This window comes from Staphylococcus sp. HMSC034G07, from assembly GCF_001835975.1.
Classification (GTDB): domain Bacteria; phylum Bacillota; class Bacilli; order Staphylococcales; family Staphylococcaceae; genus Staphylococcus; species Staphylococcus ureilyticus.
The window spans coordinates 1-57493 of record NZ_KV826593.1; the positions used below are offsets into that span (position 1 = coordinate 1).

The 57493-nt window shown below is 33.2% G+C and carries 69 protein-coding genes and 1 pseudogene (1 of these 70 cut by a window edge); 10 read left to right on the forward strand and 60 right to left on the reverse strand.

The features are described from left to right. Positions 1 to 400: 400 nt before the first annotated feature. The 7 genes and pseudogenes from HMPREF2586_RS01225 to HMPREF2586_RS01255 all read right to left on the reverse strand — a co-directional run bounded on the left by HMPREF2586_RS01225 (position 401) and on the right by HMPREF2586_RS01255 (position 6813). Complete coding sequence (locus HMPREF2586_RS01225) at positions 401 to 1465, reverse strand: Mrp/NBP35 family ATP-binding protein (RefSeq protein ID WP_046208387.1); 1065 nt, start codon at positions 1463 to 1465, stop codon at positions 401 to 403. 472 nt (positions 1466 to 1937) lie between these two features. Beyond that, positions 1938 to 2006 (reverse strand): annotated as a pseudogene (locus tag HMPREF2586_RS13020) (hypothetical protein); the annotation flags it as partial. Between the two features lie 66 nt (positions 2007 to 2072). After that, positions 2073 to 2528 (reverse strand): SepA family multidrug efflux transporter, encoded by a 456-nt coding sequence (locus HMPREF2586_RS01235; protein ID WP_046208389.1) that lies wholly within the window; start codon positions 2526 to 2528, stop codon positions 2073 to 2075. Between the two features lie 187 nt (positions 2529 to 2715). Then, positions 2716 to 4059: a multidrug efflux MFS transporter SdrM gene (gene sdrM / locus HMPREF2586_RS01240; protein WP_046208390.1), complete on the reverse strand. Its 1344-nt coding sequence runs from the start codon at positions 4057 to 4059 to the stop codon at positions 2716 to 2718. A 248-nt stretch (positions 4060 to 4307) separates the two neighbouring features. Beyond that, on the reverse strand, positions 4308 to 4991 hold the full coding sequence (locus tag HMPREF2586_RS01245) for a PAQR family membrane homeostasis protein TrhA (protein ID WP_046208391.1): 684 nt from the start codon (positions 4989 to 4991) through the stop codon (positions 4308 to 4310). A gap of 18 nt (positions 4992 to 5009) precedes the next feature. After that, positions 5010 to 6197, reverse strand: coding sequence for a UTP--glucose-1-phosphate uridylyltransferase (locus HMPREF2586_RS01250; RefSeq protein ID WP_046208392.1), 1188 nt, complete (start codon positions 6195 to 6197; stop codon positions 5010 to 5012). Positions 6198 to 6312: 115 nt separating this feature from the next. Continuing rightward, positions 6313 to 6813 (reverse strand): metal-dependent hydrolase, encoded by a 501-nt coding sequence (locus HMPREF2586_RS01255; RefSeq protein ID WP_046208393.1) that lies wholly within the window; start codon positions 6811 to 6813, stop codon positions 6313 to 6315. A gap of 177 nt (positions 6814 to 6990) precedes the next feature. Between HMPREF2586_RS01255 and HMPREF2586_RS01260 the strand changes: the two genes are divergently transcribed. After that, positions 6991 to 7251, forward strand: a complete 261-nt coding sequence (locus tag HMPREF2586_RS01260) for a SunI/YnzG family protein (RefSeq protein WP_046208394.1) — start codon at positions 6991 to 6993, stop codon at positions 7249 to 7251. A gap of 182 nt (positions 7252 to 7433) precedes the next feature. Continuing rightward, positions 7434 to 7751, forward strand: coding sequence for a heme oxygenase (locus tag HMPREF2586_RS01265; RefSeq protein WP_046208395.1), 318 nt, complete (start codon positions 7434 to 7436; stop codon positions 7749 to 7751). Positions 7752 to 7855: 104 nt separating this feature from the next. Here HMPREF2586_RS01265 and HMPREF2586_RS01270 read toward each other — a convergent pair whose 3' ends face one another. The 7 genes from HMPREF2586_RS01270 to HMPREF2586_RS01300 all read right to left on the reverse strand — a co-directional run bounded on the left by HMPREF2586_RS01270 (position 7856) and on the right by HMPREF2586_RS01300 (position 16738). After that, positions 7856 to 9229: a YjiH family protein gene (locus HMPREF2586_RS01270; protein ID WP_070657844.1), complete on the reverse strand. Its 1374-nt coding sequence runs from the start codon at positions 9227 to 9229 to the stop codon at positions 7856 to 7858. 404 nt (positions 9230 to 9633) lie between these two features. Further along, positions 9634 to 10596, reverse strand: coding sequence for a FecCD family ABC transporter permease (locus HMPREF2586_RS01275; RefSeq protein WP_046208397.1), 963 nt, complete (start codon positions 10594 to 10596; stop codon positions 9634 to 9636). Next, positions 10593 to 11627, reverse strand: a complete 1035-nt coding sequence (locus tag HMPREF2586_RS01280; protein ID WP_070812600.1) for a FecCD family ABC transporter permease — start codon at positions 11625 to 11627, stop codon at positions 10593 to 10595. Before HMPREF2586_RS01280 ends, HMPREF2586_RS01275 begins: the two co-directional genes overlap by 4 nt. A gap of 12 nt (positions 11628 to 11639) precedes the next feature. Beyond that, the gene (locus HMPREF2586_RS01285) at positions 11640 to 12650 is read right to left on the reverse strand and encodes an ABC transporter substrate-binding protein (protein WP_046208399.1); all 1011 of its coding nucleotides are present in this window, start codon (positions 12648 to 12650) and stop codon (positions 11640 to 11642) included. A 94-nt stretch (positions 12651 to 12744) separates the two neighbouring features. After that, positions 12745 to 13806 carry an alanine racemase gene (locus tag HMPREF2586_RS01290; protein ID WP_046208400.1) on the reverse strand — a complete coding sequence of 354 codons (1062 nt, stop codon included), beginning with the start codon at positions 13804 to 13806 and terminating at the stop codon, positions 12745 to 12747. A gap of 2 nt (positions 13807 to 13808) precedes the next feature. Further along, a complete protein-coding gene (locus tag HMPREF2586_RS01295) occupies positions 13809 to 15566 on the reverse strand; it encodes an IucA/IucC family protein (RefSeq protein WP_070812601.1) in 1758 nt (585 codons plus the stop codon). After that, entirely contained in the window at positions 15563 to 16738 is a 1176-nt protein-coding gene (locus HMPREF2586_RS01300) for an MFS transporter (protein ID WP_064209393.1), read from the reverse strand. The genes HMPREF2586_RS01295 and HMPREF2586_RS01300 overlap by 4 nt, the downstream gene beginning before the upstream one ends. Positions 16739 to 16838: 100 nt before the next feature. Between HMPREF2586_RS01300 and HMPREF2586_RS01305 the strand changes: the two genes are divergently transcribed. Beyond that, the gene (locus HMPREF2586_RS01305; RefSeq protein WP_070657847.1) at positions 16839 to 18788 is read left to right on the forward strand and encodes an IucA/IucC family protein; all 1950 of its coding nucleotides are present in this window, start codon (positions 16839 to 16841) and stop codon (positions 18786 to 18788) included. A 69-nt stretch (positions 18789 to 18857) separates the two neighbouring features. Here the strand turns inward: HMPREF2586_RS01305 and HMPREF2586_RS01310 are convergent, their stop codons facing one another. The 6 genes from HMPREF2586_RS01310 to HMPREF2586_RS01335 all read right to left on the reverse strand — a co-directional run bounded on the left by HMPREF2586_RS01310 (position 18858) and on the right by HMPREF2586_RS01335 (position 24296). Then, on the reverse strand, positions 18858 to 19364 hold the full coding sequence (locus tag HMPREF2586_RS01310; RefSeq protein WP_046208404.1) for an Asp23/Gls24 family envelope stress response protein: 507 nt from the start codon (positions 19362 to 19364) through the stop codon (positions 18858 to 18860). Positions 19365 to 19422: 58 nt separating this feature from the next. After that, positions 19423 to 19662 carry a DUF2273 domain-containing protein gene (locus HMPREF2586_RS01315; protein ID WP_019468675.1) on the reverse strand — a complete coding sequence of 80 codons (240 nt, stop codon included), beginning with the start codon at positions 19660 to 19662 and terminating at the stop codon, positions 19423 to 19425. Between the two features lie 12 nt (positions 19663 to 19674). After that, a complete protein-coding gene (gene amaP, locus HMPREF2586_RS01320; protein ID WP_019468674.1) occupies positions 19675 to 20211 on the reverse strand; it encodes an alkaline shock response membrane anchor protein AmaP in 537 nt (178 codons plus the stop codon). 91 nt (positions 20212 to 20302) lie between these two features. Further along, positions 20303 to 21919, reverse strand: coding sequence for a BCCT family transporter (locus tag HMPREF2586_RS01325; RefSeq protein ID WP_070812602.1), 1617 nt, complete (start codon positions 21917 to 21919; stop codon positions 20303 to 20305). Between the two features lie 344 nt (positions 21920 to 22263). Continuing rightward, positions 22264 to 23271 (reverse strand): zinc-binding alcohol dehydrogenase family protein, encoded by a 1008-nt coding sequence (locus HMPREF2586_RS01330; protein WP_064209391.1) that lies wholly within the window; start codon positions 23269 to 23271, stop codon positions 22264 to 22266. Between the two features lie 17 nt (positions 23272 to 23288). Then, on the reverse strand, positions 23289 to 24296 hold the full coding sequence (locus tag HMPREF2586_RS01335) for an NADP-dependent oxidoreductase (protein ID WP_070812603.1): 1008 nt from the start codon (positions 24294 to 24296) through the stop codon (positions 23289 to 23291). A 144-nt stretch (positions 24297 to 24440) separates the two neighbouring features. Here HMPREF2586_RS01335 and HMPREF2586_RS01340 point away from each other — a divergent pair, with 144 nt between their 5' ends. Continuing rightward, positions 24441 to 25436, forward strand: a complete 996-nt coding sequence (locus HMPREF2586_RS01340) for an LLM class flavin-dependent oxidoreductase (protein WP_070657849.1) — start codon at positions 24441 to 24443, stop codon at positions 25434 to 25436. A gap of 79 nt (positions 25437 to 25515) precedes the next feature. On the opposite strand, the gene HMPREF2586_RS01345 is transcribed toward HMPREF2586_RS01340, so the two are convergent. From HMPREF2586_RS01345 to rpsJ, 36 genes are all read right to left on the reverse strand, one after another. Beyond that, positions 25516 to 26388, reverse strand: coding sequence for an alpha/beta hydrolase (locus HMPREF2586_RS01345; RefSeq protein WP_064209388.1), 873 nt, complete (start codon positions 26386 to 26388; stop codon positions 25516 to 25518). 245 nt (positions 26389 to 26633) lie between these two features. Continuing rightward, positions 26634 to 27026, reverse strand: coding sequence for a 30S ribosomal protein S9 (gene rpsI / locus HMPREF2586_RS01350; RefSeq protein ID WP_019468668.1), 393 nt, complete (start codon positions 27024 to 27026; stop codon positions 26634 to 26636). Positions 27027 to 27045: 19 nt separating this feature from the next. Further along, the gene (gene rplM, locus HMPREF2586_RS01355) at positions 27046 to 27483 is read right to left on the reverse strand and encodes a 50S ribosomal protein L13 (protein WP_046208411.1); all 438 of its coding nucleotides are present in this window, start codon (positions 27481 to 27483) and stop codon (positions 27046 to 27048) included. 202 nt (positions 27484 to 27685) lie between these two features. Further along, a complete protein-coding gene (gene truA / locus HMPREF2586_RS01360; protein WP_070657850.1) occupies positions 27686 to 28492 on the reverse strand; it encodes a tRNA pseudouridine(38-40) synthase TruA in 807 nt (268 codons plus the stop codon). Positions 28493 to 28495: 3 nt separating this feature from the next. Beyond that, complete coding sequence (locus tag HMPREF2586_RS01365; protein WP_046208413.1) at positions 28496 to 29302, reverse strand: energy-coupling factor transporter transmembrane component T family protein; 807 nt, start codon at positions 29300 to 29302, stop codon at positions 28496 to 28498. Next, on the reverse strand, positions 29292 to 30155 hold the full coding sequence (locus tag HMPREF2586_RS01370; protein ID WP_070657852.1) for an energy-coupling factor transporter ATPase: 864 nt from the start codon (positions 30153 to 30155) through the stop codon (positions 29292 to 29294). The genes HMPREF2586_RS01365 and HMPREF2586_RS01370 overlap by 11 nt, the downstream gene beginning before the upstream one ends. Then, complete coding sequence (locus HMPREF2586_RS01375) at positions 30152 to 30964, reverse strand: energy-coupling factor transporter ATPase (protein WP_070657854.1); 813 nt, start codon at positions 30962 to 30964, stop codon at positions 30152 to 30154. The genes HMPREF2586_RS01370 and HMPREF2586_RS01375 overlap by 4 nt, the downstream gene beginning before the upstream one ends. 555 nt (positions 30965 to 31519) lie before the next feature. Next, positions 31520 to 31888: a 50S ribosomal protein L17 gene (gene rplQ, locus HMPREF2586_RS01380; protein ID WP_046208416.1), complete on the reverse strand. Its 369-nt coding sequence runs from the start codon at positions 31886 to 31888 to the stop codon at positions 31520 to 31522. 18 nt (positions 31889 to 31906) lie between these two features. Next, positions 31907 to 32851: a DNA-directed RNA polymerase subunit alpha gene (locus tag HMPREF2586_RS01385; RefSeq protein ID WP_019468661.1), complete on the reverse strand. Its 945-nt coding sequence runs from the start codon at positions 32849 to 32851 to the stop codon at positions 31907 to 31909. A gap of 76 nt (positions 32852 to 32927) precedes the next feature. Next, on the reverse strand, positions 32928 to 33317 hold the full coding sequence (gene rpsK, locus HMPREF2586_RS01390; RefSeq protein ID WP_019468660.1) for a 30S ribosomal protein S11: 390 nt from the start codon (positions 33315 to 33317) through the stop codon (positions 32928 to 32930). Between the two features lie 23 nt (positions 33318 to 33340). Further along, complete coding sequence (rpsM, locus tag HMPREF2586_RS01395) at positions 33341 to 33706, reverse strand: 30S ribosomal protein S13 (RefSeq protein ID WP_046208417.1); 366 nt, start codon at positions 33704 to 33706, stop codon at positions 33341 to 33343. Between the two features lie 21 nt (positions 33707 to 33727). Further along, complete coding sequence (gene rpmJ / locus HMPREF2586_RS01400) at positions 33728 to 33841, reverse strand: 50S ribosomal protein L36 (protein ID WP_002482634.1); 114 nt, start codon at positions 33839 to 33841, stop codon at positions 33728 to 33730. 31 nt (positions 33842 to 33872) lie between these two features. After that, positions 33873 to 34091: a translation initiation factor IF-1 gene (gene infA / locus HMPREF2586_RS01405; protein ID WP_001118443.1), complete on the reverse strand. Its 219-nt coding sequence runs from the start codon at positions 34089 to 34091 to the stop codon at positions 33873 to 33875. Between the two features lie 173 nt (positions 34092 to 34264). Continuing rightward, positions 34265 to 34915 (reverse strand): adenylate kinase, encoded by a 651-nt coding sequence (locus HMPREF2586_RS01410; RefSeq protein WP_019468658.1) that lies wholly within the window; start codon positions 34913 to 34915, stop codon positions 34265 to 34267. Between the two features lie 17 nt (positions 34916 to 34932). Continuing rightward, entirely contained in the window at positions 34933 to 36225 is a 1293-nt protein-coding gene (gene secY / locus HMPREF2586_RS01415; RefSeq protein ID WP_046208418.1) for a preprotein translocase subunit SecY, read from the reverse strand. Continuing rightward, positions 36225 to 36665 (reverse strand): 50S ribosomal protein L15, encoded by a 441-nt coding sequence (rplO, locus tag HMPREF2586_RS01420; protein ID WP_046208824.1) that lies wholly within the window; start codon positions 36663 to 36665, stop codon positions 36225 to 36227. The genes secY and rplO overlap by 1 nt, the downstream gene beginning before the upstream one ends. Before the next feature lie 16 nt (positions 36666 to 36681). Beyond that, on the reverse strand, positions 36682 to 36861 hold the full coding sequence (rpmD, locus tag HMPREF2586_RS01425) for a 50S ribosomal protein L30 (protein WP_002482630.1): 180 nt from the start codon (positions 36859 to 36861) through the stop codon (positions 36682 to 36684). A 16-nt stretch (positions 36862 to 36877) separates the two neighbouring features. Further along, entirely contained in the window at positions 36878 to 37375 is a 498-nt protein-coding gene (rpsE, locus tag HMPREF2586_RS01430; protein ID WP_019468655.1) for a 30S ribosomal protein S5, read from the reverse strand. A 20-nt stretch (positions 37376 to 37395) separates the two neighbouring features. Next, positions 37396 to 37758, reverse strand: coding sequence for a 50S ribosomal protein L18 (rplR, locus tag HMPREF2586_RS01435; protein ID WP_046208420.1), 363 nt, complete (start codon positions 37756 to 37758; stop codon positions 37396 to 37398). Positions 37759 to 37789: 31 nt separating this feature from the next. Beyond that, positions 37790 to 38326 carry a 50S ribosomal protein L6 gene (rplF, locus tag HMPREF2586_RS01440; protein WP_019468653.1) on the reverse strand — a complete coding sequence of 179 codons (537 nt, stop codon included), beginning with the start codon at positions 38324 to 38326 and terminating at the stop codon, positions 37790 to 37792. Between the two features lie 27 nt (positions 38327 to 38353). Next, on the reverse strand, positions 38354 to 38752 hold the full coding sequence (gene rpsH / locus HMPREF2586_RS01445) for a 30S ribosomal protein S8 (protein WP_019468652.1): 399 nt from the start codon (positions 38750 to 38752) through the stop codon (positions 38354 to 38356). Positions 38753 to 38783: 31 nt separating this feature from the next. Next, entirely contained in the window at positions 38784 to 38969 is a 186-nt protein-coding gene (locus HMPREF2586_RS01450; protein ID WP_046208421.1) for a type Z 30S ribosomal protein S14, read from the reverse strand. Positions 38970 to 38990: 21 nt separating this feature from the next. Beyond that, positions 38991 to 39530 (reverse strand): 50S ribosomal protein L5, encoded by a 540-nt coding sequence (rplE, locus tag HMPREF2586_RS01455; RefSeq protein WP_046208422.1) that lies wholly within the window; start codon positions 39528 to 39530, stop codon positions 38991 to 38993. A 22-nt stretch (positions 39531 to 39552) separates the two neighbouring features. Further along, positions 39553 to 39873, reverse strand: coding sequence for a 50S ribosomal protein L24 (gene rplX / locus HMPREF2586_RS01460; RefSeq protein ID WP_070812604.1), 321 nt, complete (start codon positions 39871 to 39873; stop codon positions 39553 to 39555). 41 nt (positions 39874 to 39914) lie between these two features. Next, positions 39915 to 40283: a 50S ribosomal protein L14 gene (rplN, locus tag HMPREF2586_RS01465; protein WP_019468649.1), complete on the reverse strand. Its 369-nt coding sequence runs from the start codon at positions 40281 to 40283 to the stop codon at positions 39915 to 39917. 30 nt (positions 40284 to 40313) lie between these two features. Beyond that, positions 40314 to 40577, reverse strand: coding sequence for a 30S ribosomal protein S17 (rpsQ, locus tag HMPREF2586_RS01470; protein ID WP_019468648.1), 264 nt, complete (start codon positions 40575 to 40577; stop codon positions 40314 to 40316). A gap of 26 nt (positions 40578 to 40603) precedes the next feature. Beyond that, positions 40604 to 40813, reverse strand: a complete 210-nt coding sequence (gene rpmC / locus HMPREF2586_RS01475; protein WP_002482620.1) for a 50S ribosomal protein L29 — start codon at positions 40811 to 40813, stop codon at positions 40604 to 40606. Next, positions 40803 to 41237, reverse strand: a complete 435-nt coding sequence (gene rplP, locus HMPREF2586_RS01480) for a 50S ribosomal protein L16 (RefSeq protein ID WP_019468647.1) — start codon at positions 41235 to 41237, stop codon at positions 40803 to 40805. Before rplP ends, rpmC begins: the two co-directional genes overlap by 11 nt. A 2-nt stretch (positions 41238 to 41239) precedes the next feature. Further along, the gene (gene rpsC, locus HMPREF2586_RS01485) at positions 41240 to 41893 is read right to left on the reverse strand and encodes a 30S ribosomal protein S3 (RefSeq protein WP_019468646.1); all 654 of its coding nucleotides are present in this window, start codon (positions 41891 to 41893) and stop codon (positions 41240 to 41242) included. 23 nt (positions 41894 to 41916) lie between these two features. Next, the gene (gene rplV / locus HMPREF2586_RS01490) at positions 41917 to 42270 is read right to left on the reverse strand and encodes a 50S ribosomal protein L22 (protein ID WP_019468645.1); all 354 of its coding nucleotides are present in this window, start codon (positions 42268 to 42270) and stop codon (positions 41917 to 41919) included. A 28-nt stretch (positions 42271 to 42298) separates the two neighbouring features. Next, positions 42299 to 42577, reverse strand: a complete 279-nt coding sequence (rpsS, locus tag HMPREF2586_RS01495) for a 30S ribosomal protein S19 (protein ID WP_019468644.1) — start codon at positions 42575 to 42577, stop codon at positions 42299 to 42301. A 64-nt stretch (positions 42578 to 42641) separates the two neighbouring features. Then, on the reverse strand, positions 42642 to 43475 hold the full coding sequence (gene rplB / locus HMPREF2586_RS01500) for a 50S ribosomal protein L2 (protein WP_046208423.1): 834 nt from the start codon (positions 43473 to 43475) through the stop codon (positions 42642 to 42644). A 27-nt stretch (positions 43476 to 43502) separates the two neighbouring features. Then, positions 43503 to 43778, reverse strand: a complete 276-nt coding sequence (rplW, locus tag HMPREF2586_RS01505) for a 50S ribosomal protein L23 (protein WP_046208424.1) — start codon at positions 43776 to 43778, stop codon at positions 43503 to 43505. Continuing rightward, entirely contained in the window at positions 43778 to 44401 is a 624-nt protein-coding gene (gene rplD / locus HMPREF2586_RS01510; RefSeq protein ID WP_046208425.1) for a 50S ribosomal protein L4, read from the reverse strand. Before rplD ends, rplW begins: the two co-directional genes overlap by 1 nt. Positions 44402 to 44428: 27 nt before the next feature. After that, a complete protein-coding gene (gene rplC, locus HMPREF2586_RS01515; protein WP_046208426.1) occupies positions 44429 to 45088 on the reverse strand; it encodes a 50S ribosomal protein L3 in 660 nt (219 codons plus the stop codon). 27 nt (positions 45089 to 45115) lie between these two features. Further along, complete coding sequence (rpsJ, locus tag HMPREF2586_RS01520) at positions 45116 to 45424, reverse strand: 30S ribosomal protein S10 (RefSeq protein ID WP_002482611.1); 309 nt, start codon at positions 45422 to 45424, stop codon at positions 45116 to 45118. A 352-nt stretch (positions 45425 to 45776) separates the two neighbouring features. Between rpsJ and HMPREF2586_RS01525 the strand changes: the two genes are divergently transcribed. Then, positions 45777 to 46169: a hypothetical protein gene (locus HMPREF2586_RS01525; protein WP_070657860.1), complete on the forward strand. Its 393-nt coding sequence runs from the start codon at positions 45777 to 45779 to the stop codon at positions 46167 to 46169. A 130-nt stretch (positions 46170 to 46299) separates the two neighbouring features. Here the strand turns inward: HMPREF2586_RS01525 and HMPREF2586_RS01530 are convergent, their stop codons facing one another. Then, positions 46300 to 47634 (reverse strand): NCS2 family permease, encoded by a 1335-nt coding sequence (locus HMPREF2586_RS01530; RefSeq protein WP_046208428.1) that lies wholly within the window; start codon positions 47632 to 47634, stop codon positions 46300 to 46302. A 111-nt stretch (positions 47635 to 47745) separates the two neighbouring features. Beyond that, the gene (locus HMPREF2586_RS01535) at positions 47746 to 49884 is read right to left on the reverse strand and encodes a DNA topoisomerase III (protein WP_070812605.1); all 2139 of its coding nucleotides are present in this window, start codon (positions 49882 to 49884) and stop codon (positions 47746 to 47748) included. Positions 49885 to 50005: 121 nt separating this feature from the next. Here HMPREF2586_RS01535 and HMPREF2586_RS01540 point away from each other — a divergent pair, with 121 nt between their 5' ends. The 3 genes from HMPREF2586_RS01540 to HMPREF2586_RS01550 all read left to right on the forward strand — a co-directional run bounded on the left by HMPREF2586_RS01540 (position 50006) and on the right by HMPREF2586_RS01550 (position 52793). Next, positions 50006 to 50875, forward strand: a complete 870-nt coding sequence (locus HMPREF2586_RS01540) for a GNAT family N-acetyltransferase (RefSeq protein WP_070657864.1) — start codon at positions 50006 to 50008, stop codon at positions 50873 to 50875. A 190-nt stretch (positions 50876 to 51065) separates the two neighbouring features. Further along, positions 51066 to 51923 carry a RhaT/GlcU family sugar-proton symporter gene (locus tag HMPREF2586_RS01545; RefSeq protein ID WP_046208430.1) on the forward strand — a complete coding sequence of 286 codons (858 nt, stop codon included), beginning with the start codon at positions 51066 to 51068 and terminating at the stop codon, positions 51921 to 51923. Positions 51924 to 52001: 78 nt separating this feature from the next. Next, positions 52002 to 52793, forward strand: a complete 792-nt coding sequence (locus HMPREF2586_RS01550) for a glucose 1-dehydrogenase (protein WP_070657865.1) — start codon at positions 52002 to 52004, stop codon at positions 52791 to 52793. A gap of 137 nt (positions 52794 to 52930) precedes the next feature. Here HMPREF2586_RS01550 and HMPREF2586_RS01555 read toward each other — a convergent pair whose 3' ends face one another. Further along, positions 52931 to 53839 carry an AEC family transporter gene (locus tag HMPREF2586_RS01555; RefSeq protein ID WP_046208432.1) on the reverse strand — a complete coding sequence of 303 codons (909 nt, stop codon included), beginning with the start codon at positions 53837 to 53839 and terminating at the stop codon, positions 52931 to 52933. 147 nt (positions 53840 to 53986) lie between these two features. Between HMPREF2586_RS01555 and HMPREF2586_RS12790 the strand changes: the two genes are divergently transcribed. Together HMPREF2586_RS12790 and mspA are read left to right on the forward strand one after the other, a co-directional pair. Further along, the gene (locus HMPREF2586_RS12790; protein ID WP_164987263.1) at positions 53987 to 54163 is read left to right on the forward strand and encodes an SE1832 family protein; all 177 of its coding nucleotides are present in this window, start codon (positions 53987 to 53989) and stop codon (positions 54161 to 54163) included. A gap of 63 nt (positions 54164 to 54226) precedes the next feature. Continuing rightward, a complete protein-coding gene (gene mspA / locus HMPREF2586_RS01560; RefSeq protein ID WP_046208433.1) occupies positions 54227 to 54544 on the forward strand; it encodes a membrane stabilizing protein MspA in 318 nt (105 codons plus the stop codon). 176 nt (positions 54545 to 54720) lie between these two features. On the opposite strand, the gene HMPREF2586_RS01565 is transcribed toward mspA, so the two are convergent. Further along, positions 54721 to 57493, reverse strand: partial view of an efflux RND transporter permease subunit gene (locus tag HMPREF2586_RS01565; RefSeq protein WP_070657867.1) — the 3' portion only. Its footprint extends 398 nt past the window's final position; only the last 2773 of its 3171 coding nucleotides appear in the window; the start codon falls outside the window, past its right edge; its stop codon occupies positions 54721 to 54723.

Consider the following 57493-nt stretch of genomic DNA (forward strand, 5'->3'; position numbering starts at 1 on the left):
GACATATTGCAATTCAGTTTTCAATGTTCATTTTCGATAAATAATTGCTTTCCTATCTTATCATCTTCGTTAACGTTTCGTCAACAAAAAATCAATTTATTTAACAATCACTTAACATCACTTTAATAATATTAAAATATTATTTCCTTTTTTTCAAGTATATTTTTTACACTTTTAAAAATTTATTTAAATAATGTTTTGCCGTTTTTGACGACTTTTATATATTATCAATTTGACTATAAAAAGTCAATGGTTTATATAAATTTTTGTAGCAAACTTTTACAACTATATAACAACACATTTGTTGGTCACAAGAAATCATTTTAACACCAATTCAAAAAATTGCAAGAGAAAAAAATGAGTAGAAAACTTTAATTTTCTACTCACGCTTCTAAAAACCTTATTTTTTTGTTTTGTCGATGATTTGTTTTGCCATTGATTGATATATTTTACCTAGTCGATCTTCTGCTTGGTAAATGGATGGTGCGAAATCTTTTGGATTCCATGATGGTTGCTCTAAAGGTAATTGACCTAAAAGCTCAGTTTGCAACTCATCTGCTAATTTTTCTCCGCCACCTTTACCAAATACATACTCTTTATTTCCGGTTTCTTTACTTTCGAAATATGACATGTTTTCTATGACACCTAATATAGAATGTTCTGTATGTTTAGCCATAGCTCCCGCTCTTGCTGCAACAAAAGCTGCAGTTGGATGAGGTGTAGAAACAATGATTTCTTTACTGGATGGTAACATCGTATGTACATCTAAAGCAACATCACCAGTACCTGGTGGTAAATCTAAAAGCAGGTAATCTAAATCTCCCCATCGTACTTCAACAAAAAAGTTAGTTAACATTTTACCTAACATAGGTCCTCTCCATATAACTGGTGCGTTTTCTTCAACAAAAAATGCCATTGAGATTACTTTAACACCATGTCTTTCAACCGGTATAATTTCTTTGCCGTCTACTTCCGGTTTTTTATCTATTCCCATCATATCTGGAACACTAAATCCATATATGTCAGCATCTACGAGTCCAACTTTTTTGCCTTCTCTTGCTAGTGAAACAGCTAAGTTTACAGCAACAGTGGATTTACCAACGCCCCCTTTTCCAGAAGCAATCGCTATAAATTCAACAGGATTATCTTTTGATAATAGCCCTTCTATTGTTTGTGGTTGGTCATCACTGTTACCTCTATATTGTTCAACAACATCAGACGGCAGCTCCTCAAACCTTATCCCAACAGTATTCGCACCATTTTCTTTTAGCACTTCCACAATAGCCATTTGTAAATCTAACTGAGGCTGTCCTCCTAACTGAGCCATTGCCACTTTCACACTTACATGTTCTATCTCATCTTTTGTTGTTACCTCTATGATCCCATCTGTTTCCTTTAAAGGAACATTAATAATTGGATCTTTAAGTTCTCCAACAAGTTCTTTAACTTGCTCTATCGTTAACACAAAGCGTCCCCCTCTATTTTATAAATATATCCATTAATATTCTAACAAACATCACTTAATTTTGCTTTAAGTAGTTTACATTTAGTATAAATATAATCTTAGTAATACAAAAGAAGTTAGCTCAGTTTGTTTTAATTCTTAACAACTGGAGCTAACCTCTATACTTTCTTTATACCTTTCGCATGTTAAATTCGTTGACATCCCTGTTTTCCTTAATAAACAAAGCTATGATAAACCCAATAACAACGAATACACTAATAACTATAAATGAGAACTCCACACCATTAGCAATCGCTTGTCGTTGTAATAGTTCTTTATTTTCTATACCTCTAGCATTCTGAGTATATATCTTTGTTCCTATTGTCATAACTGTAACCATCAAGGCAGTGCCTATGGAGCCCGCAGTAACACGGCCAAAATTACTTATTGCAGCTCCATGAGAAATCTCTCTTTTATGAAGTGCATTAATGCCAGCTGTATTTAAAAGTGTCTGATTTAATATAGCAATAAAAGCACAGATAATCATAACCGCAACAATCATGTTTCTATTTGTTTTAGACAAATATTCTACGGACACTTAATCACCTCTCACCACTTATATCATCGACTATTTATTCTGATTAAGATTTTCGCTATCAGGATAAAAGACTTCTTTACACACAAATAACATACCCATAATTACAACAATTACCCAAAAATCAATATCTATATATGCATAATGAATGTGAACTATAAAATAGAATAGTAATGTGGTAACAGTAAATGTTATTAAATGATACGTTATCCCTTGAAAATAAGGGTTATCTGGTAGTTTTTTCCTAAAATAATCCATCAAATTTTCAATGATAAACAATGTAAAATAACCCAATACGATATAACTACCATAATAAATCAAGTTATCATAAAAGCTTTTATTATAACCAAAGTATGCTAGATGAAAAAATATAAGGATACGACTTAATCCATATAAACCAAATCCTAAGAATGCAAGAAATATAGCACCTGAAATGATAAATACCGAAAGTACAATAAGCGTCGTAAATAAATACTTTATATATTTCATTGCTTACTGTCCTCCCCTTCATCTAATTTATTTTCTGTTTATTTTACATTAATTCTTAATTAAAAAACTGTTTCTTATTTTACCATTATAACAACATACACCAAAATACAAATAAGCAAGTATTAAAATTCACTAAACTTCAATACTTGCTTAATAATTAAAATACATATGACTTTTCATTTTTATTCTAAGAATTGCATTTGTGATTATCTTGTTTATATTGTGTCTGCCAAAGTACAAACAATATGATTAAGATGATAAGACTAAGTATAATCACATTGTGTATCGGTAAATGGATAAATGAAACCGTTAAACCATAAACTGTCCCCATAATTGTAGAGCCGATAGAATTACCTAGACTTTTCGTTAATGTATATAGTGACATCATGCGTTTCATATTCTGAGGTGACGTTTCTTCTTGAGTTATTACACTGTCTTTCGTATATACTGTTCCAAAACTAACACCAGCCAGCAATAAACTAAACGCTATAAATATCGGTGTTTTTGTACCTGCGAATATAAAAATGCCACATATTGTTAAAAGAGTAAAAGCAAATATATACAAACCTTTTCTAGACATTTTTGCTTCTAACCTATTTAAATTAAAATTCAACACTAACCAAGCAAAGGAAATTGGAAAAATAACAAATCCACTCTGCAAGGGAGATAGACCCAGTTCTTCTTGTAGATATATTGGCATATATAAATTATATCCCATCAGTATCATTGCATATAAAAAATCTGTAGTAAAAACGAGTATGATAGTTTTATTAAATTCTTTAACAGGGAAGAAAGGAGCTGCTACACCCTTTTCATTTTTAATTAATATCATACCCATAATAATTGCTATAATAAATGAAAGACAATTTAAATACCACAGATTGTTATTCATTACTGTAAACATTAAAAAGAAAACAAACAGATAAAATAACATAAGTCCTTTCATATCTAATTTATGTGAAGTTGTCGTCTGTTCATGTTTAAAATGAAACGTAAATATGACCAATAACATGGCGATGATAGCGATAGGTATATTAACGAAAAATAACCAATGCCAAGTAGCTAATTCTAAAATTCCGCCACCTAAGACCGGACCTATAATACTGGATATCCCCCACACACTACCTACAATTCCCATAATTTTATATCTTAAAGGAATTGCAAAAGCAAGCTTTGGTACAATTTGGCTCAAAGCCATCATTATTCCTGCACCCAATCCCTGAATAAAACGCGAGATAATTAAAATACCAAATGTACTACTTATACCTGAAAAAAAGCTTCCAATTGTAAAAAATACTAATCCCAAAAGTGTTATGTATATAATTTTAGTGCGATCCAATAATTCACCTACAATTGGATTAGCAATCACAATTGCTATAAAGTAAACTGAAAATATCAGTGATATTGAACCAGTCACATTTAAATCTTCTTTTATAGTTGGCAATGCTAATGAAACGATTGAAGTTTCAATTGCAGACATAAACATAATTAGTATTAATGCAACAACAACACCAAATGTTTTTATATTCATATTTAATCTCCTAACACGAAACATTCATTATCAATCATTACTAAATCACTATTTGTGCCTAAGTTCAATAGGTTTCCAGTAAATTACTTCTTTTGCCCTATAAAAATGACTAAAAAGAAAGCGAGAATTAAAATCAAATGAACCATTTTGATTTATCTCCCGCTTCCCTGATTAGCTGTATTTCTTTAATCTCATTAATCTTATAAATTAATAATGTTTTACATTAAAACGTTCCATCTATTCGATCATTACATAAAATATAAAATAGCTATAAAGTGAAACACAGAAGCTATTAAAATAAATAAATGCCAAATCATGTGAAAATACGGTCGCTCTTTTTGTGCATAGAACCAAGCACCTATCGTATAGGCTATGCCACCCAACAATATGAATAACATAAACTTCAAGCTCGTATCGAAAAGAATTGTAGGTAAAAATATTATCCCAATCCAACCCATCACTAAGTACATCGTTAAGCTAAGCTTATGATTTACATGTTTAGCCAATGATTTATAGAGTATGCCCCAAATGGTTATGCCCCATAAAACTATCATTGCTGTCCAACCTATCCAACCACCTACTAACACTAGACATACAGGTGTATAGGTACCGGCAATGGCAATATAAATCATGCTATGATCAATGATTCTAAGAATAAATTTGTGCGACGAATGATTAGGCATTGTATGATAAACCGTTGAAGATAAAAACATTAAAAAAATACTTATTACATAGATAGAAACACTAAAAGAACCTAAAATACCATGCGCAAAATAACTTTGTAACGCTGCATATGGTAAAGCGCATAATGTTACAAAGGCAGCGACGCCATGTGATACTGCATTACCAATTTCTTCTCCAAATGTTAATGGTATGATATTTTTAAATGTTTTAGTGACTTTATTACTTTTAACCTCTAATGGTTTAGTCATTAGTGTAATCACCTTTTCTTAGATCCTATTTAAACGTTTTAAATCAGCTGTAGCAGTTTCTACACTATCTTTTCCTTCTTTATTCTTTAACGGAGAAAACTCTTCTTCTCTTGGCACTTGTAATGTAAGAAAACTATTTGCATATTGGAAAATATCAAAATAAAATAATTCAAATTTTAAAGCGGGTTTTTCAATAATTCCAAAATCGTCATCCAATTGTTTAAGCTGTTTTACTGCTAAATGATAAGGCAATTTATTATCTACAGCAGCGTTAATAAATTGTAACTTAAACATATGTATACCAATGTTTGCATTATTTAATTGGTTTGCAGTTTCCGCTTCTAGTTCAGAGTATTCAAGCACGGTATCTTTATCAGCATTTTTAACTAACCTTCCAACACTCTCACCGTGTTTAGGTTGAATCGATTTCGTCGTAATATCCATACTATTTTGGAAAGTGTATCCTGCAAAAAACAAATCTAACACCTTCACTAAAACATTATCAATGTTATTTAAAAAGATATATTCAACACCGTTTTCAGTCATGTCTTCAAGATAGCCTGCTTTTTTCAGTGATTTAAATACACCACCGTTACCATTTGGCGTTTCTAAAATAGAACTATCTACATCTAAAATAAGTTTTCCTTCTTCAGATAATGCAACGATATTATCTTGAATAAAGAAATGAACGTGGTTCTTGTCATATCCAAAATAATTTTTTTCTTCAAAAAACAACTGAGTTTGACTATCATTTATTTTACTTGTCATAATGTACCAATCTACATAAACACCCGATTGTTCTTTCAATTCTAGTAATTGACGTGCTTGTAATTCAAATAGGCTCACATCTTCAATCTCAAATGCACCCTTAGGTCCTTTGTATCCTAATCGTGTGCCTTGTCCGCCTGCCATTAAAACTACTGCAAATCTTCCTTTTTTAATAGCTTCTAGGCCAACATGTTCAAATTGTTTAATTTCTTCTTCAGAGAAATTTTCTTTGATATCGTATTTCACTTCATTTACTGAAGATATGTCATCTATTATTTGTTTATTTAAATACAAATCACGATATAAATTTTGAATGTAAGTTAAATCTAATTGATCCACTTGACTAGCTAATTGTTCTTTTTCATTATTACTCATTAATTTTTCAAATTCTATTAGATGTTCTTGGTTAAACTTTTCTAACTCTTTCTTATCTAACATGTCCTCTCTCCTTTATATTCAAAATAGATAAAAAATATATATTATATCTAATAGGAATATATAATTTCACTATATGCACTTTATATTATTACAAATATAATCACAACCATAATCATCATAAATTTAAAAAGAAATGATTAAAGAATGGTTTGAATAATACGTATAGTGCACCTATTGAAAGCGCGCCTGCTAACGATAAGTCTACTAAGCCACCTGTTTTAAAAACTAAGGGGAATTTAATCGTTAACGGTATTGGATATAATAACTTTACACCTCTAGGCGTTAACATATCTAGTATAACATGTGAAAGCAAACCAAGGATAATTGAAACTAAATAATACTCTGGTGTTTGAATAATATATAAAAGGATACCAATTATAGAAATAAATAATAACGAGTGTGTGAATGTCCTGTGCCCAAACAGTATACGAACAAAAAAACTTAATACTTTGAATCGCCTGCCAATTCTACTCTGCGTGTGACAAATATCAGGTAATAAGCTTGATATAACTGCAAGTGTCATTATTGTTATCGATGTAAATAAATCTGTCTGATAGTATTCTATAGTTAATGCACCTACTAACAAACCGCATGATGTGTGAGTTTTGCCTGTCATGTTCATTGCCCCTTTTCTCGGCTAAATTTTACCATAAAATCCACAATAATGCGAACATACTTTCGTAAAAGATAAATAGTATGACATAATAAATAAAAGTATCACACAATCACTTGAAAACGATTACTTTTTGTTGTATGCTATAGCTATAAATAATTTAAAGGATGTGTTCACGATATGGCAATGACAGTAAAAAAAGATAACAATGAAGTAAGAATTCAATGGAGAGTCGCTGATATTAAGATTCCAACAAGCGAGATTAAAAATGTTTCACAAGATCAAAATATCCATGCAGTTCCAAAATTAGATAGAGATAAAGTTTCACGTATTGGTTCTACATTTGGAAAAACTAATCGTGTTATCATCGATACTGATAACCATGAATACATTATTTACACACAAAATGATCAAAAAGTTTATAATGAAATTACAAAATAGTAGTCACTAAAAGTTAAACTTAGTGAATTTAATTGATTATAAAAAGAAGTGAAATTCTGAAAAATAGGATTTCACTTCTTTTTATATGCAAACACATGAAATAATAAATAAGGGTTTTCAATCAGATAACAGTTTAGTTAAATGCTATACTAAAAATATCAATATGAAAGTAGGTGGAAAATATGTATGTAGTTACTAATCGAATAGATGTTAAGAAAGGGTTTGCTGAAAAGCTAGCTCCGAAATTTACACAAGGTGGAAAAATTCAAGATTTAGATGGCTTTCATCATATTGAAGTATGGTTAATAGACGACGAGACAGATTACGACCAAATGTATGTTAATACGTGGTGGGAAAATGAAGAAGCTTTTAATGGTTGGCTAAAAAGTGATGCTTTTAAAGAGGCGCACAGTCAAAGAAACACTTCTTCACAAGATGAACCATCACCTATTTTAGGAAATAAAATCGTTAAAGCAACTGTTTTAACAAAACTTCACTAATTAAATAAAACACACACATTTACACATATAAGAAACGTTTTAAAGGTCAATCACTTTTAAAATAATTTCAAATATGAGTTTATGTGTGTTTTATTTTGTTTAATTTAATTAAAATAAAGATGGGCCATTAATGCAATAATCGGTAAAGCAATGATTGTTCTAATCAAGAAAATAACAAATAATTTAAAAATACTAACTGGGATTTTAGATCCTAAAATCACGCCACCCACTTCAGATAAATAAATCAACTGCGTAATACTTAAAGCACCAATGACAAACAATGTTATGTCATTTCCAACGCCTTCAATTAAAATAGATGGCAAGAACATGTCAGCAAAACCGATCAAGACAGTTTCTGAAGCTTGTGCAGCTTCTGGAATTTGCAATAACTCTAAATAAGGAACAAAAGGTTTACCTATAATTCCAAATATTGGAGTATAAGTCGCAATGAGCGTAGCTAAAGTTCCAACACTCATCACAACTGGTAATATAACGAACCACATATCTATAACTGTTTTAAAACCAGATTTAAAGAACAATTTGAATCCTGGTGCTTTGATTCCAGTTTCAGTAGCCATGTCAAAACCATGTCTCAAAGCAGTTTTATTTGCAGGTAACTTTTCAGTACGCATTTCCTCAGATACTTCTTTTGAATATTCATCTTTAATCGTACTCAACGGCCATATTCTAGGTAAAATCAAAGCACATACAATACATGATACAATTACTGATAAATAAAAATAAAAGAAATGATTTTGCATATGTACTGTTTCTGCAACTACAATTGCAAAGGTTAATGATACTACACTGAAGGTAGTGGCTATAACTGTCGCTTCACGTCTAGAATAAAAACCACCTTCATACTGTCTACTTGTTATTAAAACACCAACTGTCCCATCACCAATAAATGATGCTAAATTATCCACTGTCGAACGTCCTGGTAATGTGAATAATGGCCTCATGATTGGTCTGAAAATAGGTCCTAATAATTCCAATAAGCCATACTCCATTAATAAAGGTAAAAAAAGCGCAGCAAAGAAAAATACAGATACAAGCGTTGGTAATAAACTTTCAAACACTAAACCACCAGTATCAGCAGAATAAACTGCTTTTGATCCCATTTTTAAATATGTCATCCAGACAAAAATAACGGCTAAAATTCTTAAAATAAGCCAAACAAATTTGACATTAAATGCATTATTCATTAATCCTTCAGGTTGCAATTTATTTTTTAATACCGTCGAACAGATGATAGATAAAACACCTGAAATAGTTATTATTATTACAATGATTAATGGCATCGCATCACCTAATAAATCTTTTAATAAGCCTGCTAAAAATGCCACTGGTAAAGTCGTTTGCTTTTCGCCATCTTCAGTCACAGTTACAGGAATCAAAAATAGTATAATCCCCAAAACTGACATCAAAATGAATTTTAATCTTCCTTTAATAATTTGTGCTTTACTGTAATCGTCCATTTTGTTCACCCCTTAGGTGTGTATATATTTTTATAAACACTTTAAAAGCAACAGCAATAATTATAACCTATTTTGTATAAATATGTAAATTAAATTTTTATGTCTTTTTAATGTCATAATTTTTTATAGATAATAAAAGGGAGCGGAACAGAAATCTAATTTTATAAAATAGATTTCGTCGTCCCACCCCGGCAAGCATGACTAGAATTGAAAAAATTATAAATTAATTGCTTGAGCCGTCGCTCATGCATAAGTCCCTTTAACTCGATAAAATATGAAGTGGACTTTTATTTTCAGCTCAGTCATTTACTGTCAATGTGCAATGAGGCTAGTACGAATCTATTGTTTCTCAGCCTCTACTTTAAATGAAAGCGTTTTCTTTTTCAATCTTTTATATATTAAATTTATAATTTTCTTAATAAAAACAGAAAATAAGGCACACCAACAATAGCGACGATAACACCAACTGGAATATCAATTGGCGGGTGAATACCTCTTGCTAGGCTGTCACTTATCATTAAAATTAAAGCGCCTAACAAACCAGACATAAATGTAATATGTTTGTGCTTGTGACCAACTAACTGTCTAGCCATATGAGGTGCAATAAGTCCTAAAAAGCTTAGACCCCCAACAACAGATATTGAAGCACCTGCTAGAATAACAGCTAAAAATAAAAGTATTGCCTTTACTTTTTTCACTTTTGCTCCGAGTGCAATCGCTATATCATCACCTAATGTTAAAATATCTAGTTGATGACAATAATAAAATATCACTGGTAATGCAACAATAAACCAAGGTAATATCACCCACACATTTGACATACTATGACCATATAAGCTACCTGTCAGCCAAACTAATGCCGTATTAGCATCAAGGGGGTTACGTATGAGCATATATTGCACGATTGCTGTACATATCGCACCTATCGCTAAACCAATTAGCGCTAACTTAGAACCTTTTACATTAAATTTTGATATTAATATAGTTAAAATCATACTGATAATTAATGCACCTGCAAAAGAGCCAAACGGCAATATGAATAAAGGCGCTGATGGAAATAACATGATAATTGTAACAGCAGATAAACTTGCACCTTTGGTAATACCAATCACATCAGGGGAAGCTAGCGCATTTCTTACAACGCCCTGTATTAATGCGCCAGAAATGGCAAGGCTACTACCTACAATTAATGCTAAAAACATTCTTGGTGCTCTATATTCGTTAATAATAAAATTATTTTGTGTAAAAAGGCTACTTACTGCTTCAAACGGATTGATGAATACAGCACCTATGGAAAGAGACGCAATCGACGCAATCAATAACAATACTGTGACAAGCGAATATCGAAATATGAATGGTCTCATCATAGCCTTCTCACCCCTTTTATTGTAAATGCTAAGAAATAAAAAGCACCTATAAATGACGTTACTATGCCTACAGGTGATTCAAAAGGAAAGGCAATCAATCTGCTTAAAACGTCAGATAATAATAATAAATTTGCGCCGATAATTATTGTTAAAGGAACCATTAATCTATAATCAGTTTTAATATAATGTTTAACGATATGCGGTACAATCAAACCTACAAAACCGATTGGACCTGCTATTGAAACAGAAGTACCTGCCAGTACAATAACTAAGATACCAATAATCATTCTTATTAATTTAACATTTTGGCCTAATGAAGTTGCTAAATCTTCACCTAATTCCATGATTGTCAATTGTTTAGAAATGATAATTGTACAAATAAATGCAAGTATCAACCACGGCAAGATACCTAAAACTTGCGTCCATGTAATCGACGATAAAGACCCTACTAACCAAAACATTACCGTTGATGTAGCATCTTCATTTAATAAGATAATGCCTTGTGTCATGCTTGAAAAAAATAAATGGATAGACATTCCAGCAAGCGCTAACTTAATGGGTGTCATCCCTTTTGTTGAGCCAGATAATGCATAAACCGTAAGCCCTCCTATAAATGCACCTATAAAAGCGAATATCGTGGCATAAGTCGACAATGAAGGCATGATCATAGTAATCAATACAATCACGAAAGATGCGCCAGAATTTACGCCAAATATTTGAGGAGAAGCCAATGGATTTCTAGTCATTGCTTGCATTAACAATCCTGCTAACCCTAGCGCTGCACCTATGAATAATCCTGCTAACATTCTTGGGATTCGTACATTATGTATTAAAAATGTTTGTTTAGTATGTGAATGCGTTAAAAAATAATCATTAAAATCATTTAATGTAATATGAGATGCTCCTACACTTAAGTTAAAATAAATAATCACAAAAAGCGCACACACACTCACAATAAATGTGAGTGCTGTGCGTTTATTATGTTTCTTATCTTCAGTTTTGGTTTGGTTAATGCTATTAGACTTAGTCATTTACCGTTCACCTTACTTTTGTTGTTTATCATTTTTTTCATCTTTTGAAATCTCTACTAATTGTTTAGCTATCTCTTCAGAAGAAATGATGCCTCGTGCACGAGCCCAAGTATTTCTATCTACAACTGCAATTCTATCATTTTTAACAGCATCTAAACTTTGCCAAACTGGTTCTTCTTCTTGTTTTTTCAAGTTTGGATCATTTTTTCCCTTGTCCACCATGATAAACATGCGTCCTGGATTAATATCTGAAAGCACTTCTGAATTTAGTTGTAAATATGGTCCTTTCAAATATTTAGATAGGTTATCTGTTTCAGTTTTATTAAGCGCGTTGTTAAAGCCTAATTCTTTCAATAATTCACCAACATATGTGTTTTCTGGATGTGCGAGCAAACCAGATTTGGCAATGACTGTCGCTAATACTGGTTGTGATTTATCCATTGTTATTTCTTTCTTGTATTTATCCATTAACTCATTATGTTTTTTTAGTCTCTCTTTTCCTTTATCTTCTTCACCTGTAGCTTTAGCAATTGTTTTAAAAGCATCTAGGTTATCTTTATAATCACTATCAAAGCTTGGTAACATAATCGTTGGGGCAATTTTTTCTAAATCTTTTTGTATACCCTTATGTCTGTTGCTATCTGCAATAATTAAATCTGGTTTCTGATTACTAATTTCTTCCAAATTTGGTTGTTTACGTGCACCCACTGATTGATAATCACCTATTTTTTCACGAATCGGTGCTAAAATCCTCTCTTTTTTTCCATCATCTGCCACACCAACCGGTTTAATATCTAATGCAGCCAATGCATCAACAAATGAAAACTCAAGTGCAACTACACGTTTAGGTTTTTTATCAATGTTCGTTGTTCCCCCATCATGCTTTATCGTTGTGCCGTTTTTACTTTTGTCGTCATTTTTAGATTGGTCAGAACCATTGTCACTAACCTTACCGCAAGCCGCTAGCAAGATAAGCGTTACTGTAATTAATAACAGACCCATCCATTTAGATCTTTGCTTCATCGTTTTCACTCCTTAGATATGTATCATTACACATCTAATTTTATTGATAACGATTCTCAATGTCAATAATTTTTTTATTAAAACTTGATAAAAATCAAATTTTATTCAATATTCCCTTAATTTGGGGATAACACATTTTTTCAATGATATCATCACGCTTATAGTCTTTTGGTAAATTAGGCACAAACATACTTTGCGCTAAAGCTTTGTAACCTAGGCTAAACTGAATTTTATCTCCAATATGATAATGTTCATTATTTAACAAATCTATCATAAGGTGATCGCTCGTTGCACCCAAAACTTTCACTTGATGATGTAATGGTTGAATATCGTTGACGTCTGTGTCTAAATTTCCTATATCTACAATTGCTTGTAAATAATGTTGACCATCATTTACGTTAATACGTGGCTTAATTTCCACAATTTCTGTCTCTAAAATGATGGCATTTTGATATAAAGTATCAAATGAATGATTCGTCGTCGTTTCAATGCCTCTAAATAAAGTTTCTCCGATCCTTAATTCGTTAATTTTCCCTAAGTCATTATAAAGCATTTGTAATAGCATACTAGAGTTGCCACCTGAGATAACATCGAATTGCATATGCATGACTTCCTCGATTGAAGTTATAAATTGATTAATCAGCTTAACATCTTCTTCAGTCGGAGCAATTGCATTAAAACACATAAAATTAAAAGCCAATCCTTTAAGATAGATATGATGCATGTTAATAATTTCTTTAATATAATCAATCACATCGTAAGTCAACACACCTTCTCTAGCATCTTTCCAATCAACCATTAACAATATATTATGTTTCACATCATAATTACTTGCGATTTCATTGATTTGTCGTATTGTTGCCAATTCAGTTTGAATACTCGTGTCAACGTAATGAACTAAATTTTCTAATTCATTACGGTTACTATTTCTAATTAATGTATAAGACATTGCTTTATCTGTACTTTTTTGAATATTACTGATTCTTGCGTCTGCAACATGTGTAATGCCAATATTTTTAAACATTTCAACGATTTTTTCATCGCCAGCCACACATTTAATCACAGGTGTAAAATCAATATGGTGCTGATTTAAAAGCGCACTTAAAGTCATGGCATTGTACTTAATTTTAGAAAGATTTACTTTGATCTTTGCCATAATTACACCTCTTTACTTAAAGGGTTATCTAAATCTACAGTTAAATAATTTTTAACCTTACCTTCCATTCTCATGCGTAACAATGCTTTTACATTAATCTTGGATCCAAATAAGGTTTGTCGTAATATTTGCGCATGTGCTTTTTGAGGGTCAATAGATTGTTCAACAGCTTCACGCACAAGTTCAAATATTTCATCTGCTTCAATATCTTCATATTGTGTAAAATGATGGATTAGTTCTGACATTTGATTTTGAATGACTGCATGTTGGAATTTTGCGATTACCGCTTCAATATTTTCAGCTATTAAACTTTTATTAGTAATATTAATGTTAGGTAATCGGCCCCTCAACGTATTTAAATCAATCCTTGAGCCTCCTAAATCTCTAATCAAAAATTCCATTTTAAATTCTTGATCCAAATGAACAATGGTATTTTGCATATGTGCTTCTAAAGCAATACCATAATCTTGGATATACGCTATTAATGGTTTTATAAGCGTTAATGCATAATTACTAATAAATGTTTTAATTGAAGCTTTGCTTACTTTTAAACCAAGCCATTCTATATAACTATCAACAATAATTTGATTATCTACAGGGTTTCTGTTGACTAAACTTCCTGTTACTATCGTGAGACCAGTGTTTGAAATTTGTGGCTGATAGCGCACGATACAAGCTAATTGTCGTGCGCTATCTTCATCTGTATCAGCATGTAAACCATAGGGCTCCATAGCGACTTTCAATTGAGGATATACATCCATCATATCTTGTAACTCATAACTTAATTTCGGGCCATCAACGGTGGTGACTGATGAAACAGTTCTCACTGCACTTGTCGCCTGTACATTGATTGGTAACTTGACATGAAAAGATTTATCGAGCAAATCCATTGTTCTAAAAGACAATGTTGCTTTGGATTCTATGTCAAAAGGCGTCGCTAAAAGACGTTGTGTTTCTATCCAATGACCAAATTGTTGTGGAATAACATTTTCATATTGCCATGGATGTACAAGTATAATGCGATAATCTGCTAATTCTAAATCATGTGAAGCTAGAAATACTTTTATTTTATCTTTATATTCAGGAATGACTTGATTGATGATATATTGTTCATCACCTTCCATCGCAGTTGCTATACAAAATTGTTTATGAATAAGCATAATTTTCAATGGAATAATTTTTTCAAATTCCGGCGCATATAATTTAACTTCTTCTTTCGTTAATGGCAGCTTTGTTTTAGTTAAAGGATGCGTAGGATGGCCTTCCTCTACAAGACTTTCAGAATAAATTAAATCATTTACACCATTATTTTCTTTCATATGTTGAAGCCATGTAAAAAAGTTGATGGTCCTAGGCATTCTTGAAAATTTCAAACTATCACGAATGTTAGATTGTCTATGCTTAAAATTTTCATAACTCATCGCTAAACCTTCTCGGCTTGATTGTAACTCTGCAGTTAGTCTAGCGCTAATAGGAATATCAAATTGATTTGTTAATATTTCAAGTAATTGTTCCAAAGTTTTAATAGTGACACTTGCATCACCTTTAATATAACGTAGCTCACCCTCAAAAACATAACGCATTAACGGACTCTTTCTGATATAGTTAACAGCTAATGCTTGTCCTTTATATTGTAGTTCTACGCAGTTATCAAAAGATTTAAAAAACATTTTCTCTGGAAAAATATGTTCTTTAAGAATCGCATTAAACATGCGATATTGAATATTTAAATCTGCTGATTTCCATAAATGATGCATCATACAACATTGCCTCCGTTTCTTCTTTGTCTGTTAATCATGCCAAATATTAATGCAATCGTTAAGGTGCTTAATCCCATAATTATAAATGTTTCAATAACACCTATATATTCTGTTAAAAAACTCATGATCATAGCACCTAAAGGAATCATTCCCCTATCCATCATTACAACACTTAATACCTTCCCTCGATGCTCTGATTTAACACGATGTTGAAAATAAATCCTATTGGTTGTACGCGCCCATTGACTGAACAGACCGATTAAGAATATTGAAATAAAAAATAATATCGTATTCTGGCTAATACTGCCTAACAAAGAGACGCCAAATAATATCGAACTATAATAATACATCTTCACCATAGGAATATTTTCTAATAAATTAGGTAAAATCATCGTCGCAATAATTCCACCTATTGCGCAACATGTCATCGCTGTCCCAAACATCGTGACTTGTTCAGGGAACGTCTTATCTGTTAAAACTGGTAATAGTGAAGTATATGTAAAACCACTAGCCATGATAAACAAAGATGTTACAAATATCCTTGTACCCACGCTATTATCCTTAAAATATTCAAAAACAAATTTAATACTCATTTGTTTTTCCACTTCATTATAATGCGGTTGTTCAAACTTTAGAGGCAAACATAGTATCAGAGATATTAAGTAACATATCGCTTGTATACTGAAACTTATTTGTGCGTTATAGTTTGCCATTACTAAACCAGCTATAGCAGGACCTATTGATCGACAAATATTAATAATAAATGAATGGTACGAAACCACCTGAGTTGTTGTTAAGCGTTTCGACAAATCTGGTAGCACAGATTGACGTACTGGTGTTTCTATTGCACTCATCATACCTCTACCCAAAGAATATAATAAAAATACTACAATCGGTATATCCCAATCTTGAAAGATTAAGACACACAGTAAAGTGGTAAGTAGAAAAGAGGAAGAGATAGTTATTTTCAGTAGTTTCCCCCTATTATATCGATCTGCTATTGCACCAGCCCATACACTTATGAGCAAAATAGGTACAAGGCGGAAAAAATTAATCAGTCCAAGATAAATTGCGTTATGATATAACGAATACACATACCAATTTAAAGTGATATGTCCAATCCAATTTCCTAAAAACAATAGGAAAGAACTTGAAAAAAAGTACTTTGCCATATTTTCACCCGACTTTTTAATTGATAATAATTATCATTATCGATATTATGGATTATACAAATATCCTATACTTTTGTAAAATAATATTTAGAGGTGCTTTATGAATTCAAAAAGTATTAACAACAATTTATCAAATAAAATGAACAATGATGAACAACATGCATTTGATTATTTATTATCAATCAATGAACAATGGGCACAATTGTTTTTAAATATGCTTTTAGAAAGTCGAGATAAAATATCTCAAAGATTAATTTCTTCATTACATAGAGAAAATTTAATAGACAGTCGGAGTTACAGTAAGATTATTTCTAACCAAGATTTGAACATTGTGCACTTACCAGCAAACAGCAAATTGTTATCCATTACGTTCCCGAAAGTTAATAAGACGCTATATGCAACGATTACAGGAAATCATGCATTTGATCGTCTAGACGTTCAAGGACCATTTTATATTGAAGACAACGGAAATTACAATAGAGTCCAACATCCAAATGAAATATTAAATATTATTTTAACGATATCACCAGAGCTAGATAATGAAGCTAGTACACAATTTTATGAAGATTTGAACAATAGTGTCACAAATATGGCAATTGCATTAAGTTATCAAGCATATACATTAGAAAACAATAAAAAAAGCTTATATGAATTAATCATGAATGCAGAGGACAGTTATTTGAGTTCTGAACAGTTTGTTATTGAAGGTCACCCAATTCATCCGGGTGCTAAATTACGTAAAGGAATGACACCAGAAACTGTAATTAATTATTCAGCCGAATTTGGTAATGCCATATCCTTACAATTTATTTTAATACATAAATCAATAGCAAAAGCTCAGACTTATATTGAAGAAGAAAATGATTTACTTTTTAGATTGTTTGAAGGGTTAGAAGCAGCTGTTATGAATCATGTTGGTCATGATCAAGTTAATCAATATTACGTCATGGTCGTCCATCCATGGCAATACGACCATATCTTATTACAAGAATATAAAGAAGAATTAAAAACAAATCGATTGATACCAATTGATTATCAACAATCTTATTACGCAGGATTATCATTTAGAACTTTAATGCCCAAATATCCTAAAAAGTCACCTCATATCAAGTTATCAACCAATGTTCATATTACTGGTGAGATTAGAACATTATCTGAGCAAACTACAATAAATGGTCCACAAGTAACACATATCCTTAATGATATAAAACAAAAAGATTCATTATTTAAGCATATAAACGCTGATACAATTGATGAACTTGCTGGTATTCATTTTTATAATTCATTGGACAAAGTCACTACCAGAACTAAAAGAAGTGAACAACTAGGTACATTATTTAGAACCAATATTTATCATTTAATTAAAAATGAAACTACACCTATCATCCCTTCAGCGTTAGTTAGTTCAACTATATATAATAATGAACCATTAATTGTTTCGTTAATTAACAAATATAAAGAAAAAAATAAGTTTCCGACCTTTGAAATCGCTGCTTTATCTTGGATAAAACAATACGGTCAAGCCTTAATAGATATCACGATTCCTCTATATGTGAAATACGGTATCGCCCTTGAAGCACATTTACAAAATTCAATCGCTACATTTAGTGAAGATGGACGATTAGATAGGCTTTATATACGTGATTTTGAGGGGTTACGTATCGATCGCATACGCTTGAATAAGATGGGTTATAGTACTGCAAGTTTTCATGAAAAATCTTTAATTTTATCTGATCAACCTCAAACAGTATTTAATAAAGTCTTTTATTCAAGTATTCAAAATCATCTCGGTGAATTAATTGTCAGTATTACAAAATCAAGTGAAGATTCTAATTTTGAAAAGCAACTTTGGCAATTGATTCGAGATATTTTAATTGCTAAATTAAATGATATTGCAAACGATATAGATGACCAACAACGCGTGAAAAATATAAAATCAATCCTATTGGCACCCAAAATAGATTATAAATGTGTTACAACCATGCGTCTGACTGATGAAGCGGATTACTATACCTATATTAAAGTTGACAATCCTTTACATCAGAAATAAATATACACAATATATATACAAAAAATACCGGTAAAGGATTACCTTTACCGGTATTTTTTAAATTATGCGTTATTGTAAGCCTTTATTTTCGTTGCTTGAATTTTGGCTTTTTTCATTTTTTTGTGACCATTCTTTTCTAGTCATCACGTCTTCAACACGCATATTCACTTCTACAACTTCAAGACCAGTAATATATTTTACTTGTTCTTTAACTAAATCTGTTACTTTGCGGAAAATTTTAGGTGCAGATTCACCATATTCTAAAATAACTTTTAAATCAACTGCAGCTTGTTTTTCGCCTACTTCAACGCTAACACCTTGTGTTACATTGTTGCTGCTTCCGAATGAACTAGAAATGTTATCAACGAAGCCGCCTTTCATTTCTAAAATACCATTTACTTCGCGTGCGGCAATACCAGCAATTTTTTCAATAACTTCGTCTGAGAACGTTAACTTATTTGTGAATTCTGGTTCTTGTTGCTGTTGTTGCTGCTGTTGTTGTTTTTCTTGCTCTTTTTCGTTTACTCCAGTTTGGTTATCATATGCTTGTTTTGCTTTATTGTTATCTACTGCCATAATTAATTCTCCTTTGTTATATAAGATTTTAAAATTAATAATATACTATTTAAATTAATTAACTCCATCGATTTAAGAAATTTAAAAAATCTTGCTTACGGTCTTTAGTATACCCAATACCAATACCAATTAAACATAAAACGATAATTAATATTGTACTCCAGAAACCTAACGTTAAAAATAATATAGCGATAATTAGAAATGCTAAAAATCCAATTATTCTCCATTTAAATGTTTTAAAAAAATCAACAACTTCTTGTGTAGAATCTTGTCTTTGTTGGTTATTATTGTTAGCCATGATAACCCTCCCTTACAACACACGTTTGCCTGAGGCTTTTTGATCTCTAACGTTAACCTCTAATTTTGAAACTGGTAATTCAGTGAAATGCTCAACATTTTGTTTAATGTCATTTCTTATTTCTTCTGTTAATGAACCAACTTGAACATCACCCGGAACAAAGAAATCAGCTTTTAAAGCAATATGTGATTTCTTTTTCTTGTTATATAGTTTCGCTATAACATTTGGTTGACGAATTTGGTCATATTTTACAAGTGTATCGTATGCAGATTTTTCAACTGCTTTTCTCGATACATAAATATGTCCATCTTCATAGTCTTTATAAAGTCCAGGTTTTCTATACGTAGGTTTAAACAAGCTAAATACAAGTATTAGACCTATTAATATCAATAGAGCTGCTAAGCCAATTAACGTTGGTTCAAACCAATTAAATTGCTTGAAGTAGTCCTGGTACTCACTAATTCTAGAATCTTTGATATACATAAATAGTAAAAAACCAACGATGACTACGATTAATAGACCTAGTATAAAATTTTTAATTCGCTTCACCTCGTATGACACCTCCTATAGTCAAATTATATGTACATGTCATACATCTTTATACCCCGTTAAATAAACGTAAAAACATTTTAAATTGAAATTATAATGTATTTGGTAAAATAATTTTAATCACTGCCATGATGCATTTGTAATTAGGTATTTTTTCATGATCTTGATTTGATTTTCGATATTGTAAATACTTTTCATCAGAAACAAGTAATTTATTGCTAGGACGCGGTTTTTCAATTGATAATGATTTGAATAGTGACCAAATCATAAAGATAATGACGATTGAAAAAGGCAAAGCTGCAATGATTAATAAATTTTGTATTGATTGTGTACCACCTGTATAAATCATAATCATCGCAAATAAAGCTAAAATAATCCCCCAGCTTACTTTTACTATACCGGATGGGTTTATACTACCTTTAGAACTCAACATACCAAGCACGTAAGTTGCTGAGTCTGCTGAAGTAACAAAGAAAATCATAATTACAATGAGCGTGATAATACTGAGTAAAAATCCTAATGGGAAATGCTCAAGCGTTGCAAATGTTGCAGTTTCAGTTGCCTCTTTAGCAATGTTGGCAATACCATTTTGCTGTAAATAAATTGCAGATGCCCCGAATACTGCAAAGAATAAAAAACAAACAAGTGCTGGCACAAAAAGTACACCTAAAATAAATTCTTTAATTGTTCTACCTCGAGAAACCCGAGCAATGAATATACCAACAAATGGCGCCCAAGAAACCCACCATGCCCAGTAGAAGATTGTCCACTGTTGTAACCATTGGAATTTCTCTCCACCTGCTTGTGGGATACGTAAACTCATATTAAAGAAATTAGCAATATAATCACCCAATGAATTCGTAAACATATTTAAAATGTTTAACGTAGGACCGACACAAAATAATGCGATCAAAACTACAAAAGCTAAAAACATATTAATATTACTTAAGTTTTTAATGCCTTTATCAATACCGGACCAAGCAGACCAGGTAAATAACACTGTAGCTATAACGATAATCACAACTTGTGTACCAAAATTAGAAGGTATTTTAAATAAGAAATTCAACCCTTCATTAATTTGTAATGCACCAAAACCTAATGTCGCAGCAACACCAGTTACTGTGGCAATAATTGCAAGCACATCGATTGCGCCACCTATTGGGCCTCGCATCATTTTTTCACCCAAAATGGGTCTTAATGTAGCACTAACTAATCCAGGATATCCTTTATGAAAATTAAAGTACGCAAACACGAGTCCAACAATTCCGTACACTGCCCACGCATGTATACCCCAGTGAAAAAATGAAAACTGCATCGCTTCATTTATAGCAGTTTGTGTTCCTGCTTTATGTATCGGTGTTAAAGTAAATGCGTGACTGATGGGTTCAGCTGTTGTCCAAAATACTAAGCCTATCCCCATACCTGCACTAAATAACATTGCAAACCATGATTTAAGTGAAAATTCTGGGTCTTCTCCCTCTTGACCTAAAGTTATTGTTGAATATCTAGAAAATAATAAATAGATAGATACAACTAAAATGGCTAATACTAATAGTAAATAATACCATCCAAAATTTACTGCAATAAAATTGGTAATTGCTTGTGTAACCGATTCCAATTGTTTAGGCGCAATTGCTCCATATATAACAAATAGCGTACAAATCGTTAACGCTACCCAAAAAACCACTGTTAATTTTCTAAATCGCATATTAACATGACACTCTCCCTTTACTTTATGTGTCACATATACCCTTACATCGTGCTAATATGCGTAATTTATGAATTTAATTGCATTTAACATTTTAATTTATATATAACTTTTATTTTAAGACGCACATATATTCAAAAGTGAAAATGATGATACCGAACATGTGATAGACGGTTATGTTGAAAAAATAAAGGAGCAAAATAACAATCAAATATAATAATTTGACTGCATTTGCTCCTTGAAAGCTCTTAATTTAATCAAATCGCTTTGGCATATCACATATGATTTAACAATAATTTATATATAACTAACAGTGTTTTCGTTAAGAATACTTTTCACTTTTGTTAAATTGAAATAACCAATTTACCGACCATTCTATGATTTTCCATTTTTCTATGCGCCTCAAAAATATTATCTGCTGTTAATCCTTTTAACACTTCATTTGCTGTTGGTTGATAATCACCAGATTCTACTTTATCAGTGATGTCTTTTAGATACGTACCGTGAATAGCCATATCTTCTGTTTGATTCAAAGGTCTTGAATACATATATTCATGAGTAAAGGTTATGCTTTTAGGCTTTAGTAAATTCAAATCTTGCTCATGATTGAAAGCAACAATTGTCGCAATTTTACCACGTGGTTTTACAAGTTCAATCATTTTTTCATAATATAAGTCCGTATCAAAAGTACAAAAAATATAATCTACTTCACTAATTTCATATTTTTTAAATTCATCTGTCAAATTATTTTTATGATTCAACACGATGTCCGCACCTAATGATTTTGACCAATTATACGTTTCATCACGTGATGCAGTGGTGATGACATGTAATCCGTAATATTTTGCTATCTGTGTCGCGATACTGCCTACGCCACCAGCCCCATTAATTATTAATAAGGATTTACCTTTATTTTCTTCAGGATTTTTAGAAATATTAAAAACATCAAAAAGTGTCTCTGATGCTGTTAAGCCAGTTAATGGTAAACTTGCCGCTTCTGTATCACTAATATTACTTGGCTTTAATGCTACTAAGCGTTCATCAACAAGTTGATAGGTCTGATTTGAGCCTTGATATGATGGTGAGCCTGAGTAATAAACTTCATCTCCAATTTTAAATTGTTTAACATCTTCACCCAAATCTTCTACAATGCCTACAGCATCATAACCTAGAATTCTTGGCGACTCATTTATAGACGATTGTCTAATTTTCGTATCTACTGGATTAACGCTAATAGCTGTTAAACGTACTAATAACTCACGCTGCTGAGGTTTTGGCGTCTCTATATCCATTTCATAAAATTGATTACCCTCATCTAATGTAAACGGTTTGTCTGCACCAATTGCTTTCATATGTGCATCTCCTTTAGTTATAAATTATCTGATACTTGAACCACTTGTTTACCAAAATTGTCTCCAGTAAATAAATTTCTAAATGCATTAGGCACGTTTTCAAATCCTTCTACGATTGAAGTTTTTGTTTTTATTTTGTCTTCATTTACCCACTGTGCAAGATGCTGACTAGCTTGTTTAAAGTCGTCTGCATAATTAGCCACAACAAACCCTTTCATAAGTGCTTGTGATTTTATTAAAATTGGTTGAATCCGTGGACCATGCTCAATACCCTTATCATTATAACCAGAAATCGCTCCACATACTGGAATTCTAGCAAATTGATTTAAGTGTTTCATAACTTCATCTGCAATGTGTCCACCAACATTTTCAAAATAAACATCTACACCATCAGGCACCGCTTGAGCTAATTGCTCTGAGAAGTTATCAGCTTTATAATCTACGCTAGCATCAAATCCTAATTGATCAGTTAAATATTCCGTTTTACTTGTTCCACCTGCAATACCAACTACACGAGCACCTTTGAGTTTAGCAATTTGACCAACTACTGAACCCACAGCTCCCGAAGCTGCAGATACAACAACTGTTTCCCCTTCTTTTGGTTGTCCAATTTTTAGCAATCCGTGATATGCTGTTTGGCCAGTCATACCTAGTAAGCTAAGATATAAGTATAGTGGAATGTCTCGCTGGGTAATTTTCGTAACGCTTTGTGCTGATACATTTGTGTGTTTTTGCCAAGGTAGCATACCTACAACATAATCGCCTTGTTCAAAACCATCAGCATTGGATTGTATTACTTTTCCAACAATATGACCTGCCAATGGTTCATCCAATTGAAATGGTTGAATATAAGATTTACTATCATCCATTCTGCCACGCATATATGGATCTACCGAAATATATATCGCTTCAATTTGAATCTCATCTTTACTAGGCTCATCTATTTCAACAGTTTCGTATCTAAATACATCATCTGAAGGTATACCTTCTGGACGTTTTGCTAATACAATGCTTTCTGTTTTCATTTTTTTGCCTCCATTTCATCTTTTCTTCTATTTTATAGTGATGAGGTGATGCAATCAATCAAATCGCTTATTTGATATTTTGTCCACATGTTATGATAAACAGAATAGAGCACTTAAATGATTGTAATGAAGGAGAATGTAAACATGCGATTAAGTATACTAGACTATGTCCCAATATTTGAAGGTAGTAACACCACTCAATCGATAAATCATTCTGTTGAATTAGCTCAACTTGCTGAATCATTAGGTTTTTATCGATTTTGGGTTGCTGAACATCACAAAGTATTGTCAGTTGCTTCTAGTGCTCCAGAAATGATTATGATGGCTTTGTTAGAAAATACGACTTCGATACGCATTGGCAGTGGTGGCGTTATGCTTCCCCACTATAGTGCTTATAAAATAGCAGAAGTCTTTAAAATATTAGAAGGACGTCACCCTCGTAGAGTAGATTTAGGCATTGGCCGCTCTTTCAGTTTTAAAAATGTAAATCAAGCGTTAAATGAAAACAAAACAGCTAACATTGATTTTGAAACACAAATTGTGGATCTAACAAACTATTTTAATGATGACATTCAAAAGCAAAGATTTCCTGGATTATACGCCACGCCTTTAATCCCAACGCAACCTAATATGCATTTATTAGGCACAAGTCAAAATAGCGCTGAACTCGCTGCACAACACGGCTTACCTTTTGTCACCGCTTTAATGGGGAAAAATAAAAATAAAGTTAAACAATCTATCGCTGTTTATCGTAAGCTATTTTCAGAACTTCATCCAAACCGAACACCTTATGTCATTATTTCAACTTTTGTCATCACAGCAAATGACATTCAAAAAATCAAAGAGTTAGAACAAGCTTTTCATCTATGGCTATTACGCATTAATTATTTAAAACAACCTAGTCATTATCCATCAATTACATTTGCGCAACAAAGACAGCCATCCACTAGAGAAATAGAAAAAATGCATCAAAATAAAGCACGTGTTATCAGTGGTTTGCCAAATGAAGTTTTCACTCAACTTAAAGCTATCGCAAATCAATATAATGCAGATGAAATGATGATACAGCCACATGTATATGGTGAAGCAAATCGCAAAAACTTACTACAATTATTAGCAGCTGAAAATAATACATTTTAAGCCTCTTAGAATGAGTAAATAACATGGATTCAAAACTGTATAAAAGATAATTCTAAAATCATAGAGTTATCTTTTTCATTTATAAGCCCCAAAGAAATGCATTCATTTGATCTGTAACTTTTTTATTATCATGGAGCTCACTATGTTCTGCTTTTGGTCCATATACTTTGTATGTTTTATAAGTTTTAACGTGATTTGACAAGAGATACCTTAACGATTCTGAAGATACATTTGTAACTCTACCATCAGAATGGGTTCCGTCTTTTAAATCTCCATAAATATTAAGCACTTCAGCATTTTTAGGATAGTGCGCTTGCATAGATAATAAATTTCGATATGCTTTTAACATCCTGCTAGGTTTGCCATTTTTATCTAAATATATATTTAAGTCCAAACCATTGATATCCACTTCCCCGTTAAAGTTTCCAGCTAAACTCACTTGCTTATTTAACTTAGGTAAGGCACTATCATCACCATACTTTAACATATAGTAACTAAATGATTGATTTCCCATAGAATGAGCTACAAAATTGAATTTTTTAAAATGATATTTTGCATTAAAAGCAATCATAACATTTTTAATCCATTGCGCATCTTTTTCTAAATCTTTTTCTTCATTATCTTCAAAAATGATTTTTATAATCGGACGTTTCATATTGTTAACTATATTTTTATTAAATGTCACCTTTCCATTTGATGAAACTTTGGCCTCAACAACGTCATTTGTAATATTATTTTGCACTGCTGAATTAACCATGTATTTTTCTGAATTAGCTGTACCGGCAAAACCATGCAAATAAAATGTAGGAATCGATGTCTCGTTAGACATGTTTTTAATGTGGGTTTTGTTAAACAGTTGATTCAAAGTCAAAACGATAATACTAGCTAAAAAAATAAATATTAACACGAAAACCAATTGCTTCAAGAGATGTTTTAATTTATTGAATGCCATATGTATAACCTCTAATACCATTTTTACTTTATTATACTTCATACTAACTGAACTTACTAAAGTAAACCAAATGCTTTGAATTTTAAAAGTAGCAAAGTTTGTTTTTTTAATATTTTATAAATCAAAAAAAACTTCCCATACAAATATGGGAAGTTAGAAATATTGTTGCTATATAAACACCAATTACTTAAGCAATTAATGTACAAATCTGTAGGTGAATCGTATTCGCCACAGTATTTGATATATTAACGTTTTGAGAATTGTGGTGAACGACGAGCTTTTTTAAGACCTGGTTTTTTACGTTCTTTCATACGTGGGTCACGTGTAAGTAATCCAGCGCGTTTTAATGAACCTCTATATTCAGGATCTGCTTCTAATAAAGCACGTGCGATACCGTGACGGATAGCTTGTGCTTGTCCAGTGAAACCACCACCGTGAACGTTAACTAATACATCATAGTTACCTTTAGTTTCTGTAACATCAAATGGTTGGTTTAAGTCTAAGATTAATGATTCGAATGGTAAGTAGCTACGTACATCAGTGTGGTTAACAGTAATGTTACCTTCGCCAGGTACTAAACGTACACGTGCTACTGAGTTTTTACGACGGCCTGTGCCTTTATATTCAACTTGTGCCAATGTAATTTCCTCCTTTTAATTAACCACGTAACTCGTAGTTTTCTGGTTGTTGTGCAGCGTGTGGATGTTCAGCGCCACCATATACAAATAATTTTTTGCCTTGTTTTTCACCTAGACGTGTGCTTGGTAACATACCTTTAATTGAGTTTTCAAGTAAACGTTCTGGGTTTTTAGCTTTTAACTCACCAGCAGAGATTGATTTGATTCCGCCTGGGTGGTTACTGTGACGGTAATACATTTTGTCTTGTTCTTTATTACCAGTGAATTGAATTTTAGCAGCGTTGATGATAATTACATAATCACCTGAATCAACGTGTGGTGTATAAGTTACTTTATTTTTACCGCGTAGAATAGCAGCTACTTCTGATGATAAACGACCAAGTGTTTGACCTTCAGCATCAATAACATACCATTTGCGCTCAATGTTTGCTTCATTAGCCATAAATGTTTGACGCATATAATTGTCCTCCTAGAATAAATAAATGTTTCTTGTCTAATTGAAATGATATTTAAACTTAAATGCATTTATTTTGTTAATTTATAATTTCTACGTGCTTCTATATCTTGTTACACAATAAGATTCCGGGGCTTATCGTGGGGTGATATAAAACAATACCGTTAGTTATCGTATAATTTTTATGGTGTTTTGTCAATGTAATTTACCTATTTTGTGTGGATTTTTTTTGATATATTTTTATGTCTTCACCAAAATCACTTATGAGTGCTTCGGGAGACAAGTATATATGTTCCAAATATAATCCTTCCGCTGGTGCAGTAAACGGAACTTTATTGCGATCTTTCGCTTTTAATAATTGTGGAACTGACTCAGGCTGAAATTTCTCTTTACCCACACCAATTAAAAACGCAACTAACACACGTACCATATTATATAAAAACCCTGAACCAGTAACTACATAATCAAAACCATATTCTGTTTTTTCGATTCTACTTTCATATAGAGTACGTACTTTACTTTCAACTTCTGTTTTTTGAGAACAAAAACCAGTAAAGTCATGTGTACCCATAAATAAACTGGCAGCTTGAGACATCTTTTCAAAGTCTAAACTTTCAGGTACGTGTGCTTTCAAACCACATTCAAATGGATTTTTATTAGGTGATTGATAAACTTTATAGCGGTAAGTTTTACCCACACAATCATATCTACAGTGGAATGACGCATCTACAAATGAAACATGTTTCACAAAAATATCATCAGGTAATGCCCGATTCATTGCATACTGCCATTGTTCGGGTAAAATGTTAAGCTCTGAATCAAAATGAAAATATTGCTCTATTGCATGCACACCACGATCAGTTCGGCTACTAGGATGAATTCTAACATGTCGCTTGTGCATGCGCTTAAGTATTTTTTCAAATTGTTGTTGTACCGTTCTACCATTATTTTGAATTTGAAAACCTAAGAATTGACTACCTTGATACGAAATATTTACTAAAACACGAACCATCCTTTACACTCCCATATACTTTAACACAAATAATATTATTGCTATTGGTATTATTGATATCAATAACAAGCTATCAGACTTTTGCCAGTTTAATTGACGAAAACTCGTTCGCTGTTTGTTTGTATCATAACCACGTACTTCCATTGCAATTGCTAAATCTTCAGCTCTTTGGAAAGCTGAGATAAATAAAGGAATTAACAAAGGTATAAACGCGCTCACTCTATTGATTAATCCCCCTGAACTGATTTCAGAACCTCTTGATTTCTGTGCTAAGATAATTTTATCCAGTTCATTCATTAAAGTTGGAATAAAACGTAAAGCAATTGACATCATCATACTCAGTAAATGTACAGGTATTTTTATCAACTTTAATGGGTATAATAACCTTTCAAATGCATCAGTAAGATCTAAAGGACTTGTCGTTAAAGTCATAATTGTAGACACCATAATGATAAACATTAACCTCAAGACAATATAAATACCTTCTAAAATACCATGTGTATCAATTGAAATAAAACCGAATTCAAATATCCGTATACCACCTTTAGTTAAAAATAAATGCATTAAAAAGGTGAAAATCAGAAAAATCCATATTGGGGTTAACCCCTTAATTAAAAACCAAGCTTTTATATGAGCAGTTTTCATCATGGTTACAATGATTATAAATAACCATAAATAAGTAAAAAATGAATGTGCAAAAAATATTAATATAATAAATAAAAAGACAAAAATTAATTTTGCACGTGGATCACGACGATGTACAAAAGTGTCTAATGGAAGATAACGTCCTATAATAAACTTATCTCTCATTTTTTTGCCACTCCTTATACATCTCAGTGAATTCTGATTCGGTTAATGCAATACGGTCAAATTTAATTTGATGTTTTGCTTCAATGTCTCTCTGTAATTTAACGATGTCTGGAACATCCAAGTGCATGTCTTTAACATAGTCATTTGCATTAAACAATTTTCTTGGAGAACAGCTTTCAACTAATTTGCCCTGCTTAATAATTTTTACTTCATCAACATATTTTGCAACGTCATTCATTTCATGCGTGACTAATATGATTGTTTTATGTTGTTCAACTTGAAGTTTCTTTAACATTTCCATGATTTGATTTCTACTTTTAGGATCAAGACCTGCAGTGGGTTCATCTAATATGACAATCTCTGGATCCATAGCTAAGATAGAAGTAATTGCTATTTTTCTCATTTGGCCTCCCGACATTTGGAAAGGCGATTGTTCAAGTATATCTCTATTAAAACCGAATTCGATTAATAATTGAAATGCCCGTACTTTTACTTCTTCAAGTGGCATATTAAAATTTTTAGGTCCAAATAATATTTCTCGTTCTACTGAGTCTTCAAAAAGTTGTGATTCTGGAAACTGGAATACTACCCCCACACGTTTTCGTACTTGTTTTAAATACTTATCTTTAGTTTTATGTGTAATTTGGACATCATTGACCTCTAAAGAGCCATGTGAAGGTTTGAGTAGTCCATTAATATGCTGAATTAATGTAGACTTGCCTGAGCCTGTTTGACCAATTACTGCATAATACTTTCCTTGTTCAAAAGTGGTTACAATGTCTTTCAATGCAAGATGCTCATAAGGTGTTCCTTTTTGATAAACATAAGATACTTGATCAAATTTAACAGTCATAATTTGCTTACCAACCTTTCGTAAGAAATATAGTCAGTAACACCTAAGAGTTGTTGGCTCATTCTCATTGCAAACGGTAAATCTAAACCAATTTGTGTCAGTGCCGCTCCTTTATTAAAAATAACTTGAGGCAAACCTGCTTGATATAAGGAACCTTGGTTTAAAACAACTAAATGGTCCGCATCTATAGCTTCTGATAAATCATGAGTGATGGAAATGATTGTCACATCTTTTTCTTCTTTTAAACGGTGAATTAATGAAATTAATTCTGTTCTGCCTTCTGGATCTAACATAGACGTCGCTTCATCTAATATAATGATATCCGTATTTAATGCTAAGACACCTGCGATTGCGACACGCTGTTTTTGACCACCTGAAAGTGATTGCGGCTCATATGTGGCTCTATCCAACATATCTACATCCGCTAATGCTTTGGGTACAATTTCGTGCATCTTTTCGTAAGATATCGCATTATTTTCTAAACCAAAAGCTACATCAAATTCTACAGTAGACCCTACAAATTGATTTTCTGGATTTTGAAATACAATTCCTATATGTTGTCTTAACTCATTTAAGTTATCATCATTGATACTTATACCGTTCAAATAAATTTGGCCTTCAAAAGGTTTTTGAATGCCTATCATCAGTTTTGCTATCGTTGATTTACCTGAACCATTGTGGCCTACTATAGAAGTCCATTTACCTCTTGGTATGCTAAATGATACATCATTTAACGCAAGTGGTTCATCGCTATTATATTTAAAAGATACGTGATCAAATTTAATTATTTCTTCTGCTTGCGTTACCATGTCAGTTATCTCCTAAATCAAAAATATTAATCATATACTTAATCATTTTACATGAAAAATAATAAATAAGCACTTCTTCTTCACTAATTTTTCTTTTAAATCTCATTTATTGAGTCTTCAAAAAGATACCATTAAACATCTAAAGATTATATTTCACGATTAACAATTACTGATACCTAACAATAAACTTATATGAATTTATAAACAAATCGCTGATTAGCTAGAACTGCTCATGTCTCCACTCCGTGAAGGCATTCCTTATCTTCTTCGAATTAAGGCTCAGTGGTTCGCTATTGCTTTGCAATTGCATAAGTCCCCCTAAATTCTTCGAATTAAGGCTTAGCGGTTCGCTATTGCTTTGCAATTGCATAAGCCCCCCTAAATTCTTCGAATTAAGGGGGGCTAACAAAAAAAAGCGCGCACCCCATCATATTTGAGTTCACGCTTTAAAATTTATTAAGTTTGATGGGGTACTCTGAGCTAGACAATATTTGTATGTGGCAAACATTATCGTTGCACTCATTTGCTTTATACATAGTAGTATGTGTATTTAAATTAAACTAATTCTATAATTACTGATTCAGCACCGTCACCACGACGAGGGCCTACTTTAAGGATACGAGTGTAACCGCCTTGACGTTCTGTATAACGTTCAGCAATTTCACCAAATAATTTTTGAAGTGCAGTTTGTGTTGTTTCATCTTCATTTAAGATTTCAACATTACGTAAAGTTTTAGCAGCTTGACGACGAGATGCTAAATCTCCTTTTTTACCTAAAGTGATTAATTTTTCAACAACACTACGTAATTCTTTTGCACGTGCTTCTGTAGTTTCAACACGCTCACTTACAATAAGTGAAGTAGCTAAGTCACGTAACATCGCTTTACGTTGATCAGATGTACGTCCTAATTTTCTGTAACCCATGAGTTAACCTCCTTTATATTAATCTTCTTTTCTAAGACCTAAACCTAGATCTTCAAGTTTATATTTAACTTCTTCTAATGATTTACGTCCTAAATTGCGCACTTTCATCATATCTGCTTCAGATTTATCAGCTAATTCTTGAACAGAATTAATACCTGCGCGTTTCAAACAGTTATATGAACGTACAGATAGGTCTAATTCTTCAATAGACATTTCAAGTACTTTTTCTTTTTGATCTTCTTCTTTTTCAATCATGATTTCAGCATTTTGAGCTTCATCAGTTAATCCAACGAAGATGTTCAAATGTTCAGTTAAGATTTTTGCCGCTAGAGAAACAGACTCTTGTGGCGTAATAGAACCATTAGTCCAAACATCTAAAGTTAATTTATCAAAATCACTACTTTGACCTACACGTGTGTTTTCTACAGTATAGTTAACACGTTCTACTGGTGAATATAGTGAATCCACTGGAATTACACCAATTGGTAAATCACTAGTGTTATTTTGTTCTGCTAATGCGTAACCTCTACCCTTATTAGCAACAAGACGGATTTTTAAATGTCCACCTTTAGATACTGTTGCGATCTTAATCTCAGGATTTAAAATCTCTACATCACTATCATGTGTGATGTCACTTGCAGTAACTTCGCCTTCATCTTTTACATCAATCTCTAATGTTTTATCTTCTTCAGAATAAATTTTCAATGCTAGTTTTTTGATGTTCATGATAATTGTTGAAACATCTTCTACAACATTATCTATTGCTGAGAATTCATGTAATACACCTTCGATTTCGATGTATTTAACGGCTGCACCTGGTAATGAAGATAGTAGGATACGACGTAAGGAGTTTCCTAGTGTAGTACCGTAGCCACGTTCTAGTGGTTCAACAACGAACTTACCGAATTTAGCATCTTCACTAATTTCAATTGTTTCAATTCTAGGTTTTTCGATTTCAATCATTTACAAATATCCTCCTTGATTACGTCGACTTGAATTGTACTGTGTTTCTCAGTGACTTGCGACAATAACGATAATATTATACGCGACGACGTTTTGGTGGACGACAACCATTATGTGGTACTGGAGTAACGTCACGGATTGCAGTTACATCTAATCCAGCTGATTGTAATGCACGGATCGCTGATTCACGACCTGGGCCAGGACCTTTAACTGTAACTTCAACAGTTTTCAAACCATGTTCCATAGCTGCTTTAGCTGCAGTTTCTGATGCCATTTGTGCTGCGAATGGTGTTGATTTTTTTGATCCTTTAAATCCAAGTGCACCTGCTGATGACCATGATAAAGCATTACCAAATTCATCAGTAATAGTTACGATTGTATTATTGAATGTTGAGCGGATATGTGCTACACCATTCTCAATATTCTTTTTCACTCTACGTTTACGAGATACTTGTTTACGTGCCATTTAAAATTTGCCTCCTTTACCTATTATTTTTTCTTGTTAGCTACAGTTTTAACTGGGCCTTTACGAGTACGAGCATTGTTTTTTGTTTTTTGTCCGCGTACTGGTAATCCACGACGGTGACGGATACCACGGTATGATGAGATTTCCATTAAACGTTTAATGTTTAAGTTTTGCTCACGACGTAAGTCACCTTCTACTTTATAATTGTCGATTACTTCACGGATACGACCTAATTCGTCATCAGTTAAGTCTTTAACGCGTGTATCTGCAGATACATTTGCTTCTTCAACAATTTTTTGAGCTGTAGTAGTACCGATACCATATACATAAGTTAACGAAATAACAATACGTTTTTCACGTGGAATATCTACTCCTGCTATACGTGCCATAATTATTTACACCTCTCTTTATTAACCTTGTCTTTGTTTGTGTTTTGGATTGCTACAAATTACCATTACTTTACCTTTACGTTTAATGACTTTACATTTTTCGCAAATTGGTTTTACTGATGGTCTTACTTTCATTTTAATACCTCCCTATATTATGGAGTGACGATTATTTATAACGATACGTAATTCTTCCGCGTGTTAAATCATACGGAGACATTTCTACAGTTACTTTGTCGCCAGGTAGAATTCGAATATAATTCATTCTGATTTTACCACTAACGTGAGCTAAAATCTCATGACCATTTTCTAATTCTACTTTAAACATTGCATTTGGTAAAGTATCTAATACTGTACCTTCTAATTCAATAACATCTTGCTTAGCCATTTATTAACTTCCCCCTTTTTACAATAGTTGGTTATCGTCTAAGATCAACTCTAACCCTACGAGTCTATAAGTGTTGTTAATAAGTTCAACAAAATTAAAATGAATTACTATATCGCATTGTCACTCTTTTTCGTTTATACTCTTGGCATTACATAGACCGTACAAAGTTGATACTATTTTAGATTCTCAAGAATATCGATTACGTTTGAAGTAACCTCGTTAATATCTTTTGAACCATCAATGTTTTTCAATACATTTTCATTATCATAGTATTCTAGGATTGGCTTAGATTGTTTCACATTGACATTTAAACGATTTGCAACTGTCTCTGGGTTGTCATCTTCACGTTGGTATAATTTACCACCGTCAATATCACAAATGCCATCAACTTTTGGAGGATTGAATACAAGATGATAAGTGTGCCCGCATTTTTCGCAAATTCTACGACCAGTAAGGCGGTTCATTAATTCTTCTTCAGGTACCTCTATATTGATAACAGCATCAATTTTTCTATCTAATTCTTGCATGATTTCACTTAATGCTTTTGCTTGTTCAATAGTACGAGGAAAGCCGTCAAGTAAGAATCCTTTTTTTGCATCGTCTTCAGAAATTCTTTCTTTTACGATGCCCACAGTAACTTCATCAGGGACTAATTCTCCACGATCCATGTATGATTTAGCTTCTTTGCCTAAATCCGTTTCATCTTTAATCGCTTTTCTGAACATGTCTCCAGTAGATATGTGTGGAATTGGGAATTTCTTAACAATTTCACTCGCTTGAGTTCCTTTACCTGCGCCAGGTAAACCCATTAAAATGATATTCATAAGTGCCCTCCTACAATTTATCTACCACCAAAGCCTCTATAATCTTTTTGACTCACTTGAGCTTCAAGACTCTTCATTGTTTCAATCGCAACACCAATTACGATAAGTAGACTTGTACCACCGACTTGAATCGATTGTGGTAAGTCCATCACCTTAGTAGCAATGATTGGTAGTATAGCAACGACAGCTAAGAATATTGATCCTACAAAGGTCAATCTGTAGAGAACTTTAGTAATATATTTTTTTGTTTGTTCGCCAGGTCTAATACCCGGAACATAACTTCCTTGTTTTTTAAGGTTATCAGACATCTTTTCAGGATTGACTTGTACAAATGCATAGAAATATGCAAATGCAATAATAAGGATTACATAAACAATCATCCCTATATTATTCGATGGATTTGCAACGTCAGATACTTTTTGCGCCCAACTTGCATCAGGGAAGAACAAAGTTAATGTTCTTGGTAATAAGAAGAACGCCATTGCAAAGATGACTGGGATAACCCCTGCAGAGTTAACTTTCAAAGGTAAATATGTTGCTTGTGAACCTAATCGTTGTGCAGACTGTTTTTTCGCATATTGAATTGGTATTTTTCTAATAGCTTGTAGTACGAATATTGCACCAACTGTTAGCAATATCATTCCAACAATTAACCCAATAACTTTTAACCATGCTAAAGTTGTGTCATCTTGTCCTACAAAGGACTGTTGGTAAAACTGGATTAATGATGAAGGTAATGAAGATAAAATACCTCCAAAGATAATGATGGAAATACCATTACCAACACCGAATTGAGTGATTTGTTCACCTATCCAAATTAAAAACGCTGTTCCAGCTGTTAATACAACAGCTATTGTCAGGTAGCTTATTACGGACTGATCCATAATAAGTTGACCTTGTAAATAATTATTAAATTGGAACGCCATTCCTATTGATTGGATAAAAGCAAGTACAATCGCAAAATAACGGGTTACGTTATTAAGTTTCTTTCTACCTGCATCACCTTGTTTTGCCCACTCTGAAAACTTTGGAACAATATCCATTTGTAATAACTGCATCACAATTGATGCAGTAATATATGGCATTATACCCATGGCAAAGATAGAAAAGTTCTGCAAGGCTCCGCCACCAAACGTATTCAGTAAGTCAGTGACACCTTGAGAACCTTGTTGACTGTCAAAAGCAGCTGGATTTACGCCAGGTGCTGGAATATAAGTACCTATTTTAAAAATAACTAACATTGCGAGCGTAAAAAAGATCTTGTTACGAACTTCTTTTGTAGTAAAGAAGCTCACAAGCGTTTGAAACATTAGATCACCTCGTGTGCTCCGCCTTTAGCATCAATAGCTTCTGCTGCAGAAGCAGAGAATTTGTTAGCTTTCACTGTTAACTTCTTGTCAAGTGAACCATTGCCTAGTACTTTAATACCAGATTTTTCACTTTTAACTACACCAGATTCTACTAATAAAGCAGGAGTTACTTCAGTACCATCCTCAAATTTATTAAGTTGGTCTAAGTTAACAATAGCATATTCTTTGCGGTTAATGTTAGTAAAACCTCGTTTTGGTAAACGGCGGAATAAAGGTAATTGTCCACCTTCAAATCCTGGTCTGATACTACCACCTGAACGCGCTTTTTGTCCTTTTTGTCCACGGCCACTAGTTTTACCGTTACCAGTAGCTGCACCACGACCTACGCGGTTACGAACTTTACGAGAACCTTCTGCTGGTTTTAACTCATGTAATTTCATTTCGGCACCTCCTTAATTATTTTTCTTCTACTGTCACTAAGTGACTTACTTTGTTGATTTGCCCACGAATAGCAGGGTTATCTTCAACAACTACTGAAGAGTTTGTTTTTTTCAAACCTAAAGCTTCAACAGTTTTACGTTGTGTTTCTGGACGACCTATAACACTACGAGTGAGGGTAATTTGTAATTTAGCCATAACTTATTTTCCCTCCTTAATTATATAATTCTTCTACTGACTTGCCACGTAATTTCGCAACTTGTTCAGCATTTTTAAGGTTTTGTAATCCATTAATTGTTGCACGCACCATGTTGATTGGTGTGTTTGAACCTAAAGATTTACTTAAGATATCAGTGATACCTGCTAGTTCTAATACCGCACGAACAGGACCACCCGCAATAACACCAGTACCAGGTGCAGCTGGTTTCATTAATACACTACCTGAACTGAATTGTCCAGTAATCATGTGAGGAGTTGTACCTTCGACACGTGGAACTTCAACTAAGTTTTTCTTAGCTGCTTCAACTGCTTTTTTGATTGCTTCAGGTACCTCTTGTGCTTTACCAGTACCGAATCCAACGCGACCGTTTTTATCTCCAACTACTACTAAAGCGCTGAAACGGAAACTACGACCACCTTTTACAACTTTTGCAACACGATTAATTGTAACAACGCGTTCTTCAAATTCTTTCGCTTCTTCTCTACGAGCCATGTAAATGTCCCTCCTTTAAATTAAAATTCTAAACCATTTTCACGAGCTGCTTCTGCTAATGCTTTAACACGTCCGTGATATAAATATCCTCCGCGGTCAAATACAATTGTTTTTACGCCCTTTTCATTTGCTCTTTTAGCAATTGTTTCGCCGACTTTAGCTGATAAATCAACTTTAGATCCAGTTTCATTAGCTAGATCTTTTTCTTGTGTTGAAGCTTGTGCTAATGTTTTGCCATTAACATCATCGATAACTTGTGCATAAATGTGTTTGTTTGAACGATAAACATTTAGACGTGGTTTTTCAGCAGTGCCAGACAATTTGTTACGGACACGTGCATGTCTTTTCAAACGCACTTTGTTTTTATCAATTTTGCTGATCATTTTATTACTCCTTTCTTCTGAAAGTTATTTATTATTTACCAGTTTTACCTTCTTTACGGCGAACGTATTCACCTTGGTAACGGATCCCTTTACCTTTGTAAGGTTCTGGAGGTCTTACTGAACGGATGTTTGAAGCAATCGCTCCAACTTGTTCTTTTGAAATACCTTCTACAGTTACTGTAGTGTTTTTATCAACACCGAAAGTGATTCCATCTTCAGCTTTAAATTCAACTGGATGTGAGTATCCAACGTTTAATACTAGGTCATTACCTTGCATTTGAGCACGGTAACCAACACCTACAAGCTCAAGTGTTTTTTTATAGCCATCTTTAACACCTAGAATCATATTATTAATCAAAGCACGAGTTGTACCATGAACTGTTCTATCATTTTGAGAATCAGTTGGTCTAACAACTTCTAATGTGTTTTCATCTTGCTTATATGTCATTCTTTCATTCATTGTTTGTGATAATTCGCCTTTTGGACCTTTAACAGAAACTGTATTTCCTTCGATAGTTACTGTAACGTCGCTAGGGATGTCAATAATTTTTTTACCAACACGACTCATGTTATCGCACCTCCTTGTTATTAATTATTACCAAACGTAACCTAAGATTTCTCCACCAATATTACGTTTTCTTGCTTCTTTATCAGTGATTACACCTTCAGAAGTAGAAACTAATGCAATACCTAAACCATTTAATACTTTAGGTACTTCGTTTGCTTTAGCATAAACACGTAAACCTGGTTTTGAGATACGTTTTAATCCAGTGATAACACGTTCATTGTTTTGACCATATTTAAGGAATAAACGGATAACCCCTTGTTTATCGTCTTCAACGTATTCTACGTTTTTAATGAAACCTTCACTTTTTAATATTTCAGCAATTTCTTTTTTAATATTTGATGCAGGTAATTCTAACTTATCGTGACGCACCATGTTTGCGTTTCTTACACGAGTTAGCATATCTGCAATTGGATCGTTGATTGTCATTGAATGTTGCCTCCTTTCAGACTTTTTTCTATTACCAGCTAGCTTTACGAACGCCAGGGATTTGGCCTTTATAAGCTAATTCACGGAAACAAATACGGCATAATTTAAATTTACGATATACAGAATGTGGACGACCACAACGTTCACAACGCGTATATTCACGTACTTGGAACTTTTGTTTTTTTTGTTGCTTAGCAACCATTGAACTTTTAGCCACTTAATTAGCCTCCTTTAGAGATTATTTTTGAAATGGCATACCGAATTGTGTTAACAATTCACGAGCTTCCTCGTCAGTGTTAGCAGTTGTTACGATAACGATATCCATTCCTCGTATTTTACTTACTCGGTCATAGTCGATTTCAGGGAAAATTAATTGTTCTTTAACACCTAAAGTGTAGTTACCTCTACCGTCAAATGCTGATTTTGATACACCACGGAAGTCACGAACACGTGGAAGTGATACCGCAATTAATTTATCTAAAAAGTCATACATTCTTTCACCGCGTAAAGTTACTTTAGCACCGATTGGCATACCTTCACGCAAACGGAATGTAGCGACAGATTTTTTCGCTTTAGTTACTAATGGTTTTTGACCAGTGATAGCTTGTAATTCTTCTACAGCATCATCTAATACTTTAGAGTTTTGTACAGCATCACCAACACCCATGTTTACTACAATTTTTTCTATTTTTGGTACTTCCATTACAGAACTATAGTTGAATTTTTTTACTAAGTCCGTTGTAACTTCAGTATTAAATTTTTCTTTTAAACGATTCACAGTGGATCCTCCTTTCAATTAATTATTCATTATTAGATTTAATTTCTTCGCCAGATTTTTTTGCAATTCTAACTTTTTTACCGTCTTCGAATTTGTAACCTACACGAGTAGGTTCATTCGTTTTAGGGTCTAATAATTGTACATTAGAAACATGGATTGCTACCTCTGTTTCTAAGATTCCACCTTCAGGATTAAATTGAGTTGGTTTTTGGTGTTTTTTAATAGTGTTAACACCTTCCACAACGACACGGTCTTTTTTAGGTTCAGTAGCTACTACTTTACCTTCTTTACCTTTGTCTTTACCTGCGATAACTTTTACGTTGTCACCTTTTTTGATATGCATGTGTGGCACCTCCTTAAATTTATATATTTATAAATAGTTTATTAAAGTACTTCTGGAGCTAATGATACAATTTTCATGAAATTACCTTCACGTAATTCACGCGCAACTGGTCCAAAAATACGAGTACCACGTGGGCCTTTGTCGTCACGAATGATGACACATGCATTTTCATCAAATTTGATATATGAACCGTCATTACGACGTACACCTGATTTAGTACGTACAACAACAGCTTTAACTACTTCACCTTTTTTGACAACGCCGCCTGGTGTAGCATGTTTAACAGTAACGACGATTACGTCACCAATGTTCGCTGTTTTACGACCAGATCCACCTAATACTTTGACTGTAAGTACTTCACGTGCACCAGAGTTATCTGCTACTTTTAATCGTGTTTCTTGTTGGATCATGTGTTAAACCTCCTTTATCTTCACTGTTTATTAAATAATTACTGATTCTTCAACAATATCTACTAAACGGAAACGCTTAGTTGCTGATAAAGGACGTGTTTCTTGAATCTTAACGATGTCCCCTAATTTAGCTGAGTTGTTTTCATCATGTGTTTTGTATTTTTTAGAGTATTTTACTCGTTTGCCATATAGTTTGTGTGTTTTGTATGTTTCAACAAGTACAGTTACTGTTTTATCCATTTTATCGGAAACGACTCTACCTACATAAACTTTACGATCATTTCTTTCGCTCACTTTAGTAACCTCCTCTTTCAATTTGATTATTGATTAGCCTTACCTTGTTCAATTTCTCTTTCACGAGCAACAGTTTTTAGACGTGCAATCGTTTTTCTTACTGTACGAATACGTGCAGTTTCCTCTAATTGTCCTGTAGCTAACTGAAAGCGTAGGTTAAAAAGCTCCTCTTTTGAAGATTTGATTTGTTCTTCGATTTCAGAAGTGGTTAAGTCTCTAATTTCCTTAGCTTTCATTTGTTTCACCACCCAATTCTTCACGTTTTACAAACTTAGTTTTAACTGGAAGTTTGTGACTAGCTAAACGTAATGCTTCACGCGCAACTTCTTCGTTTACGCCTGCAACTTCAAATAAAATTCTACCTGGTTTTGCAACAGCAATCCAGCCTTCAACGGCACCTTTACCAGCACCCATACGAACTTCTAAAGGTTTTTTAGTGTAAGGTGTGTGTGGGAAGATTTTGATCCAAACTTTCCCGCCACGTTTCATATAACGAGTCATTGCAATACGAGCTGATTCGATTTGACGAGATGTGATCCAAGACGTTGTAGTTGCTTGTAAACCATACTCACCAAATGTTACATAGTTACCGCCTTTAGAACGACCAGTTGTTTTAGGACGATGTTGACGACGATATTTAACACGTTTTGGTAGTAACATTATTATTTTCCTCCTTCACTAGTGTTCTTAGTAGGAAGAACTTCTCCACGATAAATCCACACTTTGACACCTAACTTACCATAAGTTGTGTCTGCTTCTGCGTGTGCATAGCCTATGTCAGCACGTAGTGTATGAAGTGGAACAGTTCCTTCTGAATATTGTTCTGCACGAGCGATATCAGCACCAGCTAAACGACCAGATACTTGTGTTTTGATACCTTTAGCGCCTTGTTTCATCGCTCTTGTAATAGCTTGTTTTTGTACACGACGGAAAGATGCACGATTTTCTAATTGACGCGCAATGTTTTCCGCTACCAATTTAGCATCTAAATCTACTTTTTTGATTTCAATTACGTTGATGTGTACTTTTTTATTTGTTAATGAATTTAATTTGTTACGAAGTTTTTCTATTTCTGAACCGCCTTTACCGATTACCATACCAGGTTTACCAGTGTGAATAGCGATGTTGATACGATTAGCAGCACGTTCAATTTCTACATGAGAAACTGAAGCTTCACTTAATGCGTTATCAATAAACTTACGGATTTTTAAATCTTCGTGTAATAATGATGCGAAGTCTTTTTCTGCATACCATTTAGCTTCCCAATCACGGATTACACCGACACGAAGTCCAATTGGATTAATTTTTTGACCCACAGTGTTCCCTCCTTAAGATTTTATTAAGCTTCTTTAGCTTCTTCTTTACCGTCACTTACGACGATTGTAATGTGGCTTGTACGTTTGTTAATCGCACTTGCACTACCTTGTGCACGTGGACGGAAACGTTTTAAAGTTGGTCCTTCATTAGCATAAGCTTCTTTAACTATTAACTCATCTGTGTTCATGTCATAGTTATGTTCTGCATTAGCTAAAGCGGACATTAATAATTTCTCAATTACTGGTGATGAAGCCTTGTTTGTTAATTTCAAAATCGCTATCGCTTCACCAGCGCTTTTGCCTCTAATTAGATCTAATACTAATCTAACTTTACGAGGTGCGATTCTTATTGTTTTAGCAACCGCTTTTGCTTCCATTCCAATTTCCTCCTCTACCTGTTAGATATTATCTTCTTGTTTTTTTATCGTCTGCAACGTGACCTTTAAATGTACGTGTTGGTGCAAACTCTCCAAGTTTATGACCAACCATATCTTCTGTTACAAATACAGGCACATGTTTACGTCCATCATATACAGCGAATGTATGTCCGATGAAATCAGGGAAAATAGTTGAACGACGTGACCAAGTTTTGATTACTTGTTTTTTCTCGCTTCCGCTTTGAGCTTCAACCTTTTTCATTAGGTGATCGTCAACGAAAGGTCCTTTTTTAATACTACGAGCCATAGTGGCGCCTCCCTTCTTATTATGTGCGTGCAGCGGTTAAGCCGCACACCCAAATAAGTTATTTTTATTTTTTCTTACGTCCACGAACGATAAGTTTATCTGATGATTTTTTACCGCGACGTGTTTTCTTACCAAGTGTTGGTTTGCCCCAAGGTGACATTGGAGAAGGCATACCGATTGGTGCGCGTCCTTCACCACCACCGTGTGGGTGATCGTTAGGGTTCATTACAGAACCACGAACTGTTGGACGGATACCTTTCCATCTTGAACGTCCAGCTTTACCAACGTTAACAAGTTCGTGTTGGATATTACCAACTTGTCCAATAGTAGCACGGCAAGTTGAAAGAATCATACGTACTTCGCCAGATCTTAATCTGATTAATACATATTTACCTTCTTTACCTAATACTTGTGCACTTGCACCAGCAGAACGAGCGATTTGTCCACCTCTACCAGGTTTCAACTCGATGTTATGAATAACAGTACCTACTGGAATATTTTGTAGTGGTAGTGCATTACCTACTTTAATATCTGCTTCTGCACCACTTTCAAGTGTTTGACCTACTTTTAAGTTTTTAGGTGCAATAATATAACGTTTTTCTCCATCAGCGTAAAATAACAATGCGATATTTGCTGAACGGTTTGGATCATATTGAATTGAATCAACTTTTGCTTGGATACCATCTTTGTTACGTTTGAAATCAATTACACGATATTGACGTTTGTGTCCACCGCCATGATGGCGTACAGTCAATTTACCTTGATGATTTCGTCCCGCTCTTTTCGGTAGCGGTTGTAATAGTGACTTTTCAGGAGTAGTTTTCGTAATTTCAGCGAAATCTAAACTAGTCATATTACGACGACCGTTAGTAATTGGCTTATATTTTTTTAGAGCCATTGTCGTTTACCTCCTTATTGGTAATTTTTAGTTAAATAGATCGATTGATCCTTCTTTTAATTTAACGATTGCTACGCGTCGTTTGTTTGTATAGCCTTGGTAACGGCCCATACGTTTTTTCTTTGGTTTGTAGTTAATAATATTCACATTATCAACTTTTACATCAAAGATTTCTTCTACAGCGATTTTTACTTGTGTTTTATTCGCACGAGTATCAACATCGAATGTATATTTGTCTTCAGCCATTGCAACTGAAGATTTTTCAGTGATTACGGGGCGCTTAAGAACGTCTCTTGCTTCCATTATCCGAGCACCTCCTCAACTTTTTTAGCAGCTGCTTCTGTGATTACGACACTGTCAGCGCTTGTTAAATCTAGAACGTTTAAACCTTGTGCAGTTGTTACTTGAACACCTGGGATGTTACGTGCTGAAAGTGCAACATTTACATCTTCAGATTCAGTGATTACTAACACTTTTGTAGGTTGTTCTAAGTTAGAAAGTACAGTTTTGAATTCTTTTGTTTTCGGAGTTTCAAAACTTAATGTATCTACAATTGTTAAGCTATTTTCTTGTGCTTTGAAAGATAATGCTGAGCGTAAAGCTAAACGACGCATTTTCTTAGGCATTTTGTAAGCATAGCTTCTTGGTGTTGGTCCGAATACGATACCACCACCACGCCATTGTGGCGCACGAATAGTACCTTGACGCGCACGTCCTGTACCTTTTTGTCTCCATGGTTTACGTCCACCACCACGTACTGCTGAACGGTTCTTAACAGCATGTGTACCTTGGCGTAATGAAGCACGTTGTAAATTAATTGCTTCAAAAAGAACGTTGTTGTTTGGTTCGATTGCAAATACTGCATCGCTTAATTCAACTGAACCTGATTTAGTTCCATCTACTTTTAATACATCATAATTTGCCATTATGCATTTCCTCCTTTCGCTCTATAATTATTTATTACCTTTAATTGATGAAGAAATTTCTAAGAATCCTTTTTTTGGACCTGGTACGTTACCTTTTACTAAGATAACTTTGTTTTCAGCGTCAACTTGAACTACTTCTAAGTTTTGGACTGTTACTGTGTTTCCGCCCATACGTCCTGGCATTTTTTGTCCTTTGAAAACTTTTGAAGCATCAGATGCCATACCTACTGAACCAGGTGATCTATGGAAATGAGAACCATGAGACATTGGTCCACGTGCTTGGTTATGGCGCTTGATAGCACCTTGGAATCCTTTACCTTTAGATACGCCAGTTACATCGATGATGTCACCAGCTTCAAATGTTTCAACTGAGACTTCTTGACCTACTTCGTATTCATCAACATTGACGTTTCTGAATTCACGAATGAAGCGCTTAGGTGCTGAGCTCGCTTTTTTAGCGTGACCTTCAGCTGGCTTATTAGCATATTTGCTTGATTTGCTTCCTTTTTTGTAAGCTGCTTTATCAGCATAACCTACTTGGATTGCATTATAGCCATCTACTTCTTCAGTTTTCTTTTGTAATACTACGTTTTCACTAGCTTCTACTACTGTTACAGGGATTAAATCACCGTTTTCTCCGAAAACTTGTGTCATCCCGATTTTTCTTCCTAAGATTCCTTTGGTCATCGAAAGTCCACCTCCTAAATTTTTCTATTATAATTTGATTTCGATGTCTACACCAGATGGTAAGTTTAAGCCCATAAGAGCATCTACTGTTTTAGGTGTAGGGTTAACAATATCGATTAAGCGTTTATGTGTACGTTGTTCGAATTGTTCACGTGAATCTTTATACTTATGCACGGCACGAATTACAGTGTAAACTGATCTTTCAGTCGGTAACGGAATTGGTCCAGAAACATCTGCACCAGAACGTTTTGCTGTTTCAACAATTTTTTCTGCAGATTGATCGATAACTCTGTGATCATAAGCTTTTAATCTGATTCTGATTTTTTGTTTTGCCATAATTTTCCCTCCTTATTCGTCTACATTTAAGTGATAGACTTCTCCACGAAAACTATCTCACACAGCGCCATGGCAAAGCGGCCGGGTGTGTCAGTAACCTTTCGCTTCATCGCGTGTTCTTAAAGTCCAACATTAGATATGTTACATGAAAAGCAGTGATTTATCAAGCTTTTCTGCAAAAGTTTTTACTATTTGCCTAACACATACCTTGTTATTATACTTGAACTACTTATTCAGTTCAACCTCTTTTCGGAAATTTTTGATGTTTGTAATTTTAATTGATTATTTGTTCTTTTTTATTTCTATTTCATTTATTTCGTTTATACTATTATTTAGTTAGGAGTGAATATTAATGAAAAGTGGTATTCGTACAACGCTTATAATTTTGAGTTTAATAATAATTGCTGGTGAGTTTATATATGGTATTCCGTTTTTAGGTGGGAGTATTATTTTTAGTTTTGGTTGGCAACCTTTATTAATCAATGCATTGCTCTACTTTGTAATCGTGATTATATTAGTCGTTGATAAACAAAATTCTATTAAACCAATGTTAGTGATTCCTTTATTAGGTGTTTTCGGTTCCTTTTTAGCATTTGTACCTTTTGTTGGTATGATTGTGCATTGGATTTTATTCTTTTTAATGTTGTTCTTTGTGTTAATTATTTTTTCGACACCACTTTATGTTCCAAACAAACATGCAAAAGTTGTTTATACACAACACAAACAAGAGAATAAGAAGTTTTAAAAATATATAGTTATGATAGCTATATTATAATGAAGAAACACATCCTTTTTTATAAAATTTTTATTAGTAATAAGTGCTTACAAAAAAATCCTTTTGCTGCGATACGAAACGCTGCAAAAGGATTTTTTATTTAGCCGTGAACAAATACAAAATATAATATAAACAATATCATTAAAGCATACATGATTGGGTGGACTTCTTTATGTCTTTTAGAAATCAACATTGTGATTGGATAAAAGATGAAACCACAAGCAATACCAGTTGCGATTGAATAGGATAATGGCATCATAATAATCGTGATAAATGCCGGTACGGCAACTTCGAATTTTTTCCAATCTATTTCCGCAAAGTTGGCAGCCATCAATACGCCCACGACTACAAGCGCTGGTGTAGTCACTGCACTTGTTACTACTTCCATTAAAGGACTAAAAAATATAGCTAATAAGAAACAAAAACCTGTAACAACACTAGCAAATCCAGTACGCGCCCCTACAGCGACACCTGACGTAGATTCAATATAGGAAGTTGTTGTTGTCGTACCAAAAATTGAACCAACTATCGTTGCTAATGAATCAGAAAATAGTGCGCGTCCAGCTCTCGGTAATTTATTATTCTTCATCATACCTGCTTGTGTTGCTACTGCAACAAGTGTACCTGCAGTATCGAAGAAATCTATAAATAAAAACGTTAAAATTACAATTAAAAATTGCACAGTGAACAACTGACCGGGATCTTTGAATGCTTCAAAAGCGGCTCCAAAAGTAGGTTCAATACTTGGTACTTTGCCTACAATGCCACTTGGTGTATGTATTAATCCTGTAAGCATACCTAAAATAGATGTTAGTACCATACCAATAAATATAGCACCAGGTACTCTAACAGCATACAGAATCACTGTTATTATAATTCCAAATATTGTTAACAATACTGGACCATCAGTTATATGACCCAAAGTCACTAATGTAGAATCATTATTAGTAATAATTCCTGAGCTTTGTAATCCTACAAATGTAATAAACAAACCTATACCCGCTGAAACCGCCATTTTCATTTGATAGGGTATTGCATTAATAATGGTCTCTCTTAAACCTGTCATAGTTAGTATTGCAAAAACTACACCAGAGAATAACACACCAGTCAAACCTACTTGCCATGGAATTCCCATTGTTAACACCACTGTAAATGCGAAAAACGCATTTAAGCCCATGCCGGGTGCTAAGGCAATTGGATACCTAGCTATCAAGCCCATGAATAACGAACCAACAAACGCTGCTAGTGCTGTAGCAACAAAAATAGCACCTTGATCCATTTTCATATTTTCTGAAACACCTTTTACGCCTGCTAAACTTAGTACTTGAGGGTTGACAGCTAAGATATATGCCATTGACAAGAAAGTTGTAAGCCCACCAAGTATCTCTTTCTTATAGTTTGTTTTATGTTTTTCAAACTTGAAATACTTTTTCACGGTTTAGTTCTCCTTTTTTTAAAATACCTACACATTCTAATACCAATTTCATTATTTTACAATAGCAAACACGAACTTCTTGTCAAAATTAATGCTATTCGTTCGATTTATTTAAAATTTCAAACCTTTTAACGCATCTTGAAATGGATTGTTCTCTAAGCCATCATTGTTATTCATATATTTTTTTAAATCTTTTTTGTTTACTTTATCTGATTTTTTATTTTTATGACGTTTATCCATTTGTGCTTGTGTTTCAGTATGTCCGCACACACAACGATATACTGCTTCTTTTCCTTTTCCAAACAACATCATTTTTTTATGGCAATTTGGACAACGCGCATTGGTTTTTCTTTGAATATTCTTTTTAGTTTTACATTTCGGATCCTGACAAACTAGCATTTGTCCATTTTTAGTTTTAACTTTAATCATAAATTTGCCACATGTAGGACATTCCGTTGTGGTTAAATTATCGTGTTTATAATTCTGTTCGCTTTCTTTTATTTCACTGACAACTTCATGTGTGAAATTTTTCATCTCAGATATAAATTGATTGGCATTATATTTACCTTGTTCTATTAAAGATAGTTTTTCTTCCCACTCAGCAGTTAATAGCGGAGATGTTAATTTTTGTGGTGCAAGCTCTAGTATTTGTTTTCCTTTAGAGGTAACTTTGATTTTACCGTCACGTGATTCGATTGCATTCATATTAAATAATTTTTCAATGATATCTGCTCTAGTCGCAACAGTTCCAATTCCACCTGTTTCTTTTAATGTTTCATTATATTTTTTATTGTTTAATTTAAAGAATTTTTGTGGGCTTTCCATCGCTTTTAATAATGTACCTTCATTAAAATATGAAGGTGGCATTGTTTCATGGTGCTCAATTTTAGCCTGTGTGATATGCAATTTGGATGATTTTGTTAATTTTTCTATTTGCTCGTTTACTGATGCTTCAGTTTCATAAATCGCTTTAAACCCTAATTTTTTAGTGATTTTATCTTTAAATTCGAATTTATATTTCTCACTTACAATTTGGATTGATACAGCCTCGTATTCGTGTGGCGGCATAAGATTTTCTAAAAATCTTTGAGCAATCATCAGATAAATTTTTGTTTCACGTTGGGTTAGTTGATTCATATCTGGACGTACTTCTGTTGGAATAATTGCATGGTGGTCTGATACTTTTTGATTATTTATAAATTTTTCATTTATTGAAAAAGATTGTGTTAATTGTTTTTTTGCAATTTCTTTTAACGATGTGCCCATGATAGCTTGTATTCTATCTTTTAGTGTATTTACCATATCATCAGTTAAATAATTAGAATCTGTTCGTGGGTATGTTACTAGTTTATGTCTTTCATACAAAGTCTGTAAAACATTCAATGTTTCTTTTGGACCAAAGTGATAACGTTTGTATGCCTCTTGTTGCAAATCTGTTAAACTGAACAGTTTAGGTGCATAGGACTTTTTATGTTTTTTATTAATACTTTCAATCAAACCGTCTTTCTCACTGATTTCACTTTTTATCTTTTCAAAAACTGATTTATCATTACTTGTCTCTGGCGTCACACATTGGAATGTAAGCCCCCCAGCAACAATATTCATTTTAAAATAAGTTTGTGGAGAAAAGTGATTAATTTCGTTTTGTCTCATTTGAACGAGTTGTATCGTCGGTGTCTGAACTCTACCGAGAGACAATTGTGCATCATATTTCGTAGTTAATGCACGCGTTGCATTGATACCAACAATCCAGTCTGCCTCACTTCGAGCAAGTGCTGCATAATATAAATTGTTAAATTTACGACCATCTTGTAATTTTGAAAAGCCATCTTTAATTGCTTTTTTTGTTACTGAACTAATCCACAATCTTTTAATCGGTTTCTTATTATGAGATTTATCCAAAATTAAACGCGCAACAAGTTCACCTTCTCTACCGGCATCTGTTGCGATAATAATATCTTTTGTGTTTTTGTTATTGATTAATGATTGTACAATAGAAAATTGTTTTTTGGTCTTACTTATGACAACCGTCTTCATACGGTTAGGTATAATAGGGAGATCGTTAAGTTTCCATTCTTTATAATTATTATCATATTGTTCTGGCGTAGCATTTGTAACTAAATGCCCCAATGCCCAAGTCACAATATATTTATTATTTTCAAAGTAACCATTACGTTTATCATTTATATTTAATGCTTGCGCAATATCTCTACCTACAGAAGGTTTTTCTGCAATAATGAGTGATTTCATAATTTCGTCCTTTCAGTTCAATGATATTCTTATTGTAACATGTATATAGCACATCAAAACTTCCATTTACATGAAAAAGTTCTTATAATTAACTTAATAGTTCATCATATGGAGGTATTATATGAAAACAACAAATCCGAACGATGTCGATCAAATCTTGGAATTTTTGAATAATGCTAACTATCAATCTGCTTCTTATTTGTACAAATTACCACAAATGCATAATGATATTAGGTCTGCTATTACCAATGCAATACAGGATCCTGGTGTATTTGCACAAGTGAACAATCAAGATGAAATTACAATGTTACTTTTAGCTTTAAAGTACGAAGATAATAAATATAAAGTATTAGGCCCATTCATACACAAAAATATTACGCCTACTATCGAAGAAATGACACAACTTTTTGATGCTTTAGCTCAAAGTAAACCTGATACTGCAAATTTTAATTTTTCTTTTGAAGAACATGAACAAGAATACTTACCGTTTATGAAATCATTAGGTGCATCCTATAGCTTTACTGACTACTATCTCATTTCTACAAAAGATATTGGAAATGTTGGTAATGAACAAAATATTATTGAATATCAACCTGCGTTCTATCCTTATTTTAGTAAATTACATGATCAAACATTTAAACATGATGTAATGACTGCTGCTGAAATTGTAAAATCATTAGATGAGTACCATCGCCTATTTATATTCATGTCTGAAGGATTATTAAAAGGTTATTTATATCTTGAAATCGCTGAAAACAACCATATAGCTGAAATCAAATACTTTTCTTCGCACTCTGATTACAGATTAATGGGGATTGCTTTTGATTTACTATCATATTCTCTACATTTTGCTTTTTCAACTTTTGATATTGATAAGATATATTTTAAAATACGCAGTAAAAATACTACACTTGTTGAGCGTTTCAACGAATTAGGTTTTAACATTAATTATGAATATAAAAAATTCAAGTACGTAGCGGCATACATTTAAATTATAAGTGTTTTATATTTTTACATTTTTAATATCCATCTAGACTATTTTAAAAATTAAAAAGCTGAACTGTAATCTAATATTTTTACTATTCGATACCTTTACTTTAAAATGAGTGTCTAGGGCAATCTTCAGTGATTGTTTTATAAAGGGAAAGTAAAAATAAATAGAGAGTGAGTGAAGCTTAATTATGGATTTATTAATTGCCCTGCTCCCAGCATTATTTTGGGGAAGTGTTGTTTTAATTAATGTACTCGTTGGTGGTGGCCCTTACAATCAAATCAGAGGGACTACTTTCGGTGCACTTATCATAGGTATCTTATTATTACTTACTGGCAATACAAAATTCGATGACCCCATCGTCATTATTGTAGGTTTAATATCTGGTGCTTTTTGGGCATTAGGACAAGGTTATCAATTAAAATCAGTCAGTTTAATTGGCGTATCTAAAACAATGCCAATTTCAACAGGGTTACAACTTGTAGGTACCACTTTATTTAGTGCTATATTTTTAGGTGAATGGAGTACTGGCACACAAGTAATTCTTGGCTTAGTTGCAATGATTTTACTTGTTGGCGGTATTGCGCTTACTTCAATTAAAGGTAAAAATGAAGCTTCAGAAAGTACGAAAAACTTTGGTAAAGCAATTCCTATCTTGTTAATTTCCACTGTAGGTTATGTCGTCTATGTTGTAGTTGCACAAATTTTTGGTGTTGATGGTATGAATGCCCTATTTTTCCAATCTATTGGTATGGCAATAGGTGGATTAATATTATCAGCTAAACATGAAACTACGATTAGAAGTACAGTTTGGAACCTGATACCAGGTGTCATATGGGGTATAGGTAACTTGTTTATGTTCTATTCACAACCAAAAGTAGGTGTGGCGACAAGTTTCTCATTTTCACAATTATTAGTAATTGTTTCTACACTTGGTGGCATTTTCCTTTTAGGTGAACGAAAAGATAAACGTCAGATGATAGGCATCTGGACAGGTATCATTTTAATCGTTATCGCTGCATTTGTTTTAGGCAATATTAAAGCTTAATCAAGTATTATAAAACTGTATTCGACTAAACACTTTAATTCATCAAAATTTATGCCGAATAACTAGGAGGAATCTTAAATGTTTAAAGATTTAGCAGGAAAAGTAGTCATTATTACTGGGGCTGGTAGTGGTATTGGAAAAGCCATGGCAGAGCAGTTTGGTGAAGAACAAGCGAATGTCGTATTAAACTACAGATCCGAACGTCATATGGATGCTATAGAAGCCTCAATTAAATTAATTGAAAATGCTGGTGGCAAAGCATTAAAAGTTCAAGCAGATATCTCTAAAGAAAATGATATTGATCACCTCATTCAAACTACTGTAAATCACTTTGGTACATTAGATATCATGATTAACAATGCCGGATTTGAAAAAGCAATCCCAACACATGAAATGCCTTTAGATGAGTGGCAAAAAGTAATTGATATTAACCTAACAGGTGCTTTTTTAGGTTCCAAAGCAGCAGTTAATCAATTTCTAAAAGAGAATAAAAAAGGTGTTATTCTTAATACTTCCAGTGTACATGATAAAATCCCTTGGCCTAATTATGTGAATTACGCTGCTAGTAAAGGCGGTTTAAAATTAATGATGGAAACAATGTCTATGGAATATGCTCAATATGGCATCCGCATTAATAATATTTCACCAGGGGCAATTGTAACGGAACATACAAAAGAAAAATTTTCAGACCCAGCAACACGTGCAGAAACATTAGAAATGATTCCGGCAAAAGAGATTGGTGAAGCAAATGAAGTCGCAAATGTAGCAAGATTTCTTGCCTCTGATTTAGCAAGTTATATTCATGGAACTACCATTTACGTTGATGGCGGAATGACTAATTACCCCGCGTTTATGGGAGGTAAAGGATAAAGTCATCACGCCAATCCAAACACATGCATTTAGTCATTAATACTTATGATCAATATTTAAGGGTCCGGGACACCATTGATGTGTCCCAGACCCTTATTTTTTATATTTAAATCGTTTCATAGTCTTCCAAAAATCAATTAAACAAATAACGCTTGATATACATACAATATAATAATGCTAATTAAAATCGTTAAATTACTCACCATTCCAACGAGTGGCAAAGTCTTATACTTAAATTGAATGGAATAAGGTATAATAGCAACACCTACTGGTAATAACCAAGCAACTTGTAGTGTTGTTTTAATCATATCATTATCAACTGGTAAAAAGAAGTAAACGAGCAATCCTGCGATGATTCCCAATCCATAATGTAAACCTAAATACTTTAAAGCAATAGGCAAGAAGCGTTTATCAATACTAAAGTTGAGCATCAAACCTAATAATATCATTGAAAGTGGCATATTAGCGCCAGATAGTACAGAGAAAAATTTAATTACAGGCTCTGGGAAGTGTATATTAAGCATATTTAATATAAACATAATGATATATGTCATTAAAGGAACCGATTTAAGTAAATTCTTTCCTAAATATTTAAAATCAAAATTATCACCTGCACTACTGAAATAACTGCCAACAAAGTATGTAACACCAAACATAATCATTGCGCCACCTATATCTGCCATTCCAAAATATATCATTCCTGTTTTAGGCCATATCGCTTCTACAAGTGGATAAGCAAATAAACCAATATTTAGCGAAGCTGTCATCATGCCAACTGTTCCACGTATGTGATTGTCATATTTTAAGAAAAACCAAATCACGATGACCTTAGCGATAACACCATACAATATCATCATTATCGGTAATATTGATAGTGACAAATCTAAACTTGCACCATTTAAATTAACAATCACTAAAGAAGGTAATGTTATGTTTAATACGAGTGTTGAAAAGACTTGACTATCGTTAGCTTTAAAGTAATTTATCCGTTTGAGTACATAGCCTAATGCAATGAGTAATATAATAATGATAAATTGTTGGGTCACATTATTCCTTCTTTCATCCAATCATCTGTTTTCATTCTATTTTCATACTTTAACATAAGTGGCAACCATTTTAGAAGCTTTCGAATCCATGTTATAATTCAACTTATATACGAAATGCTTACATTAAACAAAAATGGAGGTAATTGAATGGATTTAAATGATAAATTAGCGGAACTGAAATATGATTATGTTAGATTACAAGGAGACCTCGAAAAAAGAGAATCAGTTAATCAATCTGTGGATCCTTTAATAAAACAACTTGAAAAAATAGAGCAAGAAATGTCAGAGGTACGTTCAGAAATTAGACAAAAAGAAAATAAATAACATCCTAGTAAATCAATAACTTACATGCTAAGATTAAGGGCGAACATAGAAAGGATGTAATAAATGCAACTGTATCTTATATTTTTGCCAGTGTTATATTTAATCGTAAGTTACATAAGTATATTTAAAATGAACACCATTATAACGCGTATTTTACGTATTATTATGTCTTTACTTTTATTATTCGTGGTAGCTATTACAACATTATCGTTCCCAGCAATCAATTGGTGGGTCTTTATTGTCCTACTGCTTATCATAGGTAATGTAGAAATTACAGCTTTCAAAAACGGCAAAAAAGACCAAAAAGCCGTTCAAATTTTAAATATAATGAGCGTTATCTTATTTGTAATTTATGTTATTTTGACTTTAGTTTTATATTAAAAACCACTATTTTAAAATACTGTAACGTCACACATATAAATCAGCCCCGACAAGATTTCTGATTAAAAGAAACTTATCGGGGCTGATTTTATATATTCAAACATGTGCTCATATATATAAGTACGGACATACAAAATCTACAAAAAGCATGTCATCTCGTAGGTCCGCATTTTATTTTACTTTCTTTTTCTCAAGATTTTTGACTTTAATGTAAATAATATTTCATATATTACTGGTACAACAATTAAAGTTAATAAGGTTGAAGAAACCAATCCACCTACTACAGTCGCTGCCATACCTTTTGAAATAATAATAGAACTGTCTTGACCAAATAACATTGGCAGCAACGCACCAATCGTTGCTAATGCTGTCATAAGTATTGGTCTGATACGCGTTCCTCCTGCTTCTAACAGTGCCGCTTGCATTGCCATACCTTGATGTTGTTTATTAATCACTCTATCAATTAACACAATTGCATTGGTTACAACAATACCAATTAGCATAAGCATACCAATCATGCTAGGTACAGATATTGTCTCGCCAGTCACCACTAATGCAACCACTACACCTATCACTGTATATGGCAATGAGAATAATATTGTGAAAGGTGCCAATGCGCCTTTAAATGTTAACACAAGTACTAAATAAACTATAATAATTGCTGCTAACATCGCCATAGATAATTGTGTTACTGCATTTCCTATATCTTCATTTGCCCCTCCCATGTTGACGTCTACGTTATTCGGCTTATCTATTTTATTTAACTGTGACAACACTTTCTGTGAAGTCCCGCCAACATCATCATTTGTCACTTTTCCGGAAACTTTTGACGTATAGTCTCCTGCTTTAGTTTCTATTTTGTTTGGCGTCGTTGTTTTTTCTAATTTTGCGATATCACTTAATTCAATAGATTGACCAGTAGCTGTTTGTATTTTAGTATTTTTAAGTTTTTCTTCTGTCCAATCCGTTTCTTTATCTTCTTTAATTTTCACATCTATCGATTTACCATTTTCCTTTACGGTTGTGACACTTTGCTCAGGTGTATTCTGATTTAATGTCATGGCTAATTGTGATGCAGACAAACCATAATTGGAAGCTTTATTTTGATCGACTTTGATATTATATTGTTCGTATGTTTGAGATAAATCAGACTTAACATTAGCAATGCCATGAATATGTTTCATTTCTTTTTCGACTTTATTGACAGTTCCTTTGATAGCATCAACAGATGGACCAGTAACAGTGATTGCTAATTCATTATTTGTACCACCTGTACCCATATCCTGATTTGCCCAATCTCCAGGATGATGATATTTGTTGATATGTTTTAATACTTTATCTGGTTCTTCATCAAAGTTAGGTGTATCACTCTCATATTCAACCATGATAGCCATACTATTTGAACTACCTGTAGGATCCGTTGGCGTTGCTCCACCTACAGAGTACTGAACTGTTTTCACCTTATCTTTAGTGTTCAAGTATTTTTGTACTTGTTCGGCATGTTCTAATACACCTTGCTCTGTCTCACCTGGTTCAGGAGTGTAAGTTAATGCCATGAATTTATCTTCTCCAGTTGAGATAAAACTAGTCCCTAGTTTAGCGGCCCCTAAACCGATACTAGCGATTAAAATGATTGTACTTAAAATCATTACAATCCATTTGTGCGCTAATGACCAGCGGAGTATACGTTTATATCCTCTTCCTACCAGACCTAATGTTTCTTCTCTCTGTTGTTTGACACCTTTTTTGAAGAAAGTAGCACTTAAAGAAGGTACGATGGTAATCGAAACAAGTAAAGAAGCTAGTAAACTAAATGCAATCGCTAATGCAAATGGCCTAAACATCTCACCTACTGAACCATTGACAAACGCCAATGGTAGAAAAACTATAATAGTAACGATTGTCGACGACATTATCGGTTTAAACACTTCACTCGTCGCACTAATAATGAGGTTGTTACCAGTTAGTGTTTCTTTTTTATCTGATAAACGTCTATAAATATTTTCAACTACAACAATTGAATCATCGATCACCCGACCTATCGCAACTGTTAACGCACCAAGTGTCAATATATTTAACGACACATCTGTTAATTTCAATGCAACCATTGCAATTAATATAGACATCGGTATCGAAACGACTGAAATTGCTGTTGTTCTAATATTTCTTAAAAATAATAATATAACAATTATGGCAACAATCGTACCGAGTGCTGCTTTTTCAATCATTGTATACAGCGAGTCTTCTATTGGTTTCGCAGTATCCATAACTTTAGTAGCTTTGATATCTTTATTGTCTTTGGTAAATTCATCAATTTCTTTTTTCGTATCTTTTGCTACTTTAACAGTATTGGCATCTTGTGCTTTCGTCACTTGTACATTGACTGCATCTTTGCCATTTGTTTTAGAAATAGATTGTCGTTCATCACCAACTGAAATATTTGCAATGTCTTTGAGTTTAACAGAAGGCATGCTATTTTCACCGTCTTGATCATCTGAGGTAGGCATTGCTGCTGCCATGTTACCTCCTTGTGATGAACTTTGGTCACTCGTACTTTGACTTGCATTTTCATCGTTGTTACCTTGAGTGCTCATACTTGAAGCTGATAATGGAATCTCAAGGTTTTCCAATGCACTTATTGAAGTAAATTGGCCATCAACCACTACTGACTTTTCAGTTTTACCGAACTGGAATAAACCTAACGGGGTTTCACTTGTGGCACCCTTTAAGAATTGTTCCACACTATCTACAGTCAATCCTCTGTCTTGTAATTTTTCCTGATCAAATTTAATTGAAACTTCTCTAGATGTTTGTCCATTCAATTGTGCATTTTGTACACCATCGATTGTTTGAAGTTTAGGTAGTAACTGATTGTTAACTTTTTTTGTTGTATCTTTTAAATTATTATCCTTTGTGGTAAAAGAATAAGCCACAATTGGAAAAGCATTC

Bases quoted from the DNA above. Each gene is read 5' to 3' on its own strand.
- rplD (WP_046208425.1), bottom strand. From the start codon at position 44,401: ATGGCAAATTATGATGTATTAAAAGTAGATGGAACTAAATCAGGTTCA.
- HMPREF2586_RS01245 (WP_046208391.1), bottom strand. From the start codon at position 4,991: ATGACTAAACCATTAGAGGTTAAAAGTAATAAAGTCACTAAAACATTT.
- HMPREF2586_RS01525 (WP_070657860.1), top strand. From the start codon at position 45,777: ATGAAAAGTGGTATTCGTACAACGCTTATAATTTTGAGTTTAATAATA.
- HMPREF2586_RS01365 (WP_046208413.1), bottom strand. From the start codon at position 29,302: ATGAGAGATAAGTTTATTATAGGACGTTATCTTCCATTAGACACTTTT.
- truA (WP_070657850.1), bottom strand. From the start codon at position 28,492: ATGGTTCGTGTTTTAGTAAATATTTCGTATCAAGGTAGTCAATTCTTA.
- rpmD (WP_002482630.1), bottom strand. From the start codon at position 36,861: ATGGCTAAATTACAAATTACCCTCACTCGTAGTGTTATAGGTCGTCCA.
- rpmJ (WP_002482634.1), bottom strand. From the start codon at position 33,841: ATGAAAGTAAGACCATCAGTAAAACCAATTTGCGAAAAATGTAAAGTC.
- rplQ (WP_046208416.1), bottom strand. From the start codon at position 31,888: ATGGGTTACAGAAAATTAGGACGTACATCTGATCAACGTAAAGCGATG.
- rplM (WP_046208411.1), bottom strand. From the start codon at position 27,483: ATGCGTCAAACATTTATGGCTAATGAAGCAAACATTGAGCGCAAATGG.
- mspA (WP_046208433.1), top strand. From the start codon at position 54,227: ATGCAACTGTATCTTATATTTTTGCCAGTGTTATATTTAATCGTAAGT.
- infA (WP_001118443.1), bottom strand. From the start codon at position 34,091: ATGGCTAAGCAAGATGTTATTGAATTAGAAGGTACAGTATTAGATACT.
- HMPREF2586_RS01285 (WP_046208399.1), bottom strand. From the start codon at position 12,650: ATGAAGCAAAGATCTAAATGGATGGGTCTGTTATTAATTACAGTAACG.
- HMPREF2586_RS01280 (WP_070812600.1), bottom strand. From the start codon at position 11,627: ATGACTAAGTCTAATAGCATTAACCAAACCAAAACTGAAGATAAGAAA.
- rplO (WP_046208824.1), bottom strand. From the start codon at position 36,665: ATGAAATTACATGAGTTAAAACCAGCAGAAGGTTCTCGTAAAGTTCGT.
- HMPREF2586_RS01345 (WP_064209388.1), bottom strand. From the start codon at position 26,388: ATGGCATTCAATAAATTAAAACATCTCTTGAAGCAATTGGTTTTCGTG.
- HMPREF2586_RS01235 (WP_046208389.1), bottom strand. From the start codon at position 2,528: ATGAAATATATAAAGTATTTATTTACGACGCTTATTGTACTTTCGGTA.
- rpsJ (WP_002482611.1), bottom strand. From the start codon at position 45,424: ATGGCAAAACAAAAAATCAGAATCAGATTAAAAGCTTATGATCACAGA.
- HMPREF2586_RS01335 (WP_070812603.1), bottom strand. From the start codon at position 24,296: ATGAAAACAGAAAGCATTGTATTAGCAAAACGTCCAGAAGGTATACCT.
- HMPREF2586_RS01325 (WP_070812602.1), bottom strand. From the start codon at position 21,919: ATGCGATTTAGAAAATTAACAGTGGTTTTTTGGGTAGCGTTAACGATT.
- HMPREF2586_RS01535 (WP_070812605.1), bottom strand. From the start codon at position 49,884: ATGAAATCACTCATTATTGCAGAAAAACCTTCTGTAGGTAGAGATATT.
- rplC (WP_046208426.1), bottom strand. From the start codon at position 45,088: ATGACCAAAGGAATCTTAGGAAGAAAAATCGGGATGACACAAGTTTTC.
- rplP (WP_019468647.1), bottom strand. From the start codon at position 41,237: ATGTTACTACCAAAACGTGTTAAATATCGTCGTCAACATCGTCCTAAA.
- secY (WP_046208418.1), bottom strand. From the start codon at position 36,225: ATGTTTCAAACGCTTGTGAGCTTCTTTACTACAAAAGAAGTTCGTAAC.
- HMPREF2586_RS01255 (WP_046208393.1), bottom strand. From the start codon at position 6,813: ATGACAGGCAAAACTCACACATCATGCGGTTTGTTAGTAGGTGCATTA.
- HMPREF2586_RS01545 (WP_046208430.1), top strand. From the start codon at position 51,066: ATGGATTTATTAATTGCCCTGCTCCCAGCATTATTTTGGGGAAGTGTT.
- HMPREF2586_RS01370 (WP_070657852.1), bottom strand. From the start codon at position 30,155: ATGACTGTTAAATTTGATCAAGTATCTTATGTTTATCAAAAAGGAACA.
- HMPREF2586_RS01300 (WP_064209393.1), bottom strand. From the start codon at position 16,738: ATGGCAAAGTACTTTTTTTCAAGTTCTTTCCTATTGTTTTTAGGAAAT.
- HMPREF2586_RS01310 (WP_046208404.1), bottom strand. From the start codon at position 19,364: ATGGCAGTAGATAACAATAAAGCAAAACAAGCATATGATAACCAAACT.
- rplB (WP_046208423.1), bottom strand. From the start codon at position 43,475: ATGGCTCTAAAAAAATATAAGCCAATTACTAACGGTCGTCGTAATATG.
- HMPREF2586_RS01265 (WP_046208395.1), top strand. From the start codon at position 7,434: ATGTATGTAGTTACTAATCGAATAGATGTTAAGAAAGGGTTTGCTGAA.
- HMPREF2586_RS01550 (WP_070657865.1), top strand. From the start codon at position 52,002: ATGTTTAAAGATTTAGCAGGAAAAGTAGTCATTATTACTGGGGCTGGT.
- rplR (WP_046208420.1), bottom strand. From the start codon at position 37,758: ATGATCAGCAAAATTGATAAAAACAAAGTGCGTTTGAAAAGACATGCA.
- HMPREF2586_RS01375 (WP_070657854.1), bottom strand. From the start codon at position 30,964: ATGGTAACGCAAGCAGAAGAAATAATTAAATTTGATCACGTATCTTTT.
- rplX (WP_070812604.1), bottom strand. From the start codon at position 39,873: ATGCATATCAAAAAAGGTGACAACGTAAAAGTTATCGCAGGTAAAGAC.
- HMPREF2586_RS01290 (WP_046208400.1), bottom strand. From the start codon at position 13,806: ATGGCAAAGATCAAAGTAAATCTTTCTAAAATTAAGTACAATGCCATG.
- HMPREF2586_RS01250 (WP_046208392.1), bottom strand. From the start codon at position 6,197: ATGTTAGATAAGAAAGAGTTAGAAAAGTTTAACCAAGAACATCTAATA.
- HMPREF2586_RS01340 (WP_070657849.1), top strand. From the start codon at position 24,441: ATGCGATTAAGTATACTAGACTATGTCCCAATATTTGAAGGTAGTAAC.
- rpmC (WP_002482620.1), bottom strand. From the start codon at position 40,813: ATGAAAGCTAAGGAAATTAGAGACTTAACCACTTCTGAAATCGAAGAA.
- rpsS (WP_019468644.1), bottom strand. From the start codon at position 42,577: ATGGCTCGTAGTATTAAAAAAGGACCTTTCGTTGACGATCACCTAATG.
- rplF (WP_019468653.1), bottom strand. From the start codon at position 38,326: ATGAGTCGTGTTGGTAAAAAAATTATTGACATCCCTAGCGACGTTACA.
- HMPREF2586_RS01275 (WP_046208397.1), bottom strand. From the start codon at position 10,596: ATGATGAGACCATTCATATTTCGATATTCGCTTGTCACAGTATTGTTA.
- HMPREF2586_RS01315 (WP_019468675.1), bottom strand. From the start codon at position 19,662: ATGGCTAACAATAATAACCAACAAAGACAAGATTCTACACAAGAAGTT.
- HMPREF2586_RS01385 (WP_019468661.1), bottom strand. From the start codon at position 32,851: ATGATTGAAATCGAAAAACCTAGAATTGAAACAATTGAAATTAGTGAA.
- rplV (WP_019468645.1), bottom strand. From the start codon at position 42,270: ATGGAAGCAAAAGCGGTTGCTAAAACAATAAGAATCGCACCTCGTAAA.
- rplN (WP_019468649.1), bottom strand. From the start codon at position 40,283: ATGATCCAACAAGAAACACGATTAAAAGTAGCAGATAACTCTGGTGCA.
- rpsE (WP_019468655.1), bottom strand. From the start codon at position 37,375: ATGGCTCGTAGAGAAGAAGCGAAAGAATTTGAAGAACGCGTTGTTACA.
- HMPREF2586_RS01330 (WP_064209391.1), bottom strand. From the start codon at position 23,271: ATGAAAGCAATTGGTGCAGACAAACCGTTTACATTAGATGAGGGTAAT.
- HMPREF2586_RS01295 (WP_070812601.1), bottom strand. From the start codon at position 15,566: ATGATGCATCATTTATGGAAATCAGCAGATTTAAATATTCAATATCGC.
- rpsK (WP_019468660.1), bottom strand. From the start codon at position 33,317: ATGGCACGTAAACAAGTATCTCGTAAACGTAGAGTGAAAAAGAATATT.
- HMPREF2586_RS01270 (WP_070657844.1), bottom strand. From the start codon at position 9,229: ATGGACGATTACAGTAAAGCACAAATTATTAAAGGAAGATTAAAATTC.
- rplW (WP_046208424.1), bottom strand. From the start codon at position 43,778: ATGGAAGCAAGAGACGTTCTTAAGCGCCCCGTAATCACTGAAAAATCT.
- HMPREF2586_RS12790 (WP_164987263.1), top strand. From the start codon at position 53,987: ATGGATTTAAATGATAAATTAGCGGAACTGAAATATGATTATGTTAGA.
- rpsM (WP_046208417.1), bottom strand. From the start codon at position 33,706: ATGGCACGTATAGCAGGAGTAGATATTCCACGTGAAAAACGTATTGTT.
- HMPREF2586_RS01305 (WP_070657847.1), top strand. From the start codon at position 16,839: ATGAATTCAAAAAGTATTAACAACAATTTATCAAATAAAATGAACAAT.
- sdrM (WP_046208390.1), bottom strand. From the start codon at position 4,059: ATGAATATAAAAACATTTGGTGTTGTTGTTGCATTAATACTAATTATG.
- rpsH (WP_019468652.1), bottom strand. From the start codon at position 38,752: ATGACAATCAACGATCCAATTGCAGATATGCTAACTCGTGTAAGAAAC.
- HMPREF2586_RS01260 (WP_046208394.1), top strand. From the start codon at position 6,991: ATGGCAATGACAGTAAAAAAAGATAACAATGAAGTAAGAATTCAATGG.
- HMPREF2586_RS01410 (WP_019468658.1), bottom strand. From the start codon at position 34,915: ATGAATATCATTTTAATGGGTTTACCTGGCGCAGGTAAAGGAACTCAA.
- HMPREF2586_RS01540 (WP_070657864.1), top strand. From the start codon at position 50,006: ATGAAAACAACAAATCCGAACGATGTCGATCAAATCTTGGAATTTTTG.